The organism is Exiguobacterium sp. s168 (assembly GCF_018619035.1).
GTDB classification, from domain to species: domain Bacteria; phylum Bacillota; class Bacilli; order Exiguobacteriales; family Exiguobacteriaceae; genus Exiguobacterium_A; species Exiguobacterium_A acetylicum.
On the sequence record NZ_JACSNE010000017.1, the window covers coordinates 1 to 57,671 of the forward strand.

Here is a 57,671-nt window from a genome sequence, read left to right on the forward strand (position 1 = left end):
CCGAAGAGTTCCGTCAGTTTCCTGCGCTCGACTTGCATGTATTAGGCACGCCGCCAGCGTTCGTCCTGAGCCAGGATCAAACTCTCCATAAAGTGTTTGACTTGCTCGTTGTTGTGACCGAAGTCACGATTGACGAAGCTTGCGCTTCATTCGTTTTTGTATTCCGTAGAATACGATTTTTGCCTCATCGTTCAGTTTTCAAAGTTCGTCCGCGCCTGTTTTGGCGACTCAATTAGAATACCAAGTCCGAAACAAGAAGTCAACAACTTTTTTGAAATTGTTTTTCTCGTTTGTTTCAAGCGCTTGTCGTTGTTAAGGACATGTAATAATATATCATGCGTTTTATTATTGTGCAACACTTATTTTAAAATTGTTTTTAAAATCATGAACAAGCCTCTTGAACCTTATGATTTCGGCTCAAGAGGCTGTATTTTCCCTATTAATCCATCAACTGAATAATACTATATTGTCGTTCTTCCATTAAATCAATAATCGTCATCCGTCCCTGTTCTTCGTAAGAAATGACAGGTCGATCAAAGACTGGATTCTTGCGAGTGATGGTTGCAATCTTTCCGTTACTCATCAGCACGCGATCACCGACTTCTATTGGTAGAAGTAATTGTCCGAGCAATAGTACATACTTTGAACAATATTGCATCGGTCTTGCTTTTAAATGACGATAGGCATCAAACGGCGTATAAGCTTCCCGGTACGGACGCCAACTCGTCATTGCAGCAAAGACGTCTGCGACGATGAATAATCGTGTATGATCTGCAATCTTATCTCCTTTTACCTTTAAAGGGTAACCCGTTCCATCTAAACGTTCATGATGTTGAACAATTAAACGATTCACAGTATCCGAGATAATCGTCTCCTTTTGCAAGGCTTGATATGCCATTGCCGGGTGACGTTGAAAAATTTCTTGTTGCATCGCTTCATATCGTTTCGTGTGACGCCATTCCATGATCCGCGCTAATCCGTAATCTGCAAAATAGGATGCCGTCCACAGCTCATGAATCATTTTTCGTTCTTTCCCGACTGCTTCCGCCAGCATTTGGGCTACTGCCCCTCGATAGATGGCATGTCGAACGGTATAAGCTTCCGTTCCCCGCTCTAGGAAGAATGGTAAGACATCTTGTCTCGTAATCCGTTCTGGAACGGACTGTTTGACCCAGCTCAATGCTTCGTATACATTCGGCTTCATTCCTTGTTCCCATGACATGAAGACTTTATTATAAAAGCGAATGAATTCTTCGAAGGGATGTTCCACATGGGCTTCAACCGTTTCAATCTGTACTTCTTCATCTGCACCGAAATCAGGTCGATCCTCAATGACGACTTCCTTGATTAAGAACCGTTGGATTCGTCGTAACTCATCGGTTCCTATTTTTTTCCCTGCTTCTACGATCGGATGATCCGTATGTAAGTAGATGGATTCAGTCAAACGATCCCCGATGCGTAATTGGTCACTTGCCACTCGCATATCGCTTCGTTCCTTTCTCTTCTTTCTATATATGTAGATAAAAGCAGCAGAGTAGTATCACTCTGCTGCTTCCTTGCTGACGTCTTGCTTACTCTTCCGCTTCTTCTGAAGCATCCGATTCGACTACATTCTCTTCTACTACAAGATCCGTGTCTTCTTCCGTTTCATCAGTCTCTTCTCGTTTCAGTTTCGCAACCGTTGCAACACGGTCACCCTCTTCAATTCGAATGACCTTCACCCCTTGGGTATTGCGACCGACACGTGAAATGTATTGCGAGTCTGTCCGAATGACGATACCACTCTCTGTCATGATCATGATGTCATCATCGACATCAACGATTCGCATGGCAACGATTTGACCGACGCGATCCGTCACCTTACTCGCGATCAATCCTTTACCACCACGAGACTGACTACGGAACTCGGTCATCGGTGTTCGTTTACCGAATCCTTTTTCCGTAATGACAAGAACATCTTGTGCATCACGTGCAAGTTCCATCCCGACGACGAAATCGTCTGGGCGTAATGTCATCGCTTTAACCCCACGAGCGCCACGTCCCATCGAGCGGACATTCGTGATTGGGAAACGAATCGCTTTCCCGCTTGTCGAAACAGCAAAGACTTCATCGTCCGTCGATGCGAGACGAACTGATGTCAACTCATCGTCTTCAAACAATCGAATCGCGATCAAACCGTTTTTGTTGATTCGCGCATATGCAGACAACGGTGAACGTTTGACGCGTCCTTTACGTGTCATGAAGATCAGTGATTTTTGCTCATCTTGAACGACTTCTTCTGTTTCGAGCGTTTCTTCCGTCTCTTCAATCTCTCCCTCAATCACCTCGACAGGTGCTTCAGTTGCTTGTTGCTCCTCGAGATAACGTTTGAAGTTGACTGGAATCATCGTCTCGACCTTTTCGTCGCGTTCGATTTGGATGAGGTTGATGATCGGTACACCTTTGGATGTTCGGCTCATCTCTGGTACTTCGTATCCACGAATCCGGTAGACTTTTCCACGGTTCGTAAAGAATAAGATCGTATCATGCGTCGAACAAGACAAGAGACGCGTGACGTAATCCTCGTCGTTCGTTCCGATTCCCTGAACCCCACGTCCGCCGCGGCGTTGTGTCCGGTACGAATCCGTCGTCATCCGTTTGATGTAGCCACTGCTTGTCAACGTGATGATGATATCCTGTTCCGGAATCAAATCTTCGTCTTCGAATTCGATGTGGTCCATGCGGATTTCCGTCCGACGTTCGTCGTTGAAACGTTCTTTCAACTCCTCGAGTTCTGTCCGGATCAAATCAAGCAAGACTTCTTCACTCGCAAGGATGCGGTTCAATTCCGCGATCAATTGCATGATTTCGTCATATTCTGCTTCGATTTTCTCCCGTTCAAGACCTGTCAGGCGTTGCAACCGCATATCGAGAATCGCTTGTGATTGTTTCTCAGATAATGCAAAACGCTCCATCAACTGTTCACGTGCTGCGTCCGCTGTCCGGTTCCCGCGAATGATTTGAATGACTTCATCCAAATGATCGAGTGCAATCCGTAAACCAGCGAGCAAATGTTCACGTGCTTCTGCTTTTTCGAGATCGAACTGTGTCCGACGACGCACGATTTCTTTTTGATGCTCGAGGTAATGATATAGCATTTCCTTGAGCGTCAATGTTTTCGGACGTCCGCCGACGATCGCAAGCATGTTGACACCGAACGTCGTTTGCATCGACGTCTGTTTATACAAGTTATTTAAGATGACGCTCGCATTGGCGTCACGACGGACTTCCATGACGATGCGCATACCGCGGCGATCTGACTCATCCCGTAAATCGGTGATGCCTTCGATCTTTTTCTCGCGGACGAGATCGGCAATCTTTTCAACGAGGCGGGCTTTGTTGACCTGATAAGGCAACTCCGTCACGATGATCCGCTCCCGATCTTTTTTCGTCTGTTCGATTTCAGCTTTCGCACGGACGATGATCGAGCCACGTCCTGTTTCGTAAGCGCGGCGAATCCCACTCCGTCCGAGAATCTCACCAGCTGTTGGGAAATCAGGTCCCGGAATGTGCTGCATCAGTTCTTGGATCGTGATTTCGGGATCGTGAGACAGTGCCAAGACACCATCGATGACCTCACCTAACTGATGCGGCGGAATGTTCGTTGCCATCCCGACCGCAATCCCGCTCGACCCGTTGACGAGTAAGTTCGGGAAGCGTGACGGTAAAACTTCCGGTTCGCGTTCCGAACCATCGTAGTTATCTTTGAAATCAACTGTGTTTTTGTTGATATCGCGAACGATCTCCATCGCGATTTTTGACATACGAGCTTCCGTATATCGCATCGCTGCCGCCGAGTCACCATCGACAGAACCGAAGTTTCCGTGTCCATCGACAAGTTCGTAACGGTAGCTGAAGTCTTGCGCCATGCGGACCATCGTGTCATAGACAGCAGAATCCCCGTGCGGGTGATACTTACCGATGACTTCCCCGACGATACGGGCAGACTTTTTATGTGGTTTATCGGCACGAATACCGAGGTCGTTCATCGCATAGAGAATCCGGCGGTGTCCGGGTTTTAAGCCGTCCCGTACGTCCGGAAGAGCACGTGCGACGATAACGCTCATCGCGTAGTCCATGAAGGACGTACGCATCTCTTGACTGATATTAATATCCTTGATGATTCCGTGATTTTGTTCGGACATGCTTCTGGCCACCCTCTCTGTTCAGCGTTAAATATCCAGGTTCTTGACGTAATGCGCGTGTGATTGAATGAAGTCGCGTCGTGGTTCGACTTGATCTCCCATCAAGATATCGAAGACTTCATCCGCTTCGATCGCATCTTGAAGCTCGACACGTAACATTTGACGACCACTTGGATCCATCGTTGTTTCCCAAAGTTGCTCTGGATCCATCTCCCCAAGACCTTTGTAGCGCTGAATGTCGTACCGTGCGTTTTCAGGAAGCGCTGCAAGCGCCTCTGTCAATTCACGTTCGTTATGCACGTACGTGATGTTCTTCCCTTGTTTGATCCCGTATAGCGGTGGCTGAGCGATATAGACATACCCATGCTCGACAAGCGGACGCATGTAACGGTAGAAGAACGTCAACAAGAGTGTCCGGATGTGGGCACCATCGACATCGGCATCGGTCATGATGATGACTTTGTGATAGCGTGCTTTTTCGATATTGAACTCAGAACCGATACTTGTTCCGAGTGCCGTGATGATCGTTCGGATCTCATTGCTACCAAGAATCTTATCGAGACGTGCTTTCTCAACGTTCAAGATTTTACCGCGAATCGGTAAGATCGCTTGGAAATGACGATCGCGTCCGGATTTCGCAGAACCACCCGCTGAGTCACCCTCAACGATGTACAATTCAGAAATCGAGGCATCGCGTGATGAACAGTCAGCCAGTTTACCTGGAAGCGAGCTGACTTCGAGAACACCTTTACGGCGTGTCAGTTCACGTGCGCGTTTCGCTGCCATACGGGCGCGCGACGCCATCATCCCTTTTTCGACGATTGCGCGTGCGTTCGTCGGGTTTTCAAGCATGAACTGCTCAAACGCACCAGAGAAGAGTGAATCCGTGACCGTACGTGCGTCGGAGTTCCCGAGTTTCGTCTTCGTCTGTCCTTCGAACTGCGGGTTCGGGTGTTTGACAGAAACGATCGCTGTCATTCCTTCACGCACGTCCTCACCGGATAACGTACCGTCTGCATCCTTCATCAAACCGAACTTCTTCGCGTAGTCATTGATGACCCGTGTCAAAGCCGTCTTGAAGCCGGTCTCGTGCGTACCACCTTCATGTGTCGGGATGTTGTTCGTGAACGAGTAGATGTTTGAAGCAAATCCATCGTTGTACTGAAGCGCGACTTCAACTTCAATGCCGTCTTTTGTTCCGTGTACATAGACCGGTTCTGCGTGAACGACCTCTTTTGAACGGTTCAAGTGCTCGACGTAGGATTTGATCCCACCTTCGTAGTGGAAGCTACGCGTCATCGGCTCATCCGCACGATCGTCCGTGATGATGATCTTCAAGCCTTTGTTCAAGAAAGCGAGTTCCCGCAAGCGTGTTGCTAGCAAATCATAGTCATACTCGAGCGTTTCTTGGAAAATCTCACCGTCTGGGAAGAAACGAATTGTCGTTCCTGTCTCTTCCGACGTTCCGATGACTTCAAGATCTTGCGCTGGTACACCGCGATGGTACGCTTGGTAATACAGCTTTTCATTCCGTTTGACGAATACTTCAAGTTTCGTCGACAGGGCGTTAACGACAGAAGCCCCAACACCGTGTAGTCCACCTGATACTTTATATCCGCCGCCGCCGAACTTACCACCAGCGTGGAGGACCGTCAGGATGACCTCAACGGCAGGACGACCCATCTTCTCTTGAATGTCGACTGGAATACCACGTCCGTTATCCTCGACTAAGATCGAGTTCCCTGGTTCGATCGTGACCTTGATCGTGTCACAGTATCCTGCGAGCGCCTCATCGATCGAGTTATCGACGATCTCCCATACGAGGTGATGGAGACCCTTTGATGCCGTCGAGCCGATATACATCCCTGGACGTTTACGTACTGCTTCTAATCCTTCAAGTACTTGAATCTGATCGGCACCGTACCCTTGTTCCAATTCCATATCTTCATGATTACTCATCGGTTTTCTCACCTACTGTTTCTTTATATGATGTCTCTTCCAAATCGACCGTCCCTTGTTTCACGTGGAACAACTTCGCTTGGTTGATCGTTTCATGCGCAATCCCGTCGACGCTTGTCGTCGTCAGGATCGTCTGGACCTTTTGTTGCATCGTATCGAGCAAATGTGTTTGACGATGATCATCAAGCTCGGATAAGACATCGTCGAGTAGAAGAAGCGGATATTCCCCTACTTCCTCGTGGATCAATTCGATCTCCGCAAGTTTTAACGAGAGAGCTGCAGTTCGTTGTTGTCCTTGTGAACCATACGTTTGAACGTTTCGTCCATTGACTTCCATCTCGAAGTCATCCCGATGTGGTCCAAACAACGTAACTCCTCTTCGGATTTCATTTTCTTTTATTTTACCAAACTTCCGCGTGTAGGACGCAGTCATTCCTTCGACATCGAGTAATTCGTCGCCGAATGTGTCCGAACGATAGATGAGCGCGAGTTCTTCCTGTCCACGACTGATTCCATCATGAATCGGTCGTGCCCACTTTTCGAGCTGGGCCATGAAATGATGGCGGCGCTGAACGATTTTAACGGCTAGCGTAATCATCTGCTCCGTCAAGATATCAAGGAAGGTCTCGTCTCCTCCCTTCATGGACAGTTGTTTCAGCAGTGCATTCCGTTGCTTCAACACTTTCAGATACTGACTCAATTCATGCAGATAGACCGGGCTGACTTGACCGATCTCCATATCGAGAAATCGTCGGCGGACTTGTGGACTGCCTTTGACGATATGCAAATCTTCCGGGGCGAATAAAACAATGTTCAGTGCCCCGACGTAATCACTTAAGCGTCGTTGCTCTAGATGATTCAGTTTTGCTTTTTTCCCGCGACCCGAGATGACGATCTCTTGGACATGAGAACCTGTTCGTTTGACGACACGTCCTTCGACACGCGCCGTCTCTTGGTCCCAACCGATCAGTTCCTTGTCATGCGTCGTCCGGTGCGACTTCGCAAGAGCAAGAACATAGATCGCTTCCAATAAGTTCGTCTTCCCTTGTGCATTTTCACCAATCAGGACATTCGTTTTTTCGGAGAATGACAGTTCGAGTGCGTCATAGTTGCGATAATGACTGAGTCGGACTGAATCCAGCCGCACGTTAGTTGCCCTCGTTCTTGATGATGAACTGACCGTAGTCTTCTACATCAATGATGTCTCCATCCCGTAATTTACGACCACGTCGCTGATCGACTTCGCCGTTGACTAGAATCGGTACCTCTGCTAAAAACGGTTTGGCTTGTCCTCCGCTTGAGATGATATCCGATAACTTTAAGAACTGCCCTAACGTGACATATTCCGTTGTAATTCTGATTTCTTGCATGGATTGACTCCTCCTACCTACATATTATAAATGACGTACTCTTTATTGTACTAAACATTGGGCGATTTAGCAAAATTCCCGAACGTATATACGGTATACGAAAAAGACGGGTCCGATGTCGAAACAATCGAACCCGTCTTGTCGCGTGTTTTATATGGATGCTTACGCTGTCCGGACTGGAAGAATCAGTTGCAGAACGTTATCTTGATCGACTGGGTGCAAGATGAATGGACGAATCGAACCCGTGAACTGGATTTCGATATCTGTTGCGTCAAGCGCCTTCAAGGCATCCATCATGTACTTCGAGTTGAACGAGATTTTCAGCTCTTCTCCTTCAAGCGAAAGGATGCTGACTTGCTCCGAGACTTTCCCGACTTCTGGCGAATGTGAAGAGATCTCGACCGCTGTCGTTCCTTCAGCTGCGAACTTGATGACGTTGTTACGGTCCTCACGTGCGAGCAGTGACGCGCGATCGATCGCTTGAAGCAATTCTTTCGCGTTCATGCGGACGGCTGTCCGGTATTCTTCTGGAATCAAACGTGATGTATCCGGATAGTTTCCGTCGAGTAGACGCGAGAAGAAGAGGACGTGCTTCATCTTGAATAAGATTTGTTGGTTCGTGATCGTGATATCCACATGACCATCCCCAAGCAACTTCGATAATTCATTTAAGCTCTTACCAGGAACGATGACGTTCTGGAACGAGATGTCCGTATCTGTCTCGAACTGTGCACGACGAAGGGCTAAACGGTGACTATCTGTTGAGACACACGTCAAGATGCCTTTATCAGCTGAGAAGTTCACACCTGTCAGAACAGGACGTGTTTCTTGAACAGCGACAGCAAAGCTTGTTTGGCGAATCATCGAACGTAAGAGATCAGCCGGTAAACGGAAACGTTGTCCCCCATCGACTTGTGGAAGGCGTGGGAATTCATCTGGATCAAGACCGTTCAAATGGAATTCCGCTGTTCCTGACTGAATCCGTGTCATGAAGTTTGGTGAGACTTCGAGTGTGACTTCGTCTTTCGGCATCTTTTTGACGATATCGCCGAAGAAGCGGGCATTCAAGACGACACTACCAGCACGGTGGACTGTAACATAAGACGTTCCATTCTCTTCTGCATAGATTGTCCGTTCAATCGAGATTTCTGTATCGCTTCCTGTCAGCGTCATGCCATCTCCATGAGCTTCGAGTTTGATCCCTGTCAGAATCGGAATCGTCGTGCGGGATGAGACCGCTTTGGCTACATCTTGTACTGCTTGGATTAAAGCTTCGCGTTGAATGGTGATATGCATATCGTCGTTAGACTCCTCTCGAAAATAATGGGCATGCGCCCATCATAACATAATAATATATTTTTTTAATAATAGTCTTAGGGGCTGTGGATAGTGTGGATAAGTCGGTGGATAACTTGATATAAAGCCAAAAACGGTGTGGATAAGTTGTGGATAACTACCCTACTTTATCCACATGTTTATCCACAGTTTTATGAATGCTTCAACTCATGCTTGATTTGTTCAATGACTTTTCCGGTTTCCCCGTCCGATTTGATCAACATACTGATCTTTTCATGGGCATGGATGACGGTCGTATGGTCACGTCCCCCGAATTCCTCCCCAATCTTCGGTAATGAGCTCTCTGTCATCTCACGCGAAAGATACATCGCGATCTGACGTGGGAAGGCAATCGATTTCGTCCGTTTCTTCGCCTTAAGATCATCAAACGGTAAATTGAAGTGCTTACTAACCGACTCCTGGATGTCACGAATCGTAACTTTACGCGGTTCAGCGACCGGCATGATGTTATGCAAGGCTTCCGCAGCGACATTTGGATCGATTGGTCGTCCGACGAGATTCGCATAAGCGATAACGCGGGTTAACGCTCCTTCGAGCTCCCGAATATTCGTATCAATTTGACTTGCGATGTAGAGCATGACTTCGTTTGAGACGTCAAGTTGCTCCGCATTCGCCTTTTTCCGTAAGATCGCAATCCGTGTTTCGAGATCCGGCGGCGTGATATCGGTGATCAGTCCCCATTCGAAACGTGAACGAAGCCGATCTTCAAGCGTTGGAATCTCTTTTGGTGGTCGATCACTTGAGATGATGATTTGTTTTTGGTCGTTATGCAGGGCATTGAATGTGTGGAAAAACTCTTCTTGTGTCTGTTCTTTGCCCGCAAGGAACTGGATGTCATCAATTAAGAGAACATCGATATTACGGTATTTATTTCGAAACTCAACCGTCTTATTATCGCGGATGGAGTTAATGAAGTCATTCGTAAAGCGTTCAGAAGAGACATAGGCAATCCGTGTCCCGAGATTTTGATCTTGAACATACTGTCCGATGGCATGCATCAGATGGGTTTTGCCAAGACCAACGCCACCATAGATGAAAAGCGGATTGTATGCTTTAGCAGGCGCTTCCGCAACAGCCAGTGAAGCGGCATGTGCAAAACGGTTCCCCGATCCGATGACGAATGTATCGAACGTATACTTCTCATTTAATTGTCCGAGTTCACTCATCGTCAGTTCTTCTGTTGGTCTCCGCATGTTTGATGGACGCGATTTCGGAGTTGGTGTTGCCTCAACACGTTCCTCTTCTTGTCGATCGAGCATTTTCTTCGCTTGTCCCTCTTCAATGAACTGAATATCGAGTCGGCTTCCTGTTACTTCCTCAACTGTGTCTTCGAGTAAAGATAAGTACTGGCGCTCGAGCCATGTCACCGTAAATGCAGCTGGTGCTGAAACGAGTAGTGTCGTTCCATTTAGCGTGACGCCTTCTGTGGATTTCAACCACATATCATAACTAGCTTTCGGTGTTCGTTCCTCTTCCTCGATCACAGATAAGACATTATGCCAAAGTTCGGCAGCGTTTTTCATAAATACCCCCCTTTTTTTATCAAGATAGAAAAAATTTGTACACAGGCTTATACACAGACAAAGTTAATGAAGAAACTCGACTTATCCCCATAACGTAAAAGCTGTGGATAACGTTATCCACAGGCGATTGAATCTGTGTATAAAGTTATCCACAGGGTGTGTATAACTTGTTTTGTCCTGAACGATCAGGATCATGTTATGCACAATTAGTGTATCAAAAGAAATGAGCTCTGGCAATGGTTGGAATGATTTATCCACAAGTAAATTAAACCGTCCACAGGTAGTTACCCACAAGCTGTGGATAGTGTGGATAAATTGTGGATAAGAGGTGGATAACTTTTCGAAAGAGGAAGCGTTGGAAAAGAGTTATTCACAAAATACAAAAGAGGACGAAAAAAGGAATCGAAAATCGAGGATTGACGTCGATTTTAAAAAATACTATTGTAGACAAAGTGAAGAGTTATCCACGGAAAGTGTGGATAATGTGGATAAGTCTGTGGATAGGTGGATAAGTCTACAAACATCCCCTCCATGATCCATATGCATTCTATCGCGTAATAGAGTTTGCGCAGTCGAATCCTATTGCCTGTTTTCAAACCAAAAATCCCTTAAGCAGGACAAGAAATCTTCTGAACTTTCATTGACAATGCCACAATCAGTTTATATAATGTACAAGACTGCCTTAAAGTAGAAAATAACAATTGGTTATAAAGATCTTTTAAAGGAGGTGCAGACGAATGAAACCAACTTTCAACCCAAACAACCGTAAGCGTAAAAAAGTTCACGGATTCCGTGCGCGTATGGCTACGAAGAGTGGCCGCCGTATCTTGGCTGCTCGCCGTCTTAAGGGCCGCAAAGCCTTGACTGTCTAATGCATTGATGCATCCATCACTTCGGGCATGATCCGAGGTGATTTTTTTTTATGTTTTTTCGTGTGTTCGTGCTTTTGTCACATGCGCCCTATCGCGTCGCATGTTTATTCTATGATATGATGAGAGACGACGAATTTTCGTAGTGTCAGGATGGAGTGTGAATAAGGTGAAGAAGGAATACCGCGTCAAGAAAGACAAGGAGTTCCAAGCGGTGTTTACTAAAGGAGCCTCTGTCGCAAATCGGCAATTTGTCGTGTATGCCTTGAAAAAGGAGCAACAGACTCACTTTCGGGTTGGTTTATCCGTCAGTAAGAAAATCGGGAATGCCGTCGTCCGGAATCAGGTGAAACGGTATCTTCGGGAAGCATGCCAGCAGCATGAAGCCTCGATTGCCCCGAATTATGATTTGGTGATCATCGCGCGCAATCCGGCCGCGAAGATGACCGCGCAAGAAGTGGCTGACAGTCTCCGTCACGTGCTCAAACGTTCCGGTGTCTGGATGCGATCAAAAAAATGAATCGTAGCAATGCATCCTGTTGATTTGTACGGCGCTCCCTTTCCTTGCCTTACTATAGAAGAAGATGGCGTTCGACAAAGCGTAAACAATTTCTAGGAGGAATTATGAACAAGAGAACTAAGATTTGGTTAACTCTCGGACTCATGTCCGTGCTCGCGATCGTATTATCCGGTTGTACACCTAGCTCATATGGTACAGGTGAACCGATCACAGCAGACACAGAAGGTTTTTGGAAACATTACTTCGTTTGGCCGATGGCGTGGTTGATTCGTGAGATTTCACAGTTCTTTAGCGGTGATTACGGTATCGGAATCATCATTACGACACTTCTCGTTCGTCTTGTCATCCTTCCATTGATGATCAAACAAACGAAGAGTATGGGTGGAATGCAAGTCATTCAACCGGAAATGATGAAGCTTCGTGAGAAATACAGCTCAAAAGACCAAGAGACACAACAGAAGTTGCAACAGGAAATGATGAAGCTCTACCAAGAGCATAACGTTAACCCGCTTGCAGGCTGTTTACCGATCTTGATCCAAATGCCGATCTTGATTGCGTTCTACAACGCGATCATCTACACACCGGCTATTTTCCAACACACATTCCTCTGGTTCGACCTTGGGAAACCAGATCCATTCTTCATCTTGCCGATTATGTCTGCGGTACTGACGTATCTGCAACAAAAGATCTCGATGGCAGGTCAAGAAGACAATCCACAAATGAAAATCATGCTCTACGTCTTCCCAATCATGATCTTCATCATGGGTGTTACACTCCCATCTGCCCTTTCGCTTTACTGGGTTGTTGGTTACATCTTCTCGATCATCGTCACGATCGTCATCATGAAGCCAATGCGTGAAAAGATTAAGTTGCAGACGGAAGCGACAATGGCTGCTAAACGTGAAAAAGAAGCAGCACAAGCAGCTCCGGCTCCTAAAAAATCGAAAAAGAAACGCTAATACGTGAAGAGCGACGCTTTGTTTTGACAGAGTGTCGCTCTTTTTCTTTTGCGTCATTTCGTGTATAGTTGTTTCGTTATACCCATTGCAACGATTAAGGATTAAATACTCATAAAAAGACAGAAGAAAAACGAGGTGGAAGAACGGATGATGGAATTTGATACGATTGCCGCGATTTCGACGCCGATGGGAGAAGGGGCGATTGCGATCGTGCGCTTATCAGGTCCTGATGCAGTCGCTGTAGCCGACCGTGTTTATAAAGGGAGCAACCGCTTGACGGAAGTACCAACCCATACGATTCATTACGGGAAATTGGTCGACCATGAGGCGGACCGTGTCGTCGATGAAGTAATGGTGAGTGTCATGCGCGCGCCAAAGACGTTTACACGTGAAGATGTCATCGAATTGAATTGTCATGGAGGAGTCGTCGCGGTCAATCGTGTCCTCGAACTCATCCTCGCACAACCGGAAGTCCGGTTGGCGGAACCTGGTGAATTTACGAAACGGGCGTTCTTGAACGGACGCATCGATTTGTCACAGGCGGAAGCCGTCATGGATCTGATCCGGGCGAAGACGGACCGAGCGATGCATGTCGCCGTCAGTCAGATTGAAGGGCGTCTCTCAAAACTCGTCCAGGACTTACGTCAACAATTGTTACAAACGATTGCTGCGATTGAAGTCAACATCGATTACCCGGAATACGATGCAGAAGAGATGACGCAACAGATCGTCGAACGTGATGCTGGTGCTGTCCGCGCGATTTTGGCAGAGTTATTAACAACGGCACGCCAAGGGAAAATCCTTCGTGAAGGGTTATCCACAGCGATCATCGGTCGCCCGAACGTCGGAAAGTCGTCTTTGCTCAACACATTGGTGCAAGAAGCAAAGGCCATCGTCACGGATATCGCGGGAACGACGCGCGATACGATCGAGGAGTACGTCAATGTTCGTGGTGTACCGCTCAAGTTGATTGATACGGCAGGGATTCGCGAGACGGAAGATATAGTCGAACGAATGGGTGTCGAAAAGTCACGTCAGGCTTTAAAGACGGCCGATTTGATTTTACTCGTCCTAAACGGGAACGATGTTCTGACGGATGAGGATGTCTTGCTGTTTGAAGCGATTAAAGGGATGAACGCGATCATCATCGTCAACAAGAGTGACTTGGCGCAACAGATTGACTTAGCACGTGTCACGGAACTTGCCGATGGTCGACCGATCGTCACGACGTCCTTGCTCGAAGAAGCAGGCGTCAACGACCTTGAAGCAGCGATTGCGAGTCTGTTCTTTGAACAGGGTGTCGAGAGCCAGGATATGACGTACGTCTCGAATGCACGACACATCCAACTGATCAAACGCGCGAGTCAGATGATCGAAGATGCTCTCGGTGCAGCAGAAGCGGCGATGCCGATCGACATGGTACAGATCGATTTACGACGGGCGTGGGATACGCTCGGCGAAATCAATGGTGATACAGCACAGGATAGTTTATTGGATCAGTTGTTTTCGCAGTTCTGTCTCGGGAAATAATTCGAGACGACTGCGTGTGGAATAAGAAGGAGGAACCAGTACTATGGCTTATCAAGCAGGTGAATTCGACGTTATCGTCGTCGGAGCCGGACATGCCGGCATCGAAGCCTCTCTCGCTGCGGCACGAATGGGCTCGAAAACGGTCATGTTGACAATGAATCCCGATATGGTCGGATTCATGTATTGCAACCCGTCAATCGGTGGTCCAGCAAAAGGGATCGTCGTCCGGGAAATCGATGCGCTCGGTGGTGAAATGGCACGTGCGATCGATGCAACGTATATTCAAATGAAAATGTTAAACACGTCAAAAGGTCCTGCCGTGCGTGCATTACGAGCACAGGCGGATAAATTCGAATACCAAAACCGGATGAAAAAAGCGCTCGAGGATGAGCCGAATTTGCTTTTACGTCAAGCGCTCGTCGAACGGTTGTTAATTGACGACGAAGGACGCTGTGTCGGTGTCGTCACGAATACAGGGGCAGAGTATCGGGCAAAAGCAGTCATCATCACGACCGGAACGTTCATGCGCGGAAAAATCATCATCGGTGAATTGTCTTACGAGAGTGGTCCGAACAATCAGATGCCGTCGATCAATCTATCGAAACATCTTGAAGAACTCGGATTCGAGCTCGCACGCTTCAAAACAGGGACACCACCACGAATCGACGGGAAAACGATCGATTATTCGAAGACCGAGATTCAACCAGGTGACGAAGTGGCACTTCCATTTAGTCATGAAACGACTCAGATGATCACGGAACAAATTCCGTGCTGGTTGACGTATACGACGGAGTATACGCATCAGTTGATTGATGCGAACTTACACCGCTCCCCGATGTTCTCTGGGATGATCAAAGGAACAGGTCCACGTTATTGCCCATCGATCGAAGATAAGGTCGTCCGGTTCAACGATAAACCGCGTCACCAAATCTTCCTTGAGCCAGAAGGTCGCGATACGGAAGAAGTTTACGTGCAAGGGTTATCAACAAGCTTGCCGGAAGACGTCCAACACGATATTCTCCGCTCGATTCCAGGGCTTGAGAATTCTGAAATGATGCGTCCTGGTTATGCGATTGAGTACGATGCCGTCGTTCCAACACAACTTTGGCCAACGCTCGAGACAAAACGTGTTCCTGGTTTGTTCACAGCGGGTCAAATCAACGGAACAAGTGGTTATGAGGAAGCAGCAGGACAAGGGATCATGGCAGGGATCAATGCCGGCCTACAAGTCCAAGGCAAAGAACCACTTATCTTGTCACGTTCACAAGGCTATATCGGTGTCATGATCGATGATCTCGTCACGAAAGGTACGAACGAACCATACCGTCTCTTGACGTCACGCGCCGAGTACCGGTTGTTGCTCCGTCATGATAATGCGGATCTCCGTCTGTCGGAAATCGGACATGAACTCGGGTTGATCTCGGAAGAGCGCCAAGCGAAGTTACTCGATAAACAAGAGCAAATCCGTCTTGAGATGAAACGTCTTGAGAAGGTCGTCATCAAAGCGATACCAGACGTGAATGCACAGCTTGAAGCAATCGGTGCGTCACCACTCAAGGAAGCCCTGCATGCGATCACGTTGCTGAAACGTCCAGAAATCACGTATGCGATGATCGCGCAAATGACACCACCAGAAACACCATTGTCTGCAGAAGCAGCAGAACAAGTCGAAATCCAAGTCAAATATGCCGGCTACATCGATAAACAACTCGATCAAGTCGAAAAAATGATGCGGATGGAGCAAAAACGGATTCCGGATCGTCTCGATTACGATGCGATCAGTGGATTAGCGATTGAAGCGAAACAAAAACTAAACCAAGTGCGTCCGCTCTCGATCGGACAAGCATCCCGGATCTCAGGGGTTAACCCGTCTGATATCTCGATCCTGCTTGTCTATATCGAACAAGGCCAATACGCATTGACTGCGGAGTGAACGAGATGAACCAACAGCAATTCGTAACAGCATTGGCAGCACAGGGACTTGAAGTCTCAGAACATCAGTTGCATCAATTCAAACGGTATTATGAACTGCTCGTCGAGTGGAATGAAAAGATGAACCTGACAGCGATCACGGACGAAGAAGATGTCTATCTCAAGCACTTCTACGATTCGATCACAGCAGCGTTCTATTTCGATTTCACGACGGTCACGACGGTTTGTGATGTCGGAGCGGGCGCTGGTTTCCCAAGTCTGCCGATCAAGATCATGTTCCCACATCTCCAAGTGACGATCGTCGATTCACTCAACAAACGAATCGGCTTCCTCAATCATTTGGCGACGGAACTCGGACTCGAAGGTGTCGCGTTCCATCATGGACGCGCCGAAGAGTTCGGTAAAAATAAACAATTCCGTGAACGGTTCGACGTCGTGACAGCACGTGCGGTCGCTCGGATGTCCGTTCTCGCGGAATATTGCCTACCACTTGCGAAAGTCGGGGGACAATTCGTTGCCTTGAAGGCAGCGAAAGTCAGTGAAGAGCTCGAGGATGGTGCGATTGCCTTAAAAGTACTCGGTGGGAATTTACGGGAAAGTTTCCAGTTCCAATTGCCAGGCGAGGAAAGTGAGCGTAATATCGTTATTGTAGATAAAAAACGAACAACACCCGGGAAATATCCGCGTAAAGCGGGTACGCCTGCGAAAGATCCATTAAGCTAAACACCGTTTCACGTGAAACGATGACTGATAAAGGTGAGGTGCGCCAACGTGAGAAATGCAATTGCCAAGCTGCTCGGTAAGGGAGGGCAACCTGCTACGATCGAGCTTGACCCACAAGAGACGGTTCAGGAATTACCATTGACAGAACTTGTCGCAAACCAGTTCCAACCACGGACAGTGTTTGATGGGGACCGAATTGAAGAGCTAGCCGTTACGATCGAAGAGCATGGATTACTCCAGCCGATCGTCGTTCGAAAACAAGGAACAGGATACGAAATCATTGCGGGAGAACGACGATACCGGGCAGTGCGCTCGCTTGGCTGGGAAACGATTCCTGCCATCGTCAAAGAGATGACGGACGAGACGACTGCTTCACTGGCATTGATTGAAAATCTGCAACGCGAAGATTTGACACCAATCGAAGAAGCAGAAGCCTATGAGCGCTTGCTTGCGTTACAAGACATCACGCAAGAAGTGTTAGCTCGTAAGCTCGGACGTAGTCAATCGACGATTGCCAACAAATTGCGTTTGCTTCGATTGCCAACGGATGTCCGGGAAGCGTTGAAGCAACGGACGATCACGGAGCGTCATGCCCGTGCGTTATTACCGCTCAAGGATGAAGCGCTACAAGTAACGGTACTTGCTGAAATTCTGGAACGGGAATGGAACGTCAAGGAGACGGAGCGCCGGGTGGAACGATTGATGACACCACAGCCACCGAAGAAAAAACGTCATAAGAGCTTTGCTCGCGATACACGGATTGCGTTAAATACCCTTCGCGATTCCGTCGATATGATCGAGCAAACCGGATTGACGATTGAAAAAGAAGAAGTCGATTGTGAAGAATATGTAGAGGTGCGGATTCGCATCGTGAAGGCACGTCCGGAATAAGCGGTCGTGCCTTCCGCTACGTTTAGGAGAGAAGGCAAGTGAACGAATTACCTGTTCGGGCGATTCGCCCGAATCCGACTCAACCCCGGAAACGATTCAATGAAAAAGCATTAGAAGAGTTAGCCCAATCACTCGTTCGGCACGGGATGATCCAACCGATCGTCGTCCGACCACGTGATGGCTACTATGAGATCATTGCTGGCGAACGACGGTATCAAGCAGCGAGTCGCGCAGGATTCGAACGTGTACCGGTCCTCGTGATCGAAGCAGACGAGACACGCGTGATGGAGCTCGCTTTGATCGAAAACATCCAACGGGCGGATTTATCCGCGATTGAAGAGGCGATGGCGTATGCAGAGATGATCGAGGAATTCGGCATCACGCAAGCAGAGCTTGCGCAGCGTGTCGGCAAAAGTCGTTCGCACATCACGAACAGTCTTCGGTTACTACAATTGCCGTTACTCGTTCAACAAGCAGTCATGGATGAGCGGTTATCGATGGGACATGCCCGTGCCCTGTTGTCGCTGAAGCATCCAAAGAAAATCGAGCAGATGGCAGAACGCGTCATGGCGGAAAATTGGAACGTCCGTCGATTAGAGCAGGCGCTTCGGGAACGGAAAGAATCCACGCGTCCGCAACAAGCGACCGCTGTCCAATTCGTCGAAGAGTCGCTTCGCGAAAAATACGGGGCGACGGTTCGAATCAAACAAGGCAAACAAGCAGGGAAACTCGAGATTGATTTTGCAGATGAAGACGACCTCAATCGGTTGCTCGACTTGTTATTACCTGAATCAGATCAATAAAAAGAAGCGTTCCGGTGACGGTTCGCTTCTTTTTGATTACATCGAACGTGGCGTGAAAGAAATCGTCGTCCGTGTCGATTCAGCGGATAGTTTCGCATCGAGCATATGGAAACTGTTCGCGACGAGTTCTGCTAGTTCATAAACGAGATGTAACCGTGTATTTTGGAGAATCATCATCTCCATGAATCCACTGACGTTAACGACGGCTTTAATGTTGAAGTCACCGACCGCTGGCAATTCTTTTTGGACGCCAGCACCGGGTGCGAGTGGACCTTCCGAGAAGAAGACATGCCCAACGCTTGAAAGCCGACCAAGACACGCATCAATTGCGATGACGAGCGGACGGTAATGGGTCGTTTGGATCGAGTGAATCGTTTCAGCGAGATTCAGTGCATGGACGGGTTTAGCGAGTGTACCGTAAACGTGGAGATGAGCAGGTGCTTGTTTTTCAAGGAATGTTCCGACAAGTGGACCGAGTGAGTCGCCCGTCGAACGATCAGAACCAATGCAGACGAGTACGATTGGTCGTTTTTCTTGGACTGCGGAGATTTGTTCGAATAGTTGTTCAGCTAAGCGTTCTTTCGCGAACGGTTCCGTATATTCTAAAAAGAAAGAATAAGGCTTGGGCTCGTGCGAATGAAAGCGGAAATTCATCGAAATCATCCTTTCTTCTCTTGGTGTCGGTGTCGTGGTGGATTGGCAAGAGTGAAGGGTTCTTAGATGATTTTCCTTTCCCGGTTTTTCCGAAAATCTAACGTCAAAATCGGCTCTTTGGTTGAAACTCAATTAAAATCACGTATACTGTCGTAATAGAGAGAACAAGAAAGGATGAGAGAATGGCTACCAATCAAGATGTACAAGAATCCGTCGCCCAAGTCGATAAACTAATCAATCAAGTAATGGATGCGGATATGTGGATTCGTTTTGGGATGAAACTACTGATTGCGCTCATCATCATCGCGGCGTTCTATGTGTTAACGCGCGTTTTGACTGGGGCAGTCTCGCGTCTCTTTACGATCAGGAAAATCAATGACCAGGACTACTTGGCGCAACGACAGAACGAGACATTACTGAAGTTGCTACAAAATGCAATCCGTTACGTGCTCGGAATCGTCATGTTGTTGACGGTGCTCAGTCAGTTCGGTATCAACATCACCGGTCTCGTCGCCAGTGCCGGAATCGCCGGTCTTGCGATTTCGTTCGGTGCGAAGAACTTGGTACAAGATATCATTACCGGAGCGTTCATCATCTTCGAACGCCAGTTCAAAGTCGGAGATTATGTACGCGTCGGTGTGATTGAAGGAGTCGTCACGGAACTTGGGATCCGGACGACGAAACTCAAAGGACTCAACGGGGAGATCCACATCATCCCGAACGGTCAGATTTTGCAAGTGACGAACTATTCGGTCGACAACAGTTTTGCACTCGTCGACGTCCAAGTCTCCTATGACGAAGATCTCGAGCGGGTCGAACAAGTCTTGCATGAGATCGCTGACCGGACGACGAAGAAGTATGTCGATATGTTCGTCGAACCAATCCAGATGCTTGGCGTCCAGACACTTGGTCCTTCTGAAGTCGTCTATCGTTTGATGGCAGAAGTACCACCGATGCAACATTTCCAAGCTGGTCGTCTAATCCGGAAAGAATTGAAGCAAGGACTCGAAGAAGAGAACATCAAGATCCCGTATCCACGGATGGTCATGATGAATCCAGAACAAAAGAATGGTGGACAGACGGATGATTCCAAAAACGTATCAACTCCATGATTATGTTGAGATGAAGAAGCAGCATCCATGTGGTACGAACCGATGGCAAATCATTCGGGTCGGCATGGATATCCGAATCAAATGTCAAGGTTGCGGGGCAAGCATTTTGATGCCACGTCGTGATTTTGATAAACGATTGAAAAAAGTCTTACCAGAGTAATGAAAAGCGGATCTGATCCTCGTGATTAGATTCGCTTTTTTGTTGTCTTGCTTAAGTGGAGCGATTGCGTTCGGTTAGGACGTGAGTAAAAAAGACGGTCGAGCTCCTTGCTTAAAAAAATTGAACTATCTATAATTGTGAAAGATGTGCTGACGTGGTGTAATCATTCTACCCACTGCGGCCGCTAGCACGGATTTCCTAGGAAATACCGAAAAGGAGGAATTCCAAGTGGGATTAACAGCAGGAATCGTTGGCTTACCAAACGTAGGAAAATCAACACTTTTTAACGCCATCACACAAGCAGGTGTAGAGGCAGCGAACTACCCGTTCGCAACGATCGACCCGAACGTCGGTGTCGTTGAAGTACCAGATGCACGTCTTCGGAAATTGACGGAACTCGTCAACCCGAAAAAGACGATCCCGACAGCATTCGAATTCACGGATATCGCGGGTATCGTAAAAGGTGCGTCTAAAGGGGAAGGTCTCGGAAATAAATTCCTCGCGAACATTCGTGAAGTAGATGCGATCTGTCAGGTCGTGCGTTGTTTCGTCGATGAAAACATCACACACGTGGCCGGGAAAGTCTCACCGATCGATGATATCGAGACGATCAACCTCGAATTGATCCTCGCAGACCTCGAGCAAGTCGAAAAACGGATTCAGCGTGTCCAAAAACAAGTCAAGTCACGTGATAAAAACGCAGCGGCTGAACTCGAAGCACTTGAAATCGTGCAAGCATTACTCGAAGACGAGAAACCAGCACGTCTCGCTGAATTGAACGAAGATCAAGCAGCTCTCGTTAAACACTTCCAATTGTTGACGATGAAACCGATGCTTTACGTTGCAAACGTCGGCGAAGATGAAGTCGCAGATGCTGACAATAACGAAAATGTCCGTCTCGTACGCGAATTCGCAGAAAAAGAAGGTTCTGAAGTCATCGTCATCTGTGCTCGGATCGAAGAAGAGATTGCGGAGCTTGAGCCAGAAGAACGTCAAGAGTTCCTCGTCGATCTCGGAATCGAAGAATCAGGTCTTGATCAATTGATCCATGCAGCATACAGCACGCTTGGTCTTGCGACATACTTCACAGCAGGTGAAAAAGAAGTGCGCGCTTGGACGTTCAAAAAAGGGATGAAAGCTCCACAATGTGCGGGTGTCATCCACTCGGACTTCGAACGTGGATTTATCCGTGCAGAAGTCGTTTCGTACGAAGATTTAGCAGCGGCAGGCAACATGGCGACAGTCAAGGAACAAGGACGTTACCGTTCAGAAGGTAAGGAATATGTCTTCCAAGACGGCGATGTCGTCACATTCCGCTTTAACGTCTAATCGAAAACGAATCGTTATTGCATAAAGCAAAATACTTTGGTAGTATTAACGAATGTGAGTAATGAATTATTGCTCCTTGCTCGAACATTCGAGCCGCCAGTCCAAGAGGAGGTGACAGATATGCGTAAATACGAAGTACTTTACATCATCCGTCCGGAACTTGATGAGGAAGCACGCAAAGCAACAGTGGAGCGTTTCAACAAAGTCCTCACTGATAACGGTGGTACAGTTGATAAAACAACTGAAATGGGTAAACGTCGTTTCGCTTACGAAATCAATGATATGCGTGAAGGGTTCTACGTTCTTCTTAACGTTTCTGCTGAACCAGCAGCTACAAAAGAACTTGACCGTCTCATGAAGATCAGTGACGATATCGTTCGCTTAATGATCACAAAAGACGAGAAATAAGCTGAAACAGGAGAGTGATTCTGATGATTAACCGCGTCGTTTTAGTCGGTCGGTTAACTCGTGACCCGGAAATGCGTTATACGCAGAGCGGGATTGCGGTAACGCGATTCACACTCGCATGTGACCGTCCTTTCACAGGGCAAGATGGGAAGCGAGAAGCTGATTTCATCGATTGCGTCGTTTGGCGCAAGCAAGCAGAGAACGTTGCTCAGTATTTGAAGAAGGGTAGTCTTGCTGGTGTAGAGGGTCGCCTCCAGATTAGCAGCTACGACGATAAAGAAGGGCAACGCCGTTATCGTGCGGAAGTCGTCGCTGATAGCGTCCGCTTCCTTGAGTCACGTAACGCGAGCCGTTCTTCGGATGGTAGCGAAGGCTACGCTTCATCTACTGGTGGAAACGGGAATGCTGCAGGATGGGGTTCACAGCAACAGCAGAACAACTCTTCCTCGCCAGCACCCGCTTCATCGAATTCGGGCTTCGGCGCTGATCCGTTCAGCGGCGGTAGTTCGATCGACCTTTCAGACGACGATCTCCCGTTCTAAGGAAATCGTCCTGAAAAATCCAAGTTAAAAAAGGAGGTTAATCACATGGCACGTCGTCCAGGTGGAAAACGTCGTCGTAAAGTATGTTACTTCACGTCGAACCACATCACTCATATCGATTATAAAGACGTAGAACTTCTCAAACGTTTCATTTCGGAACGCGGTAAGATTCTTCCACGTCGTGTGACTGGTACTTCAGCGAAATACCAACGTCCACTTACAATCGCAATCAAACGCGCACGTCAAATGGCTTTAATCCCATACGTGGCTGACTGATTTCGTAGCACCATCCTCATACGTGAGGATGGTGCTTTTTTTCGCTTCCCTTTCATCCCCTCCTGCTTTTCGGTTATAATAAACAAGTTACTAAAAATTTAAATGAACCCTATAGAGCATATAAGGAGGACACGATGGAGTCAGGTCAACAAGTATCACCGGAACGAGAACGACGCATCGTTCGCTTCATTCCGTATCTATTAATCGTCGGTCTGCTTCTCGTCGTCGCTGTACGTGAACCGATCATCTCTGCTATCGGAGCCGTCGTGACTGCCCTCCTCTTCGGATTGCACCTATTCGAAGAACGTCGTGCACGCAGGGCATGGGAGGCGTACGTCGCCGGAATCTCGATGCAAGTCGAGGAGACGGGACAAGATGCGTTGACGAACATGCCAATCGGGATTTTGTTATACGATGAGGATACCCTCGTCACCTGGTTCAATGATCCGATGCGGGACATATTTGATGATGTAGCGATGGGACAGACGCTCAATGAGCTCGATCCCTTATTCATCGAGATGGTCGCGACAAATGAGGACCAAGCGACGCTTGAAATCGGTGATGCCGTATATCGCGTCTTTTCAAATCATGAGAACCGGACGTTCTATCTGTTCGATATGACAGAAGAGGCACAAGTCGAACAACAACTCGTCGACAATCAGACGGTCATCGGCGTCATCTATCTCGATAACTACGATGAGATGACACAAGGTATCGAAGATCAGTTGCGCAGTGAGTTGAACAGTCGTGTCACTCAACTATTGAATCACTGGGCAGCCGAACACGGAACGTATATCAAGCGGACCGCGTCCGATCGATATTTCATCGTCACGACAGAAGAGAATCTCCGGATTCTCGAACGATCGAAGTTCACGATTCTCGATACCGTTCGCGAAGAGACGAGTCAGCGTGGTGTCCAGTTGACGTTATCGATCGGAATTGGTTGCGGAAGTGACCCGATTCCGGCGCTTGGTCTGATGGCTCAGTCGAGTCTCGATCTCGCATTAGGACGGGGAGGCGATCAAGTCGTCATCAAACGCGACGGGAAAGTCCGCTTTTATGGCGGCAAGACGAACCCGACAGAAAAACGGACACGTGTCCGGGCACGGGTCATTGCCAACTCGCTTCGTGATTTAATGCAGGAATCAAGCCGTGTCCTGATCATGGGGCATAAGAATCCGGATATGGATGCACTCGGATCAGCGATCGGCATTTTGAAGCTTGCGGAAATGAACGATAAGGAAGCGCATATCGTTTTACCGCCAGAAGAAATCGGTCGGGGGATTCGCCGGATGATGGACGAGATCGCTGAAGTACCACAACTCGAGACACGGTTCGTCAATGCGTTTCAAGCCGATCAGTTGATTGACGATCAGACGTTACTCGTCGTCGTCGATACCCACAAACCGTCGCTCGTCGTCGTACCGACGTTACTCGATCGATTCGAGCATATGGTCGTGATTGATCATCACCGGCGTGGGGAGGATTTCATCGAAGATGCGGTCCTCGTTTATCTCGAGCCTTACGCATCGTCGACGTCAGAGCTCGTCACCGAGTTAATCGAGTACCAGCCGACGAATCAAAAGCTATCGATGCTTGAAGCGACGGCGTTACTTGCCGGAATCATCGTCGATACGAAAGGCTTTGCCCTTCGGACCGGATCGCGGACGTTCGATGCTGCCTCTTACTTGCGTTCACAAGGTGCTGACACGGTGCTCGTGCAAGAGTTCCTCAGTCAGGATCTTGAGACGTACGTTGAGCAGTCACATATCCTCGAGCGGTCCGAGGTCTATACGAAAGGGATTGCGATTGCGACAGCGGAACCTGGCGTCATTCACGATCAAGTCTTGATCGCACAAGCGGCCGATCAATTGTTGTCGCTTCAAGGCATTCGTGCTGCCTTCGTCATCGCGGAACTTCAAGACGGACGGACAGCGATCAGTGCCCGTTCCCTTGGAGAAGTCAACGTCCAATTGATCATGGAGACGCTCGGAGGCGGCGGTCACTTGACGAACGCGGCGACACAGATGTCAGAATCGGTCATCACGGTCGCGGATGCGTTGCGTAAAGCGATCGATCAATATCTAGAAGATGAGACAAAAGGAGAGGAATCAGAATGAAGGTTATTTTCTTACAAGATGTAAAAGGACAAGGTAAAGCAGGAGACGTCAAAGACGTGGCCGATGCTTATGCAAATAACGTACTCTTCAAGAAAAAGTTGGCGCGTCCTGCGACGACTGGCAACTTGAAGCAACATGAAGCACATGAACGTAAAGCAGCAGAAGAAGCGAAACAGAACTTGCTTGACGCGCAAGCGTTAAAAGAGAAAATCGAAAAAGAGACGATCATCGTCTCGACGAAAGCCGGTGAAGGCGGTCGTGTCTTCGGTTCTGTCACAAGCAAACAGATCGCGGAAGCACTCAAGAGCATGGGTTACAAAATCGACAAACGTAAAATCGAGCTCGAGCACCCAATCAAGGCACTCGGCTTTACGAAGGTACCATTGAAGCTACACAACGAAGTGACAGCGACGCTGAACGTTCAGGTCAAAGAGGCGTGAGTAGAAAAGGGGAACGGTGATGAGTGAAGTCATGCAAAATATGCCTCCCCAAAGTATCGAGGCAGAACAAGCCGTCCTAGGGGCGATCATGATTGATGCGGATCGTTTGATCAGTGCATCAGAACGTCTGTTACCGCAGGACTTTTACCGTGCCTCTCACCAACGGATCTTCGAAGCGATGCTCGTGCTGTCCGACCGAGGCGAAGCGATCGACCTCGTCACGGTCACAGCCGAGCTGAGTACGCTTGGCATCCTAGATGAGATCGGTGGTCTACCGTATCTAGCGGAACTAGCGGAAGGTGTACCAACCGCAGCCAACATCAATTACTACGTCAACGTCGTTGACCAGAAGTCGACGCTTCGGCGTCTCATTCGGACGGCGGGTGAAATCGTCACTGACGGATACGAGCGGCAAAACGAGGTCGATGTCCTGCTGAATGAGGCAGAACGGAAGATTCTCGAAGTATCACAAGGAAAAGGGAGCGCGAGCTTCATCCCGATCTCGGACGTCTTGACGAGTGCCTATGCAACGATTGATAAATTGCATAAGCAAAGCGGCGAGACGACGGGGATTCCGACCGGTTTCCAGGATCTCGATAAGATGACGGCCGGCTTCCAGCGTAACGATCTAATCATCGTCGCAGCACGTCCATCGGTCGGGAAGACGGCGTTTGCCTTGAACATCTCGCAAAACGTCGCGACACGCGCTGACGAGAACGTCGCCATCTTTAGTCTTGAGATGGGTGCCGAACAGCTCGTCATGCGGATGCTCTGTGCCGAAGGAAACGTCGATGCGCAGCGTCTGCGGACTGGTCAACTCGAGGAAGAGGACTGGGGCAAGTTATCGCTTGCGATGAGTAACCTGTCTCAAGCCGGCATCTACATCGACGATACACCAGGGATTCGGGTTAACGATATCCGGGCGAAGTGCCGTCGTTTGAAGCAGGAGCACGGTCTTGGGATGATCATGATCGATTACTTGCAGCTGATTCAAGGGAATGGTCGCTCCAGCGACAACCGTCAACAAGAGGTCTCGGAAATTTCCCGTTCCTTGAAATCACTCGCGCGTGAACTCGAAGTCCCCGTCATCGCCTTATCGCAGCTCTCCCGTGGGGTTGAGAGCCGTCAAGATAAGCGACCGATGATGTCGGATATCCGGGAATCGGGAGCAATCGAGCAAGATGCCGATATCGTCGCCTTCTTGTATCGTGACGATTACTACAATAAAGAAACGGAAGATGCGAATACGATTGAGATCATCATCGCAAAACAGCGGAATGGTCCAACCGGTACCGTCAAGCTCGCCTTCCGAAAAGAATTCAACAAGTTCGTGGATCTCGAGCCAAGCAACTCGTACGCGCCACCAGCTTAATCCAAGCTACGTTTTGTCTTCGATCAATCGGAGATAAAACGTAGCTTTTTTTATTTTCACCTAAAGATTCTCAGTTTGTTCACCAAAAACGATAATTAAACGAACGAAAGAGAATTGTAACAATTAATTGTTCGGTATTTGGTTGACTTCTCTTTTTTATCGCGTTACACTTAGTCGTGGTTTTGAATCGTACGTGGAGGTGGATGATAAGATGTCATCAGTAGTAGTAGTCGGAACACAGTGGGGCGACGAAGGAAAAGGGAAAATCACCGATTTTCTTTCGAAACAAGCCGACGTCGTAGCACGTTATCAAGGTGGAGACAATGCAGGACATACGATCGTATTCAATAACGAGACGTACAAATTGCACTTGATCCCATCAGGTATTTTTTACTCGGATAAGAAATGTGTCATCGGGAACGGTCTCGTCGTCAACCCGAAATCACTCGTCAAGGAATTGAAGTATCTGCACGATCGTGGTGTCTCAACGGATAACTTGTTAATTTCGAATCGGGCGCATGTCATCTTGCCGTATCATCAGTTGCAGGATCAGTTAGAAGAAGAAGCGAAGGGCGACGCAAAAGTCGGAACGACGCTAAAAGGAATCGGACCGTGCTACATGGATAAAGCCGCACGAATCGGAATCCGGATGGCAGACTTACTCGACAAAGAAACGTTCGCTGAGAAGTTGAAGATCGTTCTCGACCAAAAGAACCGGATGTTCACGAAGATGTATGACGCTGAACCAATCGCGTTCGACGATATCTTCGAAGAGTACTATGCGTATGGGCAAGAGTTCGCGAAATACGTCTGCGATACATCCGTCGTCGTCAACGATAGCCTCGATCACGGCGAAAAAGTGTTGTTCGAAGGCGCACAAGGTGTCTTACTCGACCTTGACCACGGAACGTACCCGTTCGTTACATCATCGAACGCATCTGCCGGTGGTGTCGCATCGGGTGTCGGTGTCGGTCCAGCTCGGATTGATCACGTCGTCGGTGTCTGTAAAGCGTACACGTCACGTGTCGGTGACGGTCCGTTCCCAACGGAATTGTTCGATGACATCGGTCACCAAATCCGTGAAGTCGGTCGTGAATACGGGACGACGACAGGACGTCCGCGTCGTGTTGGTTGGTTCGACTCTGTCGTCGTTCGCCACTCGCGCCGTACAAGTGGGTTGACGGATCTTGCGCTCAACTCAATCGACGTTTTGACAGGACTCGACACGTTGAAGATCTGTACATCGTACGAATTCAACGGAAAACAGATCGATGAGTACCCAGCAAGCTTCCGTGATCTCGAAGCATGTGTTCCAGTTTACGAAGAACTTCCAGGCTGGAAAGAGGACATCACAGGTGTCCGTCGCTTTGAAGATCTACCGTTGAACGCACAGAACTACGTCAAGCGGATTGCGGATCTCACAGGTATCTCGCTCGTCACGTTCTCGGTCGGACCGGGTCGTGAACAGACAGTCGTCTTGCGTGATCTCTACGAAGAAGCATAAGTCCCAACAGCCTCTTGCCTCCCGCAAGAGGCTGTTTTTTGTGCGAAATGGTTCACAAACGGAAGCAAAAACAGGTATACTGAATACAGTGTTTCACGTGGAACCTCTCCCGTGAGACGACGAACAGCAGAGAGAGTGGCGCCGGGAGTTTCCGTCGCCACCTTTCTATATGCTGAAAAAACAGGTAAAATAGATTGAATAGAAATTTTTAAGGGGGCACACCCAGTGACGGAACGCAAAATTCTAGTCGTCGATGACGAGTTACCGATTGCAGATATACTCAAGTTTAAATTAGAAAAAGAAGGCTACCAGGTCGCGATCGCAAATGACGGCGTGGAGGCATTAGAGAAATTCGAGGAGTTCAAACCGGATTTGATGTTACTCGACATCATGCTCCCGTTAATGGACGGGATGGAGGTCTGCCGGGAAGTCCGGAAGACGTCGAAGATTCCAATCATCATGTTGACAGCGAAAGATTCCGAGATCGATACGGTACTTGGTCTTGAGCTTGGCGCGAACGATTACGTGACGAAGCCATTCAGCTCGCGCGAGTTACTTGCCCGCGTGAAAGTCCACTTACGCAACACGAGTCCGGAAGCTACACCACAACCGGTTGGACCAGGTCCACTCAAAGTCGGAGAACTGTATATCGATACGAATTCGCATACGGTGACACGTAAGGATCAAAAGATCGAGCTGACGCAGCGTGAGTTCGAATTGTTGCACTACCTCGCGAAAAACATCGGTCAAGTCATGACACGTGAGCATTTGTTGCAAACGGTCTGGGGCTATGACTACTTCGGTGACGTCCGGACAGTCGACGTAACGGTGCGTCGTCTCCGTGAGAAAGTCGAAGATAACCCAAGTACGCCAGTTTACATCATGACGCGTCGTGGTGTCGGCTATTATCTCCAAGATGGGGAGAATGAATAACGATGTTAAAAGGAACGAACTTCTTTAAATCCATCCAATGGAAACTCGTCGTCATCTATGCCTTATTGATCTTAGTGGCGATGCAGGTCATTGGCGTCTATTTCGTTCGTTCCCTTGAAAAGCAGTACATTACGAACTTCTCGAAGTCGGTCGAGGACCGGGCAGGTCTTGTCGCCTATAACGTCGGGAAGGAATTCGATAAAACAGGCGATGATGAAGCCTCCAAACGGCAGTTGTCCCAATCACTAGGGCAACTGCTGTCTGAGTTTAGTAATGGCTCCACCTCAAGGAACGACATCCTCGAAGTCCAGATCATCGACCAGGACTCAATCATCCAGGCAACGTCGGATAACGAGAACCAATCAGCAGTCGGACAACGGGCGACGAATTCATTGATTAAAAAAGCACAGGCAACGAGCTCGACCCGGACGGACACCGTGCTTGATCCGGAATCAGAGGATAAGATCCGAATCTTTGCCGTACCGGTCACTTCGGAACGAGATGGTGTCACGACCGGTATGATTTATGTCCGCGCCTCGATGGAGTCGATCTATTCGCAGATGCAACAGGTCACGCGGATTCTTGCGACCGGAACGGTCATCGCTCTCGTCATCACGTCGATTCTTGGTGTCTTGCTGTCGCGGACGATCACGCGCCCGATTTCCGATATGCGGCGTCAAGCGATCGAGATGCGACGCGGGAACTTCTCGCGGAAGGTTAAGGTCTATTCGGACGATGAGATCGGTCAGCTCGCTCGTTCGTTCAACGAATTGACGGATGAGCTACTCGAAGCGAACGCGACGACGGAAGCTGAACGGCGGAAGTTGACGAGTGTCCTAGAGAATATGACCGATGGCGTCATCGCGACGGACCGGACGCTGCGCGTCATCTTGATGAACGATCAAGCGAAGGATATCGTCGGTGCGGATGATGCGAGCGTCGTCGGCACGAACTTGAAGGACTTACTGGCACTTGGTGATGATTTCATGATTCCGGAAGACGGTACGATGCCACCGCGTCTACTTGATTTCAGTAGTGAGGATGAACTGTTCCTCGTCCGGGCATTCTTCTCGCCCGTCAAGAAACACAGTGGTCCAATAACCGGGATGATCGTCGTCCTGCATGACGTCACGGAACAGGAGCAAGTCGAACAGGATCGTCGCGAATTCGTCGCGAACGTCAGTCACGAGCTCCGGACACCGCTGACGACGATGCGCAGCTATCTTGAAGCCTTGGCAGAAGGCGCGTATCAGGACGAGGAACTCGCACCGCGTTTCCTTGAGACGACACAAAATGAGACGGAGCGGATGATCCGCCTCGTCACCGATCTCTTACAACTGTCGAAGATGGACAGTAAGGAATACAAGATGAACAAGGTCCGCTTCGATTACATTCAGTTCCTGAATGAGATTCTCGATCGGCATGACATGACGAAGCCGGAACGGATTCGTTTTCGTCGTAAGATCATGAAGCGGAAAGTCTATATCCGTGGGGATCAGGATAAATTGATCCAAGTCGCAGACAACATCCTGACGAACGCAATCAAGTACTCACCGGAAGGCGGAACGATCACCGTCCGGACGATGCTCCGGGCAAAACGGATCGTCATCAGCATCAAGGATGAAGGTGTCGGAATCCCGAAAGCGAATCTCCAAAAAATCTTCGAACGCTTCTATCGTGTCGATAAAGCCCGTGCCCGTAAAATCGGCGGCACCGGTCTTGGTCTGTCGATCGCAAAAGACGTCGTTTCGGCACATGGTGGCGACATCTGGGCAGAAAGTGAATGGGGACGCGGCACGACGATTTACTTCACGCTTCCGTATGAGGTGATCGAAGAGGTGGATGCCGGATGAAGAAACAACACTGGAGTTCGCTGTTACTCGTCCTACTTGTCGCCGGTTCGATCGCTCAGACAGCGATGCTCTGGACCTATCATCCAAGCAGTGAATCAATCGAGCGGGAACAGGTCTCGTTCAACGAGATCGATGCCTCAAAGACGATTGAAAGCAACCAACTGATCAACCCGGAACTACTCGTCTATTCGGACCAGGAAGGGATCTATCAGACACAAATCATCGGTCGGACCTTCCTTAACCGAATCGGTGCGTCGTTTAACATCGGTGTCCTCGTCTTGACGGATAAAGCGAACAACATCCCGGTCGGTGACCGGAGTGTCGAGATGATCTTCCCGACACCGATCAGTGCGACGATTCTTGAAGAGTTACTCGGAGAAAAACAGATCGCCTTCTCGGAACCGATCAAACGACTCTATTTACTCGATTATGATGGACCAATCCTCCGTCTCGAGTCGGCGACCGGTCGCCTGAAGGACTTCAAGCTCGTCGGCGATGAGACGGTTCTGAAGCGACTGTTCGCGCATGATAAGAAAAAACCGATGACACGCGTCGAACTCAAAGGTGGCGATTATACGTATGTCGCGAGCGGTACGACGCGACTAGAGCAAGTCTTCGTCTATGACGAGGTCGGGCAATCGCCGAAACCACTCGACCGCATTCGGAGTGCCTTTTTTGCCGAGAACTCGAACGTCCAGCAAATCAAGAGTCGGGATGATCTCGACGTCTTAACGGACGGCGTCAGCGTTTCGACGTATGACCGAAACTATAATGTGTATCGTTTCAATACATTATCGCCGAATACGCAAAGCTCGACGGTCGATTACAGCACGCTCGTCAGCTATGTCAACATTCATGGGGGCTGGCTCGATCAAGATACCCAGCGTAGTGGTTTCCGGTATTACTTTGATCAGATGAGTAAAAAGAGTGAGGAACAGACGGCGACGTTCCGATTGTATCTGAACCGGTATCCGGTATTTGGGGAGAGTGGTCCGCTGCTCGAACAGACGAAGTTCGATCTCGCGACACTGAAGATCATGTATGAGGAGAACCAAGTCCGGTCGCTCAGTCGTAGCATGCTCCGAGCGAAGCGGAAGCTCATCCTTCGGGAAGAAACGGTGCCAGCTGTTGAAACGGTTCTCGAACGTCTGAGTCGTGCTGACCTCTTAAAAGAGATCAGTGGAATCCGGATTGGATATGAGATGACGTATAAGATTTCAACGAGCCGCTATGCCGTCTTTGAGCCGACGTGGTTCATCAAAATCGATGGCGTCTGGCAATCGATCAATCAAGCTGTCGGGAATGAGGGGTGAGGATGAATGGACTGGAGTAAAGCGAAGACCTTATTGATGCTGACCTTTTTGATCCTGAACGTCTACCTCGCCATTCAATTGATGGACCGGATGGTCGAGCCGCGGATCGTCGCGACGAGTGCGACCGGTAAATCGATCTTGAAGGATCGTCAAATCGATGAGAAAAAGCTACAACCGGTTACGCGAGACATCGGCTATTTAACAGCCGAAGTCGATGCGCGGACGCTAGCGCCACTCGCGAGTTCACCGATTCGTGACGCGGTCGCCTCCGTCAAGAACGATGTCGAGTGGTCGGTCCGGTTGACGAAACCGTATCGACTCGATGCGAAGACGATGCGGGATTCTGCTTCATCGTTCGTTCAAGCATCAGTTCGATATGGTGCCGAATATACATTTTGGAAGTATGATAGTAAGTATCAGGAGATGACATTCGTTCAGACGTATAAGGGACAACCACTCTATTCGACACCACAGCAGTCACGTGAGGACGATGCGATGATTGGACCGTCCCTGCTCGTCTTGCAGCTCAACGATGCGAAGGAAATCGTCAGCTACAAACAACGCCACTTGAACAAGGTCGTCCGGCAAGCACAGGACGTGACGTTGTTATCAGCAAGTGAAGCGATCGTCCAGTTGTCGGAGCAAGGTTTATTCCCGGCATCAAAACGGTTGACGAGTCACAAGCTCGGTTATTTCTGTCTCGTCACGGAAGGCACGGAATCCGTTCAAATCCTGCCGCCAACGTGGCAAATCGAGCTCGACAATGAAGAAGTCTACTTCGTCAATGCGATTGACGGCGGCGTCCAGACCGTCGAACGATTGGATACAGTCTCAGAGAAATGAGGAATGCACGATGAGCCTACACTACAGCGTCATGGCCAGTGGCTCGACGGGGAACGCCCTCTATATCGAAAGTGAACAGACCCGCTTGCTCGTCGACGCGGGACTGACTGGCAAGGCGATGCTCGCCTTGTTCGACCAGATTGACCGGTCGCCGCATGGCATCGATGGTCTGTTCGTCACCCATGAGCACTCCGACCATATCAAAGGCGTCGGCATCATGGCACGGAAGTACAATATCCCGCTCTATGCGAATGAAAAGACGTGGGCAGCGATGGAAGCGAAGATCGGCAAGATTGATCCGGCGCTGAAGTTCCTCTGGGAAGTCGGAGAGGTCAAGCAGTTCGGTGACATCGAAGTCGAATCATTCAACGTCAGTCATGATGCAGCAGATCCGATGTTCTTTCAGTTCGCTCATGAAGGAAAACGGTTGGCACACATCACGGATACCGGATACGTCTCGGACCGGATGAAAGGTGTCATTCGGGGCGCTGATGCCTATATCTTTGAAGCGAACCATGATATCGGCATGCTCCAGATGGGACATTACCCGTGGAGCGTCAAACGACGGATTCTTGGCGATTACGGACACGTCTCGAACGAGGACGCCGCAATCGCGATGAGCGAGGTCCTCGATGACCGGACGAAACGCATCCACATGGCCCACTTGAGCAAGGACAACAACATGAAGGAACTCGCCCGGATGAGTGTCTCCCAGACGCTCGCGAGCCGTGACGTCGATCTGAGTAAGATTCAGCTTCTCGACACGGATCCGGTCATTCCGACGCCGCTCCTGAAGCTTTGATTATGGGAAATTACTGAATATGCTCAAAAGACCCCCACATTTGGCTCACTTGCCACGTGATGGGGGTATACTTGTGTAAAGAGAGTCATAAAGGAGGCGTATGTCGATGGATCGACCCGAAGAACCACGGAACGAATCCGAACGATACGAACAGTCATCCGATGAGAGCGGCTTCCCGCCCCGTCAGCCGGCAACGAGCGAACCGGTCAGCCCTTATCGTGAACCATATGAAGAACAACCAGAACCACCGCGTCGTCGCGGTGCCGGAAAAGCCTTTTTCGTCGGTCTGATCGGCGGAATCGTCGGAGCCTTGTTGATTGCTCTCGTCGCGTGGCCGTTCGTCCGCGATGAGATGACGAGTCCGACTCCGGTTTCGTCGACGACAGCGGAACAGACTGCGACACAGACGACAGAGGATGAAGCCGACATCGTCGGTGCAGTCGGTAAGACGAAGGAAGCCGTCGTGAGCGTGACGAACCTTCAGAGCTCGTTCCAAGGAACCGATCAGGAAACGGGTGCAGGGTCCGGCGTCATCTATAAAAAAGACGGCAATAAAGCCTACGTCGTTACGAACTACCACGTCGTTGAAGGGGCGAACCGCTTGTCTGTCACGTTATCCGACGGAACAGCACTCGAGGCAAAAGTCCTCGGGGAAGATCCGACGTACGATTTAGCGGTCTTGTCGATTGATTCATCGAAAGTGACACAAGTCGCAAAACTCGGGGATTCGGATACGTTACGTGCCGGTGAGACGGTGCTTGCGATCGGAAACCCACTCGGAATCTTCGCGAACTCCGTCACACGCGGTGTCATCAGTGCACAGGAACGGACGGTTCCAGTCGATACGAACAAGGATGGACAGCAAGACTTCAATACAGAAGTCATTCAAACCGATGCAGCGATCAACCCGGGGAACTCCGGTGGAGCGCTCATTAACACAGCCGGTCAATTGATCGGAATCAACTCGATGAAGATTGCAGAAGCAAGTGTCGAAGGAGTCGGATTTGCGATTCCGATCAACGAAGCGTTACCAATCATGCGTGACCTCGAGCAAAATGGTGAAGTCGTTCGTCCACAGCTCGGGATCCAGATTCGTGACGTGCAGGAATTCCCAAGCGGATATCGCGAAGATCGTCTGAAATTACCGAATGATGTCACGAAAGGAATCGTCGTCGTTGGTCTGACACGTAACAGTGGAGCCGAAAAAGCGGGAATGAAGGCAAACGATGTCATCGTCGAGATCAACGGAAAAGCGATTGCATCGTTCGCCGATCTAAAAAGTGTCCTCTACCGGGATGCAAAAGTCGGTGAAACAGTCAAAGTCACGTTCTATCGTGGCGGTGAAAAACAGACAGCAGATGTGAAGTTGTCGGCTCAGTCACCAACTGTTCAATAAGGCATCACCTAAAAAACCATCCACAGGTCCGACCTGTGGATGGTTTTTTTGAGTAAGGAAACCTGCGGCTTTTTCGGTCAGGAAGGTCGATATTTGTTATACTGGAAGCGGATAAATGTGGATAAGTGAAAGGAGGAGACCACCTGTGGATAAGTACGTTTGTTTAGAACATGTCGAGCTCGCGCTTGACGAAATCGTGGATGAAACAGAACAATACCCGATTCTCGATCAGCTAAATCCAGAAAAAAACATCACGTGTGAATACTGTGACGCACCGGCAACATATCTTGTGTCAAGCAAAAAATAAATATCAACATGTGGATTTGTGGATAACTCTGTGGATAACTCCTGAATTTTCTGTCAGAAAGCGAGAAAAAAGATGCAAATTACCATCATTACAGTCGGAAAGCTAAAAGAGAAGTATTTGAAGCAAGGCATCGCTGAATATACGAAGCGTCTCGGCGCCTACTGTTCGATCCAAGAAATCGAGGTCGCGGACGAAAAGGCACCGGAGCAGTTGAGTGAAGCGGAGATGGCACAAGTGAAGAAAAAAGAGGGTGAACGGATTTTAGCGAAGATCGGACCGGATGTTCATGTGCTTGCACTTGCTATCGAAGGAAAACAACGGACAAGCGAACAGTTCGCAAAAGAACTCGATCAACTCGCGACATACGGTAAGAGCAAAATTGCTTTCGTCATCGGTGGATCGCTCGGTCTTGCACCAGAAGTGATGCAGCGTGCGAATGATACAATCTCGTTTTCCAAGATGACATTCCCGCATCAATTGATGAAGATGATCCTCTGTGAACAGATTTATCGGGCGTACCGAATTAATCGGAATGAACCGTATCATAAGTAAACGTATGAATATCATTCTGAAGCGTCAAAGCACATCCTAAATGTCTTTGATGCTTTTTTTATAAGTCAATATTTCGATTAATAAAAAGGACATGAAAATCATGGAGGTGGAGAATAGATGGGAGCTTGGGGAGTAGCGATATTGTCTGATGACATAGCAGAAGATATTAGCTTTAGATATAAGGATTTATTAGGCGACAACTTTACGAATGAAGAAGCAACGAAAGTTGTTATTGAAGAATACCTAGATGAGATAGACGATGAAGAAATTACAGCTTTTTGGTTATCTTTTGCCTTAATACAATGGAAATTAGGAAGACTTCAAGATGAAGTGAAAAGTGAGGCATTGCGTATCATTGATAGTGGTGTTGACCTTGATCGTTGGGAAGAAGATCCTAAATTGAAAAAGAAACGCGAAGTCATCCTTTATAAATTGAAGGAGAAACTTAACTCTCCTCAGCCACAAGCCAAAAAAGTACCAAAGAGATTCATAGCTGAAACAAATTTAAAGACCGGTGATGCAATCAGTTATCAGTTACCATCAGGTGATTTCATGATTCTTAAGGTTATCGAAATCATTGAACAATGGACGAAGGATCGATATCCTCTTTTTGAAATATGTGATTGGATAGGGAAAGAAATTCCTTCAAAAGATCAAATCGATCTGTTAGATTTCAGGACAGAAATGCAAGCAGATGGAGAGTTATTATTTGATAAAGTAGCTGTTTATCCTGCAGGAAAAAGAGACGATCCAGCTAAACGTATAAAAGTGATAGCAGAAAATGTCTCTATAAAATTAGAGGCGGGAACTCCATATACGCTATTAACGTGGAAAGACTTAGATGAATATTTAACTTGGAATCGTTACATAGAATAAACATTAAAAATGAATGGAGGACATAATGATTATTCAGGTCATTGAAGAGGAAACACGTAGTCAGGTTAAAGCCTTTTTTACCAAGCACTGGGGTAGTTCGCAAATGGTAACGTCGACAGGTGTTCATGATTGCAGTCTGTTAGATGGGTTTTATGCCAAGAACGATGATCATGAAATCATTGGACTGATTACCTATCATATTACTTCGCAGACGTGCGAAATCATTTCACTGGATAGTCTTGAAGAAGGTAAAGGAATTGGTTCACGATTGATGCAAGTGATAGAGGAAAAGGCAACACAGCAACAATGTAACTTGCTGACACTCGTTACGACGAATGATAATGAGCATGCGATACGTTTTTATCAACATCGGGGATATACAGTATCAAAAGTGATTCCGAATGCCGTGGACCTTGCACGCAAAATAAAACCGGAAATCCCGTTGTACAATGAAAAGGGAGTTCCGATTAAAGACGAATTCATTTTGATAAAACATCTATGAGTTACATATTCGTTGTTGATGTTAGAACTTCTAAATAATCTTTCTCACTCTTGAATTGATCATTCACAATCAAATCTGGTGAAATCAAATAGGTTCCGGCATATTCACCGTACTTAATTTTGAAATAGCATGTTTTAGGTGCGAGTAGGCTTTTCGATTGATGAATCTGCTCTCGTGATAGTGGCGTCCAATCTGATTGATCTTGTGAATTAGCGAAAGAGACAACAATCGATTGATCAGCTTGAATCAATAGTACAAGATCGCTGTCTTGTAAACGCGATGGATTGACGTGGGTGAGGATCGGGTCGACAGACTTAGCGATAAACCCGCCAATAGTATTGTGTGACTGCTGTTCCTCGATGAATTGTTGAATCATAGTTATCCTCCTGACTGGATCTATGGATTATTCCGACTTTTCTTTCGTGATGATACCGATAACGAAACCAAATAGCATGATGATGCCGGTAACGAGTAACGCAGGCACGTGTCTTTCTAGTGCCATATAGAGACCTGCACCACTTAAGATGACGCCGGTTGGGATCAAACGTTTCGCATGAAGTATTCCTCCCAAACGGATAATGACGTTGTTTTCACTATACCGGATAGAACGTCAGATAAGACGCATGCTTTAGTAAATAATGATAATCTGATTTTGAATATGTAGAACGAAAACAGACGCCGTCCATTGACTTGGACAGCGTCTGTTTTTCATTATGTTCGCTCTAGTACATTGACGAGCATCTGATGGATGACGTCATGATCCCGGACGTCATGGACACGATAACTACCGGGTAACGTATAGACGTCTATCGCTCCAACGTAAGCAATCTTCAGTTCCAACGTTCCGTCCTCCTGACAGGTCGTCCGGAGTTCGATTTCACCGCTGATGACACCGACTTCTTGCGTCATGACACCATGTGTGGCGGTAAAAGTAGAGATTTTCGTTTCCATCGAATCGACTCCTTTTTAGTATGTACATGTGTTCAACATCGTTTGTAAGGCAGTTTTTTCACTCGACTGTAAGCTGAGGTTCCACCGACTCTTCGTATTGATCCACATCTTCGAGTAGGCACAGCTCGCACCTGCTCGTGTCGGCTTCCATGTCGACGGATCCTGATCCCCTTTTGAACGGTTCGAGCTTGCAGAGACAGCAATCAATTGCGGACCTGTTAAATCGTTTGCGAACGCTTGACGTGTCGTCGTCGTCCAGCTGCTTGCTCCTGAACGCCATGCTTCGGCAAGCGGTACGACGTGATCGATGTCGAGGTCAGACGGGTTCGTGAATGTCAGTCCGTCATAGTAACTATACCAAGAACCAGATGTAACGGGACACGATCCGACATATGAATCAGCGTCACGTTTTAAGACGACTTGTCGTGTATCACAGCCGCTTGCTTGACTGATCCAGTGCGGGAACAAATCACGCGAATAACCGGTCATGCTGCCTTCTGTTTTAACCGTTAAGGCATCGAGTTGAGACTGTGCCGTCGCTTTCGATGAGATCCCTGAGGGCAGTGCGGAAACGGATGTCGTATCGAATTGGAAAGCGGTCAGGCAGACGAGCGCAGTGATGACGATGGACTTGATGGCTTTGAACACGTGTCATTCCTCCTATGTATGAGACGAGATGATGTGAAGACACCCTTCACAATTTTTAGTATGGCATCACTTATTTAGGAGAAAATAAATATCGTGTAAATGTTATAAAAATTAAACTTTTGTCATTATTTGAACTACCTCCACCTACGCTTTGCTTAGAGATAGAGGATTCCTGAGTGATCCGACCTATCGGTTGAAACGTAATCAGGCTAACCCCGTCGTCCCGACGGTTGAAGAAGCTAGGATACGTTCGGCTTCTTGTTTAAGATTCAGTCCTGCGTTCACATCACGGTCGTGGTGGACACCACAACTCGGGCATGTCCATTCACGCAAGGCAAGATGTTTCACGTCTTTGTGTTGATGACCGCAACTCGAGCACAGTTGGCTAGATGCGAAGGTCTTCCCAATCTTCACGACAGTCTTTCCGTACCATCCTGCCTTATACTCCAGCATGCGGAAGAACGCTGACCAACTGACCTCGGAGATGGACTTGCTCAACTTGCGGTTCTTCTGCATGTTTTTCACCTGCAAGGTCTCGATTCCGATGACGTCGTGGTTTTTGACGATCTCGGTAGATACCTTGTGCAGGAAGTCGGTTCGCTTGTTGACAATCTTTTCATGGATGCGGGCGACCTTTCGTTTCTGCTTCTGGTAGTTCGTCGCCTCGGACAGCTTAACTTTCTTAGCCAAGACCATGCGCTGACGTCGAGAGAGCTTGCGTTGCTCCCGCGCGAGCTTCTTCTCAAGCCTTCGGAAGTAGCGATCGTTTTTATACACCGTGCCGTCCGACAGGATGGCAAAGTGCTTCAACCCGACATCGACGCCGATGGACGAACCCGTCTTCGGCAGTTCGTGGATCTCCTGCTCGACGAGCAGGGAAACGAAGTATTTCCCTGAAGCGTTACGTCGGATTGTGGCGTTCAAGATTCGTCCTTCTATCTGCCTCGAGTTGGCAAAACGCACCCACTTCAGCTTAGGAAGTTTGAGCTTGCTGCCAACGATTGAAACTTCGGGAAGTTGGTTCTTCTTCTCGATATTGGTTTTGTAGGATTGGACGGGATTACGCTTCGATTTGAATCGAGGCCGTTCGTTCTGCTTCTTGAAGAAGCGGTCATACGCATCGGTCAGGTGTTTGACACTCGATTGAAGCGAATGGCTATCGACTTCTTTCAACCAGTCAAACTCTTGCTTCAGCATCGGAATTTCTTTCGAACAAGAACCGTAAGACAATCCTTTGCCTGTCACTTTATACGTCTCATCCCACTTCGCTAAAAAGTAGTTGAATACGAAGCGCGAACAACCAAAGGTCTTCGCAATCAGGATTTCCTGCTCTTTTGTCGGGTATATACTGAATTTGTATGTCTTATGCTTCAACATGATTTTCACCTCCTATGAAAGGTTTATACCCGAAAGGAAGGGAGGCGATTCACCTCCCACTTTCACTTCGATTAGAAGTGGGAGTACTCTCGCTTAATTTAGATAGAAGAGTCTGATCTTAGGATTTAAGGTGTTCTAAAGCTAATCAAATCCTTCGAAAAGATGTCGGGTCATCTCGCATATGGTACGCTTTTCAGGAAGCAGGATTTTAATGATTTGAGGAGCTGGTATGCATGAATAAAAAAGACATCGCCGACATCCGTCGTCACTTCAAGATGGATGCCGATTTACTAAAAATCCATGAAATCTATAACGTCTATATCCGAAAAGAGACGAGCGAAATCTATCATGAGGAAGCCCGACCGTTTCCGTTGCTTGATCCGGAACAACAGGAGCTGTTTCTTGCGAACTTCAAGAAAGTACTAGGTGGAAAACTCGACGTCAAGCTGTTCGAGGTCAAGTTCACCCATCCGGAAGAAGGAGAGACGGGTCATACGCAACAGCTCCTTTATGAAGGACTGTATGCGGAAGAGCCGGAGGACTGGGTCGAACAGATGCAGACGATGGCGTTGAAGATGGTTCAAGACGTCCAGTACGAGAATGACCTCGTCGTCACGTTCATTCGCGGACAATACTATAAAACAACAAAACGCCAAGCGGATGAGACAGAGATCGATCCGAATGACGACGTCTATACGACGCCGTTCATCCTCGGTAGCCTTAACTTAACGGAGTTACCGAAACAATCGCTCGTCTTTGATTTTGTCGAACGCGAATTCAAGTCGAACTTATTCATCAATCCGGTCATCAAACTGGCGTCGCCGATTGGTGGATTTCTCTTCCCGACCTTTACCGACAATGCAGCAGACGTCAATCATGTTTTGTATGCGGCGGGTAAACCGAATAAACCGGATTTCGGCTTCCTTGAAAATGTCTTGAACGGTCAACCGATCGTCACGGCAGATGAGGATAAAGCGATCTTCGAGGAGATCGTCAAATCGGTCGTCGGTGAATCGATGGATACGAAGACGTTAGCCGGTGTCTATGAAAACATCAATCAGTTGATCGTCGTCGAAGAGGATCAGGATGAAGAAGAAGTACCGATGCTCGACGTCCAGGAAGTCGAGCGTGTCCTCAAGGCAAGCGGTGTCGAAGACGTCAGCACGGAGCAGGTCGAACGGGCGTTTAAGACGGTCGTCGACGATCCGACATACGAGATGAAGGCGAGTAACATCGTCCCGAACTATGAAGCGAAATCGATTAAAATCAATACGAAGGTCGCGAACATCGCGATCAGTCCGCAAGACTTGAAGTACGTCAAACAAGTCAACTACCAAGGAAAACGCTGCTTGTTGATCGAGGTCGAGGAAGACACGGTCATCGATGGCTTTACGATCGTTTCACAAGAACAATTACGATGAGGATCAGCGCAGGCGACTGCGCTGATTTTTTTAGGTGAAACATTTGCTTCTCCTGTCAAAGACAGGTATATTGTGATGTAAGCGGTCTCTTTTTTGAAAAAGAGGCATTCGAAAATTTTTTTGGTGGTTATCGAAAGCGCTTTCGATAACTGTTTGAACAGAAAGGAAGCGATCCATTTGTCTACCATATCGATGCAAGATTTGCTACGAACGTTACGAAATTGTTCATCGATTCATCAAGACGGACTTGAAATCGTCGATAAGGCAATTCCTGACGTCTCGACCCCGGGAACACTCGATCCGCGTGTCCGTGAGGTCGTCCTCACGCAGCGTCCATCGGTCTCGATTCCAGAAGGGGCATCGCCAGTTGAATTAGCGCGTGCTGGCATGGGGTGGAACAACGAAGACGTGACGACCCGACAGATTGCAACAGACGTCTTTGCGATTCCAAGACCCGGCACCAAGATCGAAGCACGGTTGTATCGTCCGGAAGCGGCGCGTCCGCTCCCGCTCGTCGTCTATTTCCATGGCGGTGGTTTTTTCGGTGGCACGCTCGAGACGGTCGAGAATCCATGTAAGGCATTAGCCGATAAGGGGAACGTCGCCGTCTTGTCGGTCGGCTACCGATTGGCGCCAGAGCATCCGTTTCCGATAGGGCTCGAGGATTGTCATGTAGCAATCGATTGGGCAGTTGAATACGCCGATCGACTCGGAATCGATCCAAGTGCGATTGCTGTCGCTGGCGATAGTGCGGGTGGGAACTTAGCGACGGTCTGTTGTCTGCTCGACCGTGAGCGTCCGACGCCTTACATTCGCTATCAAGTTTTGTATTATCCAGTCGTTAATGTCAGTGAACATCCAAATTCGGAATATGACTGGACGCTTGAGGCATACGACCGACAAACGGAACCCGAGCTACTCGAACGGATCATTTTATCGCTGCAAGATGAAGAGGGTATCCTCGAGCAATGGTATGTCCAAGAAAGCGATTCGAAGGATCCACGAATCTCGCCATTGTTCGCGACGCTCACCGATTTACCAGAAGCACTCGTCATTACAGGAGAGTTTGATTACTTACGTCTTGAAGGAGAAGCATATGCGAAAAAGCTCGCACGTGCCGGCGTCAAGACTCGCTATCTCCAGTATCGGGGGATGGAACATGCCTTTCTTGATAAACTCGGTCTGTATCCGCAAGCCGAAGACAGCTTAGACGAAATCGCGAAAGACTTAAAACGACTTTTTTTTCAAACTAACTAACAAAGGTGGATGACACATGACATACACGCTCGATTGGCAAGCCTATACAAAACTCGCACGACAAACCGTCGCAGAAGGGGCGGTCCTCTTACAAAATGATGGTGTGCTCCCGTTACAACCCGCATCGACGGTCGCTGTCTTCGGACGTAATCAGTTCAACTACTATAAAAGTGGAACAGGATCAGGCGGAATGGTCAACGTTACGAACGTCGTCAGTCCGCTCGACATGCTACGCGAAGACGTGACGTTGAACGCAGACGTCCTCAAGGCGTACGAGACGTGGCTTGAAGACCATCCGTTTGACCAAGGTGAAGGCTGGGCAGCCGAGCCGTGGTCGCAAGAAGAGATGCCGCTTGACGCGACACTCGTTCAGCAAGCAGCGCTTGACTCCGATGTTGCCTTGATCATGATTGGTCGCACGGCTGGAGAAGACCGCGACAATACGGCGGATCCAGGGAGTTATTTTTTAACGGAGACGGAACAGGAGATGCTCCGACTCGTGACGACACACTTCAAACAAACTGTGGTCGTCTTGAACGTCGGGAATATCATCGATATGCGCTGGGTCGAAGAGACGGCGCCAAGTGCTGTCCTTTACGCGTGGCAAGGAGGGATGGAAGGCGGAACTGGACTGAGTGATCTTTTGCTCGGCCGTGTCTCGCCGTCAGGGAAACTACCAGATACGATCGTTCGTTCACTCGATGATTATCCGTCAACACCACACTTCGGTCATGCGGATCGTGCGCTGTATCAAGAAGACATCTATGTCGGGTACCGTTATTTCGAGACGTTCGCACCGGAAGCAGTCTTGTATCCGTTCGGTTATGGATTATCGTATACGTCGTTCGACCTGACGACAGACGTGACGACGTCAGCTGATGCTTGGACGGTTACAGCGACGGTGACGAATACCGGTCAGACGAGCGGGAAGGAAGTCGTACAAGGTTATCTCGAGAAACCACAAGGACAACTCGGGAACCCGACGCGTCAACTCGTGACGTTCGGCAAGACAAAAGAACTCGCACCAGGCGAGCAAGAATCTCTCACACTCGTCGTACCGTTCGCCTCGTTTGCGAGTTATGACGATAGTGGTGTCACCGGGCATAAATCGTCTTATGTCATCGAACCTGGCACGTATCAGCTCTATCTCGGAACGGACGTCCGGTCGGCGGTTCCAGTCGCAAGCCATTCCGTCGAGACGCTTAACGTCACGGACGTCTTAACGGAGAACATGGCACCGGTGACGGCGTTTAAACGCATCAAACCACAAGCGACCGAAACAGGATATACGGTAACGTATGAAGCGACACCACTGCGGACGATCGATCCGGAACAACGCCGTCAACAGGAGCGTCCCGTTGAACGGACACGGGCAGAAGATGCCGGTTGGAAGTTACGCGACGTCAAAGAAGAGCGTGTTACGCTCGAGACGTTCCTCGATCAATTGACGAATGCGGATCTCGCAGCAATCGTCCGGGGGGAAGGGATGAACTCACCGCGCGTTACACCGGGAACGGCGGGCGCCTTTGGTGGCGTGACGACAGAACTCGAAGCACTCGGTATCCCGGCAGGCTGTTGTGCAGATGGTCCGTCCGGGATCCGGATGGACATCGGAACGAAAGCCTTCTCGTTACCGAACGGAACGTTGCTTGCTTCGACGTTCAACACAACGTTGATTGCCGATCTATTTGAGATGACAGGTCTTGAGTTACGGAAGAACGAGATTGATACGTTGCTTGGACCCGGGATGAACCTCCACCGTCATCCACTCAACGGACGGAACTTCGAGTATTTCTCGGAAGATTCGTATCTGACTGGAAAAATGGCCGTGGCACAGCTCGACGGGATGCACCGGGTTGGTGTGACGGGAACGTTGAAGCACTTCAGTGCCAACAACCAAGAGTTCCACCGGCATGATCTGGATTCGATCGTATCAGAACGGGCGTTACGTGAGTTGTACTTGAAAGGGTTCGAGATGGCAGTTAAGGAAGGGAAAGCATACTCGATCATGACGACGTACGGTGCCGTCAATGGCATCTGGACTGCCGGCTTATACGATCAGAACACACGCATCTTGCGCGATGAATGGGGCTTTGACGGAATCGTCATGACGGACTGGTGGGCGAAGATCAACGCCGAAGGTTTGGAAGCAAACCGTCAACAAACGGCGACGATGGTCCGTTCGCAAAACGATCTCTACATGGTCGTCGGTGAACCAGGAACGAATCCATTCGAGGATGATACGTTGACGGCTCTCGCTGACGGGACACTTCGACGTTCCGAGTTACTGCGGAGTGCCGCGAACATCTGTCAGTTCCTGTTGCGTTCACCAGTCATGGACCGCGTGATGGGAACAGCAACATCGATTGAGGTCCTCGGGGCACCGGTCGAAGAAGAGACGCTCGAAGATCAAGCCGTCTCACACCAACGTCTCGTCAGTGGAGATGCCTTCCCGTTAACGGACGTCACGACGACGACAGGCAGCAGTCACGTCTTCGCTGTCACGGCAGAAGAGACAGGGATGTATCAGGTCACGTTGACGGCACGTTCGAATGCTAGTGAACTGGCACAGATGCCGGTGACGTTGTTTGCGAACAACATGCCGGTCGCGACCTTCACCTTCAACGGAACGAACGGTGAGTGGGTCAGTCAGACGAAGGACGTCTTCGTCTTCAACCCACACAACTATCTGAAACTCTACTTTGCACTCGGTGGTCTCGAGTTAAAAGAGTTGACGTTCACGCTTGCGGAATCGTTTCATATGAAGAACGGCTAATCATATTAGCCGGACGGAAAGGACGGATTGCGTGCAGTTTTCCATCATCAAAAAACGGGTCGAGCAACTACTCGCCCCGTCGTTACAGGGGCGGATTGCTTTTCATGCAGCCGTCTACCGGATTCAAGACAGTCCTAGTCGCGTCTGGATGACGTTTGAAGGAGAAGAGATTCTCGGAGCAGACGACTTTCACTTCGAGCGGGAAGTCGAGCGGCGTTATGCAGTACAAGCTGCACAGTTACCGGAAAAACCAGCCGGATCGTTATGGCAGTCCGACTGGTTGAAGCAGTCGCATGCGTTATCCGCTGAGATCGAACGACAGGTCAAACAAGACGGGTATCTAGAGAACTACGAGATGCAACAGGACTTGTTGCAGTACCCGAACCTTGCGTTTGAACAAGCGCTCGTTCATCCACATCCTTTCATCCGCGGCATCGCACGGCTCGATCGGCGACTCGGCAAACGACGTTTCCTGTCGCTGACGCATCAGTCTGACTTTGAAAAATGGTGTGCGGATGCGCGGCAAACCGTCGAACACTGGTGACACCAAAAAGCACGCTTCCTCAAGCCGAGGAGGCGTGCTTTGCTGTTAGATTGAAAACGAGTTGACCTCGTGAATACCTTCTTCTTCAACGAAGGCGTCGAGTAAAGCGCGCACTTCGTCCGTTGAGTTCGTCTCCATCAATTTGACCCGCAGTTCACTCGCGCCACGGAATCCACGGACGTAAATCTTGAAGAACCGGCGTAATGGCTTGAAGAGACGTGGCTCGAATTGAGTTGAGTAATGATCGTGCAGATCAAGCTGCAGACGTAACAAATCGAGGAGTTCTTGGCTCGAATGTTCTTTTTTCTCGACTTCGAACGCAAACGGGTTGTGGAAGATCCCGCGACCGATCATGACACCGTCGACACCGTATTTCTCGACGAGTTCAAGACCGTGTTGGCGATCGTTGATATCCCCGTTGATCGTCAGTAACGTCTGTGGTGCGATTTCATCACGTAACTTCTTGATTTCCGGAATCAATTCGAAGTGCGCTGGAACGGCGCTCATCTCTTTACGTGTCCGGAGGTGAATCGAGAGATTCGCGATATCTTGCTCGAGGATGTGGCGCAACCAATCGTGCCACTCTTCGACCTTCGTATAACCGAGACGTGTTTTGACGCTGACCGGGAGACCGCCCGCTTTTGCAGCTTGAATCAGTTCAGCTGCGACTTCCGGACGATTGATCAAACCGGAGCCTTTACCGTTAACAGCAACGTTATGGACGGGACAGCCCATGTTGATGTCGATCCCGCTAAAGCCCATCTCTGCCATGCCGATGCTCATTTCGCGGAAATATTCCGGTTTGTCGCCCCAAATGTGAGCAACCATTGGTTGTTCATCCTCCGTGAACTCAAGACGTCCGCGGACGCTCTGTTTGCCTTTCGGATGACAATAGCTTTCTGTATTCGTAAATTCCGTGAAGAAGACGTCCGGACGCGCCGCTTTTGCGACGACGTGGCGGAAGACGACGTCGGTGACGTCTTCCATCGGTGCTAAGACGAAAAATGGTCGTGGTAAGTCCTGCCAAAAGTTCTTTTTCATAGTATATTAAACCCTTTCCTTAAGGTAATGCACATGTGTGGTTAAAGAATTTCATCAACTATACACTTTAAGCGCTCTGGCTAAAAAGTGCAAGTGAGGGATGCGATTCACTAGATGCAGGAGGGAATGAAGGAAATAAGAGAAAGTTGGACGGAGATAGTTTCCAGATATTGAATCTTTTCCGTCGATGATCGCGTAAATGAGACTATACCCTAAAGGAGGAGACCGGGATGCATACACTCTATATGAAAGAAAAGGCGTTTAGTTTACGTGGACGATTCTCGATTCAAGACGAGGCAGGGCACGACGCCTATCACATCGAGGGCAGTTTCATGAAACTTCCGAAGTCGTTCAGCGTGACGAACCGAGATGGAGAGGAAGTCGCGGAAATCACGAAGAAGACGTTCAGTTTCCGACCGGTCTTTTATGTCGAAGCAGCAGGGCAATCGTTTGAAATCATTAAAGAGTTCACGTTCTTCAAGGACCGCTATACAATCAACTCGGATCAATTCGAAGTGACGGGCGACTGGTGGGATGTTGATTTTGAAATCTTACAACAAGGGCAACGGATTGGTCGCGTGCAGAAGAAATGGATTTCTTGGACCGACCAGTACATGATTGAAGTCGAAGATGAATCGATGGAAGAGTTATTGATTGCCCTTGTCATCGCGATTGATTGCGTCAAGGCGGAGGAAAGTTCGAACTCTACATCTTTCATTGATTAAAAAGGGGCATGATTTAGGATGGAACAGTGGGACGTATACACAGCAGATCGTAAGAAAACAGGACGGCTCTGGACACGGGGAACGCCACATACAGCCGGCGATTATCACATGACGATTCACGTCTGTGTCTTTAACGCCAAAGGAGAGATGCTCGTCCAACAACGGCAACCGTTCAAATCTGGTTGGCCGAACATGTGGGATCTGACGGTCGGAGGCAGTGCAGTCAGCGGGGATACGAGTCAGATGGCAGCGCAACGTGAACTGTCGGAAGAGCTTGGACTCGATATCGATTTCACAGGTGTCCGTCCCCATTTAACGATCCCGTTTGAGATCGGTTTTGATGATTATTATCTCGTCGAGCAGGAAGTGGATTTGACGACGCTGACGTTGCAGGAAGAAGAAGTCCAACGCGTCGCTTGGATGACAGAAGAAGCGATCGTTAACGGGATCAAAGAAGGATGGTTCATCGGTTATCATGAATCATTGATTCGACTGTTGTTTGCCCTTCGCCATAGTTACGGCGCGCATAACGAGACATAAAAATAAGCCCTTCCGGTAATTCGGAAGGGCTTATTGCTTGGTTAAGCGGATTTTTGAAGTGTATCCGTCCGTTTTGGTTTTGTTTCTGGTAAGAAGAACGTGAAGAACAGATACACGGAACAGCAGAGGAAGAAGACGATCATTGAGACCGTATATCCCGCATGTCCGAGTGCGTAACTCCAAATGATCGTAAAGATCGTCTGCGTCGCATAAGCGATTGCCCAGAAGAGGCCGAATAAAACGGTGATCTTTTGCGGTGTCATTCCTTTTCGTTCGTGTGCCAAGTTCATGAAGATTGGATACTGGATGTACATCGCAAATCCGGAAATGAACGCAAAGACATATGAAACGAGTGGCGAGATGTTTCCGAACAAGACGGTGACGAGGAAACTCGCGATCATGATCGTCCCGCTGATCAACAGAATCGGTTTACGAGGTGTTCCTTTGTTACCGATCCGTAGACCGACGAACGTTCCGACGATTCCGGCACCTGAGACCAACAGGTTGACGAGCGAACCGTTCAATTGCGTATACGTATCGAACACAGGTTTCAAGCCAACGAGCGATAAGATATAGAGCGTCAAGAAACCGCCGAAGGCAACCGCATATCTCCAGAGGAACGGATCGCGGACAGCATCTCCGTAACCGTAAGGCGTTTCGTCCGCGTCCGCAGCATCGTTCAACTCGAACGATTCACTGCCGATCCACCATGCGAAGAAGAGGATTGCTGTCAGACTCGCGAAGATTGTCAATGTCAGTTTCCAGTCACTGACGAATTGATCAGCGAACAAGGTGAACAAGAGTGACACGACGAATGCACCTACGTTATACGATACGGTATTGAAAGCGTTGATCCGTAATTTTTCAGCCGGATCCTGGACGTAACGTGTCACGACCGGATTCATATAGACGATGACCATCGAACCACCGAGTCCCATGACCATGCGAGCGACTGTATACGCCCAGTAGTTCGGTAGATAGATGGCGACGATCGACATCATCAGGAACAACAATGCGAGTAACGGTGCTTTTTTCGGACCGAGCTTCATCAAGATGAGCGCAGCGAGAATGTTCGCGAAAACACGTGCCGTCGTGATCGAATAGTTGACGAGTTGTGAGATGAGGGGGTCAACGGTCTGATTGCCGAAGAAATGCGCCGTGATTTGTGGTGTCAACGACGAACCCGCGACCCAGTTCATGGCGAAGGTCGCATAGGCGAACCAGAGGACGATCATCATGAAATAGCCTTTTTTTGTGGTAGACATAAAAATCCCTTCTTTTCTGAAGTTCCGCTTCATACATGAATCGAAAACTACTTAACTTTATTATCAATTCATTCAATATAAAGCCGTTCCGAAGGGAAGTAAAATAGATAGTTCTTATAGTGAGTATAAGAAAATAGAATAAAAGAGAATATACAAAAACTAATAAGTTACATAATTAGTTAATAGTCTTGCATAATTTACCGATAAAGATATGCACAAATAATTTTGTTGGATAGGGGAAGTAAGAATGAGATTAGCTAAAACGATTATAACGGGGTTATTGCTTACAATTTTAGTACTTGTTGCAAATGAAAATTTAGTAACAGCGAGTACAAAAAATTTAAAAGCAAGCGATGGGAAAAACTGTACGATTATCGGTACAAAAGGAAACGATACTTTAAAAGGCACTAACAAATCTGATGTAATTTGTGGTTTAGGCGGAAATGATAAAATTCAAGGTCTTGGAGGAAACGATACAATTGATGGTGGAAGTGGTGATGATTCAATTGTTGCGGGTTCAGGAGACGATAAGCTATATGGAGGAACAGGAAACGATACACTCAAAGGGGAAAGTGGATCAGATTATTTTAAAGGGAACGAAGGAATCGATACCGTTTCATATAGCGATAAGAAAAAAGATTTGAATATTAGCTTAAACAATAAAAAAGATGATGGAGAAAAAAACGAAAAGGATTTAATTAGTAGTGATATTGAAAACTTAACTGGCGGGACAGGAAACGATAAAATCCAAGGGAACGATCGGAAAAATACGCTCGTTGGACTCGCTGGAAACGATAAAATCGAAGGTAATAAAGGGAATGACGAAATCGTTGGAAAAGAAGGTAGCGATATTTTGAAAGGTAATCAAGGCGACGATCACATTGATGGAGGACAAGGTAGTAATACATGTTACTTGGATCAAGAAGATAGTGAGAGTTCGAGTTGCCAGTTGCTAAAAGACCTAGGTGATTTAGTAGTTCGTGTAAAAGGAACCATTCATAACAGTGACTTGAAAGGTTGCTACTTCTTTATGAACAGTCTCATTGGGGAAGAGCCTGCTGCGTCAGGCTTGATTGATAAAAATGGTCACTTTGAATTTGATGCATTTACCGGAAAATATTATAACTGGCAAGTTGGAAAACTATTTGAGAGTGGATATACAGACTACCCTGGAGAGAATCCGGATTGTGCGTCAAATGTCAGTTTAAGTGGAAATATGTTCAGTCTTGAAATTGTAAAAAATATGCCTGATTTTTCGATCACATTACCTGATGTTATTGAAGCAACAATTAGTGTGAAAAATGCTGCTGGAAAAAGAATAGCCGGATTGAATTCAGGTTATGTTACTGGTGGTCAACGTCAAATTCCTTCATCATGGGATAAGGAAAGTTATTATAATTTATCAATTCCACCGTTCACAACACAGGCAAATCAGGATCAAAAAGTGAACGTATTAGAAGGTGACGACTACGATATTCGATTAAGCGGGAAGATTTATGGGATGAAGATTTCTAGAGAATTTGAAGGGAAATGGTCTAAAAAAGTTAACTTAGTCATCCAATAATTATAAAAAATAAGTAAGCGGATACAATTAATTTTAGAGTTGATTCTTTAAAATTAATATCAAAATTAATTTGACAAACGCTGTCGAGATTACTAGAATTAGAAACAATTCATCGATGCAGCGACGCATCGGATAATCAAATAAAGAGAAAGCTATGATTGTCATGGGTCACACTATGGCAGGAGCAGCTTCTGGAGAGACCGTGTTGACACGGCGCCGAAGGGTTCACAATCTCAGGCAAACGGACAGAAGAGTAATCACATGCAGCGACGGGCATTCATGGAATGTCGTAGTGGCGTGTATGGGTTATTCCTTTGATTTTGTTGAGATTGGACATTCGTCCAGTCTCTTTTTTTCTTTTTCAGGACCGACAGAACGGTCTGAAGCGTAGAGAAGCCATCATAAGGAGGAGTTCAGGTTTGGAACAGCAAGGATTAAAGCGGGATTTATCGAATCGTCATGTACAGTTGATTGCCATTGGTGGAACGATCGGAACAGGGTTGTTTTTAGGATCAGGAAAAGCGATCCAACTCGCCGGCCCATCAATCATTTTTGCCTACTTACTCGTCGGGATCGCAATCTTCTTCGTCATGCGCGCACTTGGGGAATTGTTATTGTCAAAAGCAGGCTATCAGTCACTCACGGATATCGCAGAAGATTATCTCGGACCACGTGCCGCGTTCGTGACCGGTTGGACGTACTGGTTCTGTTGGATCATGACGGCAATGGCGGACATCATCGCCGTCGGTCTGTACGTCAAGTATTGGTTTGATATCCCGCAATGGATTCCAGCCGTTCTTGCGCTCTTGATTTTACTTGGTTTTAACTTATTGACCGTTAAATTGTTCGGAGAACTCGAGTTTTGGTTCGCCTTGATCAAGGTCGTGACGATCCTCGCCTTGATCGGTGTCGGAATCGTCTTGCTCGCGATTGGTTTTGAAACAGACGCTGGTCCCGTGACCGTGTCGAACCTTTGGTCACATGATGGCTGGATGCCAAACGGAATTACCGGATTCCTGCTATCGTTCCAAATGGTCGTCTTCGCCTATGTCGGCGTCGAGCTCGTTGGGGTGTCAGCAGCAGAAACTGCGGATCCAAAAAAGAACATTCCGTCCGCGATCAATAAGATTCCGCTTCGGATCTTATTCTTCTATGTCGGTGCTTTACTCGTCCTCTTGATGATCAACCCATGGACAGGATTAAGTGCGACAGAAAGTCCGTTCGTCAAGACGTTCAGTCTGATCGGGATTCCACTCGCAGCGGGAATCATCAACTTCGTCGTACTGACGTCTGCTGCTTCTGCGTGTAATAGCGGAATGTTCTCGACGAGCCGGATTCTGTATAACCTGGGAAATCAAAAGCAAGCGTCGAACAAGTTCTCGAAGTTGAACAAAAACCATGTCCCAGCAAACGCCTTGTTCGTCTCGACGATCGTCGTCTCAGTTGGTGCTTTGCTCAGTAAACTGTTACCAGGACAAGCATTTAGTATCGTCACGACGATCAGTGCGATCTGCTTCATCTGGGTTTGGGGTGTCATCCTCGTCTGTCATCTCCGGTACAAGAAACAAAATCCGGAATTGCATGCAGCGTCGACATTCAAAGCACCATTGACACCATTCGTCAATTACCTCGTGCTCGGATTGTTTGCAGTCATTCTCGTCGTCATGCTATTTGCTGATGATACACGTCCAGCCTTGTTGCTGACACCGGTCTGGTTCCTCGGACTATTCGGACTGTATCATCTCCGAAAAAAGAAACAACAAGCAGTTGACCAAAAAAGTGCGTAATTCAAAACAAGCCGGCCGGATCTAATCCGAGCGGCTTGTTTCATGGTGTATCGAAAGCGCCATCCTGTAGTTGTTTCCGAAGTGCTTTCGCTTTCTTTCGAATATCACGTTTGCTGTCCGCATCGCGTTTTCCCCATTGCCGATACATCATCGACATCCGCTGATTATCAGCGAAGCGTTTTTCGTGCCGGTCGATGAAGTCCCAGTACAAGGCGTTAAACGGACAGGCATCCTCTCCGAGCATGTCTTTTTGATGAAAAGGACATCCCTTGCAATAATCACTCATCTTATGGATGTAATTTGCCGAAGCGATGTACGGTTTAGTCGATAATGTTCCTCCGTCGGCATGAAGCGCCATCCCGAGGACGTTCGGTAAGACGACCCAGTCATAGGCATCGATGTACATCTCTTTGAACCAATCTGCCGTCTGTTGCGGCGAGATCGCAAACAGATTAGCGAAGTTTCCGAGCACCATCAAGCGCTGGATATGGTGATTATGGGCATGCTCGACGACGGGACGTAACGATTCAGCGACACAGTTCATGTTCGTCTTCCCGGTCCAGAAAAAGTCCGGTAAATTCGCTTCATGACGTAGCGCATTGACGGAAGCATAGTCTGGCATCTCGGCTAGGTAGACGGCACGCATGTACTCGCGCCAGCCGAGGATTTGTCGAATAAAACCTTCGACCGCATTGAGCGGAGCATCTTGATCTTCGAGGGCTGCCTCGACTTGACGAATGACCTCTTTCGGTGTCAATAGACCAAGATTGATTGCTGCTGACAAGAGCGAATGCGATAGCGTATCTTCACCGGTCAGCATGGCGTCTTGATACGTTCCGAACGTCTCGAGTCGTTCTTCGATGAAACGATGGAGAGCCCGCGTCGCTTCCTTGCGCGTGACCGGCCAATGGAAGGAATCAAGTGCTCCCGGATGATTGGAAAAATCACGCTCGACCTTGTCGATGACGTCCTTTGTGATGCGATCGGGACGAAACTGAACGGGATCCGGAAACGTTATACCGGACTTCGCTGGTTTTCGGTTCTCGGCGTCAAAAGACCACTTTCCACCAATCGGTTTGGAGCCGTTCATGAGAACGTTTCGTTCCTTACGCAGTTTGCGATAAAACCGATCCATCTTGTATGGCTTGTCTCCGATTGCTTCGACCGCTTCTTCTTGTGTCAGTAAAAACAATGGTACGTCGGAACAGACTTCGACCGTGATCTTCTTCGGTAAAGCGTCCTGCCATTTCTGCATCGCCTTGCGCATCGGTTCGTCCGTGATTGCCGTATAGAATACATGATCCGGATCATGATCTTTCTGATGTGCCTTGAATGCCTGATCAAACGAATCGGCTTCCCGGTAATCGACGGTGAAGCCTTTTTCGCGCAGTTCTTCCGCAAAATGTCGCATCGCTGAGAAGACGAGGACGAGCTTTTGTTTATGGTACGTCTTCCACTTGGAGCGCGAAGTCGCTTCGACCATCAGGATGACGTCGTTTTGTTTGTTTGCTTCCTGCAATAAGGGGAGATCGTGATTCAATTGATTTCCGAATATCCAGCGTGTCGCCATGAGCGTTCCTCCTTTTACTTTCGTTATATGATTACCGTTTTTCGTCAAAGTCATGCCTGATTGTGTGCCGGCTGACGAAAATCAACTTACCTGAATCATCGCTTTTACACATTTCTGAATGTAAAAGAAGTTCCTTTCTGTGCAAGCTATGATAGGGTTATAATGGAAAGGTAAGTTGTCGTCATGAGGGGGAAGTTTTTCATGACAGGTAGTCCATAATATCAACGGGGATAGGAAGGATATCATGAGCAGTATGCCTAAAAAAACAGACGTTATTTTAATTGGTGCCGGAGTCATGAGCGCGACGTTAGGGGTCTTGTTAAAAGAACTCGCGCCTGAGATGAACATCAAGGTATTCGAGAAACTCGCGAGTGCCGGGGAAGAGAGCTCGAATGAGTGGAACAATGCAGGAACAGGTCACGCCGCACTATGCGAACTAAACTATACGACGGAAAACGCCGATGGTTCGATCGATATCAGTAAAGCGGTCAAAGTAAATGAACAGTTCCAACTGTCACGTCAATTCTGGTCGCATCTCGTCAAGGAAGGTGTCTTGCCGAATCCGAAAGAATTCATCATGCCGATTCCACATATGAGCATGGTTGAAGGAACAGAAAACGTCGAATTTCTGAAAAAACGATTGGAAGCGCTATCAGCAAATCCGTTGTTTGCGGGAATGGAATATTCAGAGGATCCAGCGAAATTAGCCGAGTGGATTCCACTCATCATGAACGGTCGGACGTCACCAGAGCCGATCGCTGCGACAAAAATCGATTCAGGAACGGACGTCAACTTTGGTGCGTTGACACGAATCCTGTTTGAATATCTCGCACAGCACGATGTTACAATCAACTACCAGCATGGCGTCGAGGATTTGAAGCGTGTTGACGGTGGTTGGGAAGTCAAAGTGAAGAATGAGCGCGATCACCGAATCGAGCATCATACGGCGCAGTTCGTCTTCATCGGGGGGGGTGGCGGTAGTCTACCGTTGCTTCAAAAAACAGGCATCGAGGAATCGAAGCAGATCGGTGGTTTCCCGGTCAGTGGCTTGTTCCTTGTCTGTAAAAATCCTGAAATCATCGAACAACACCATGCGAAAGTCTACGGAAAAGCAAAAGTCGGAGCACCGCCGATGTCGGTACCGCACTTGGATACACGGTACATCGATGGAAAGAAATCGCTCCTCTTCGGACCATTCGCTGGCTTTTCACCGAAGTTCCTTAAGACAGGATCGAATCTTGATTTGATCGCGTCCGTCAAACCGAACAACGTCTTGACGATGCTTGCTGCGGGAGCAAAAGAGATGGGATTGACGAAGTATCTGATCGAACAAGTCCTCTTGTCGACGGAACAACGGATGAACGAATTACGAGAGTTCATCCCGAATGCGAAGACGGAAGACTGGGATGTCGTCGTCGCTGGTCAACGTGTTCAAGTCATCAAGGATACACCGCAAGGAAAAGGGACACTCCAGTTCGGGACAGAGGTCGTCAGTGCAGCCGACGGATCTGTCGCTGCCTTACTCGGGGCGTCTCCAGGTGCCTCAACAGCGGTACCGGTCATGCTCGAAGTACTCGCGAAATGTTTTCCGTCCGAACTACCGACGTGGGAAGCAAAAATCAAGGAGATGATTCCGTCTTACGGGATCTCACTCGTTGAACATCCGGAATTGTTCGAACAGATCCATGCCGAAACAGCAAAAACGCTCGAACTCGAACAAGGTCAACCGATTCGCTAAACGAAAACCGTCCGACTCTACGAGGAGCCGGACGGTTTTTTGGATTTAGCGGAAGTTACGGAAGAAACGCGTTTTCTTCAGTGCAATCCCGACTGGAATCGCAACGAGGATTCCGACGACGTTTTGTGTGATGTTTCCTGGAATTGAAGCGACTGGTGCGACCCAGTTGCTGTAAAGAATACCTTCACAAACATAGTAAACAGCAAGCATGACAGGAGCAGAAACAATCATTGCAAAAATATTTAAGCCAGGGTTGTCTCCTTTGTATCGCGAAGACCAGGCGATACGCCCGACAATATATCCTTGGAGTCCTCGAGCTACGATTGTAAATGGAGCCCAGAGTGTCCATCCACTGATCAGATCAAATAATCCCATACCGATTGCTCCGGCAATCAGTGCTGTTCGTGGACCGAATAAAATCGCGATGAGAAAGAGCATCGCTGTTCCCATATGAACGAGACCGCCGCTTGAAGCGATCGGTAGTTTGATATTGATGAATAGTGTCGCAACAAGAACAAGTGCGATTGACATCGCAGTGATGACGAGCTGGCGGG

The 57,671-nt window shown here is 48.3% G+C and carries 54 protein-coding genes, 1 rRNA gene and 1 riboswitch (1 of these 56 running past the window's edge); of the genes, 37 read left to right on the forward strand and 18 right to left on the reverse strand.

From position 1 onward, the window contains the following. From KNQ15_RS10535 to dnaA, 8 genes are all read right to left on the reverse strand, one after another. Nucleotides 1-92 (reverse strand): 16S ribosomal RNA (locus KNQ15_RS10535); the annotation flags it as partial. Nucleotides 93-439: 347 nt separating this feature from the next. Next, the gene (locus KNQ15_RS10540) at nucleotides 440-1,483 is read right to left on the reverse strand and encodes an HD-GYP domain-containing protein (protein ID WP_214729316.1); all 1,044 of its coding nucleotides are present in this window, start codon (nucleotides 1,481-1,483) and stop codon (nucleotides 440-442) included. Between the two features lie 88 nt (nucleotides 1,484-1,571). Beyond that, a complete protein-coding gene (gene gyrA, locus KNQ15_RS10545; RefSeq protein ID WP_029343028.1) occupies nucleotides 1,572-4,184 on the reverse strand; it encodes a DNA gyrase subunit A in 2,613 nt (870 codons plus the stop codon). 27 nt (nucleotides 4,185-4,211) lie between these two features. Continuing rightward, nucleotides 4,212-6,125, reverse strand: a complete 1,914-nt coding sequence (gyrB, locus tag KNQ15_RS10550) for a DNA topoisomerase (ATP-hydrolyzing) subunit B (protein ID WP_200864062.1) — start codon at nucleotides 6,123-6,125, stop codon at nucleotides 4,212-4,214. A gap of 10 nt (nucleotides 6,126-6,135) precedes the next feature. Continuing rightward, complete coding sequence (recF, locus tag KNQ15_RS10555) at nucleotides 6,136-7,290, reverse strand: DNA replication/repair protein RecF (protein ID WP_023469866.1); 1,155 nt, start codon at nucleotides 7,288-7,290, stop codon at nucleotides 6,136-6,138. 1 nt (nucleotide 7,291) lies between these two features. After that, entirely contained in the window at nucleotides 7,292-7,513 is a 222-nt protein-coding gene (yaaA, locus tag KNQ15_RS10560; protein ID WP_023469865.1) for a S4 domain-containing protein YaaA, read from the reverse strand. Between the two features lie 162 nt (nucleotides 7,514-7,675). Then, nucleotides 7,676-8,809: a DNA polymerase III subunit beta gene (gene dnaN / locus KNQ15_RS10565; protein ID WP_023469864.1), complete on the reverse strand. Its 1,134-nt coding sequence runs from the start codon at nucleotides 8,807-8,809 to the stop codon at nucleotides 7,676-7,678. A 191-nt stretch (nucleotides 8,810-9,000) separates the two neighbouring features. Next, entirely contained in the window at nucleotides 9,001-10,392 is a 1,392-nt protein-coding gene (gene dnaA, locus KNQ15_RS10570; RefSeq protein WP_023469863.1) for a chromosomal replication initiator protein DnaA, read from the reverse strand. A 737-nt stretch (nucleotides 10,393-11,129) separates the two neighbouring features. Here dnaA and rpmH point away from each other — a divergent pair. The 8 genes from rpmH (at nucleotide 11,130) to KNQ15_RS16925 (ending at nucleotide 18,619) form a co-directional block, all read left to right on the forward strand. Further along, complete coding sequence (rpmH, locus tag KNQ15_RS10575) at nucleotides 11,130-11,264, forward strand: 50S ribosomal protein L34 (RefSeq protein ID WP_012371910.1); 135 nt, start codon at nucleotides 11,130-11,132, stop codon at nucleotides 11,262-11,264. Between the two features lie 166 nt (nucleotides 11,265-11,430). Beyond that, nucleotides 11,431-11,781 (forward strand): ribonuclease P protein component, encoded by a 351-nt coding sequence (gene rnpA, locus KNQ15_RS10580; RefSeq protein WP_023469862.1) that lies wholly within the window; start codon nucleotides 11,431-11,433, stop codon nucleotides 11,779-11,781. A gap of 104 nt (nucleotides 11,782-11,885) precedes the next feature. Further along, on the forward strand, nucleotides 11,886-12,740 hold the full coding sequence (gene yidC, locus KNQ15_RS10585) for a membrane protein insertase YidC (RefSeq protein WP_023469861.1): 855 nt from the start codon (nucleotides 11,886-11,888) through the stop codon (nucleotides 12,738-12,740). Between the two features lie 147 nt (nucleotides 12,741-12,887). Beyond that, entirely contained in the window at nucleotides 12,888-14,270 is a 1,383-nt protein-coding gene (gene mnmE, locus KNQ15_RS10590) for a tRNA uridine-5-carboxymethylaminomethyl(34) synthesis GTPase MnmE (protein ID WP_023469860.1), read from the forward strand. A 43-nt stretch (nucleotides 14,271-14,313) separates the two neighbouring features. Continuing rightward, nucleotides 14,314-16,203: a tRNA uridine-5-carboxymethylaminomethyl(34) synthesis enzyme MnmG gene (mnmG, locus tag KNQ15_RS10595; protein ID WP_214729318.1), complete on the forward strand. Its 1,890-nt coding sequence runs from the start codon at nucleotides 14,314-14,316 to the stop codon at nucleotides 16,201-16,203. Nucleotides 16,204-16,208: 5 nt separating this feature from the next. Next, a complete protein-coding gene (gene rsmG, locus KNQ15_RS10600; protein ID WP_023469858.1) occupies nucleotides 16,209-16,925 on the forward strand; it encodes a 16S rRNA (guanine(527)-N(7))-methyltransferase RsmG in 717 nt (238 codons plus the stop codon). Nucleotides 16,926-16,973: 48 nt separating this feature from the next. Beyond that, on the forward strand, nucleotides 16,974-17,816 hold the full coding sequence (noc, locus tag KNQ15_RS10605) for a nucleoid occlusion protein (protein ID WP_023469857.1): 843 nt from the start codon (nucleotides 16,974-16,976) through the stop codon (nucleotides 17,814-17,816). Between the two features lie 38 nt (nucleotides 17,817-17,854). Then, nucleotides 17,855-18,619, forward strand: coding sequence for a ParB/RepB/Spo0J family partition protein (locus KNQ15_RS16925; RefSeq protein WP_035395440.1), 765 nt, complete (start codon nucleotides 17,855-17,857; stop codon nucleotides 18,617-18,619). Between the two features lie 36 nt (nucleotides 18,620-18,655). On the opposite strand, the gene yyaC is transcribed toward KNQ15_RS16925, so the two are convergent. Then, a complete protein-coding gene (yyaC, locus tag KNQ15_RS10615) occupies nucleotides 18,656-19,273 on the reverse strand; it encodes a spore protease YyaC (RefSeq protein ID WP_034786343.1) in 618 nt (205 codons plus the stop codon). A gap of 182 nt (nucleotides 19,274-19,455) precedes the next feature. Between yyaC and KNQ15_RS10620 the strand changes: the two genes are divergently transcribed. The 20 genes from KNQ15_RS10620 to KNQ15_RS10715 all read left to right on the forward strand — a co-directional run bounded on the left by KNQ15_RS10620 (nucleotide 19,456) and on the right by KNQ15_RS10715 (nucleotide 37,913). Further along, nucleotides 19,456-20,385: a mechanosensitive ion channel family protein gene (locus KNQ15_RS10620; protein WP_064300772.1), complete on the forward strand. Its 930-nt coding sequence runs from the start codon at nucleotides 19,456-19,458 to the stop codon at nucleotides 20,383-20,385. Continuing rightward, nucleotides 20,357-20,545, forward strand: a complete 189-nt coding sequence (locus tag KNQ15_RS10625) for a DUF951 domain-containing protein (protein WP_023469853.1) — start codon at nucleotides 20,357-20,359, stop codon at nucleotides 20,543-20,545. Before KNQ15_RS10620 ends, KNQ15_RS10625 begins: the two co-directional genes overlap by 29 nt. A gap of 228 nt (nucleotides 20,546-20,773) precedes the next feature. Beyond that, complete coding sequence (gene ychF, locus KNQ15_RS10630) at nucleotides 20,774-21,874, forward strand: redox-regulated ATPase YchF (RefSeq protein WP_023469852.1); 1,101 nt, start codon at nucleotides 20,774-20,776, stop codon at nucleotides 21,872-21,874. Between the two features lie 120 nt (nucleotides 21,875-21,994). Beyond that, a complete protein-coding gene (gene rpsF / locus KNQ15_RS10635; RefSeq protein WP_023469851.1) occupies nucleotides 21,995-22,282 on the forward strand; it encodes a 30S ribosomal protein S6 in 288 nt (95 codons plus the stop codon). Nucleotides 22,283-22,305: 23 nt separating this feature from the next. Further along, complete coding sequence (ssb, locus tag KNQ15_RS10640) at nucleotides 22,306-22,824, forward strand: single-stranded DNA-binding protein (RefSeq protein ID WP_023469850.1); 519 nt, start codon at nucleotides 22,306-22,308, stop codon at nucleotides 22,822-22,824. A gap of 45 nt (nucleotides 22,825-22,869) precedes the next feature. Next, nucleotides 22,870-23,100: a 30S ribosomal protein S18 gene (gene rpsR, locus KNQ15_RS10645; protein WP_023469849.1), complete on the forward strand. Its 231-nt coding sequence runs from the start codon at nucleotides 22,870-22,872 to the stop codon at nucleotides 23,098-23,100. Nucleotides 23,101-23,234: 134 nt separating this feature from the next. Further along, a complete protein-coding gene (locus tag KNQ15_RS10650; protein WP_214729320.1) occupies nucleotides 23,235-25,220 on the forward strand; it encodes a DHH family phosphoesterase in 1,986 nt (661 codons plus the stop codon). Continuing rightward, nucleotides 25,217-25,660 (forward strand): 50S ribosomal protein L9, encoded by a 444-nt coding sequence (rplI, locus tag KNQ15_RS10655; RefSeq protein ID WP_055969789.1) that lies wholly within the window; start codon nucleotides 25,217-25,219, stop codon nucleotides 25,658-25,660. The genes KNQ15_RS10650 and rplI overlap by 4 nt, the downstream gene beginning before the upstream one ends. A 19-nt stretch (nucleotides 25,661-25,679) precedes the next feature. Further along, nucleotides 25,680-27,032, forward strand: a complete 1,353-nt coding sequence (dnaB, locus tag KNQ15_RS10660) for a replicative DNA helicase (protein WP_023469846.1) — start codon at nucleotides 25,680-25,682, stop codon at nucleotides 27,030-27,032. A gap of 211 nt (nucleotides 27,033-27,243) precedes the next feature. Beyond that, nucleotides 27,244-28,536 (forward strand): adenylosuccinate synthase, encoded by a 1,293-nt coding sequence (locus KNQ15_RS10665; protein ID WP_023469845.1) that lies wholly within the window; start codon nucleotides 27,244-27,246, stop codon nucleotides 28,534-28,536. A gap of 225 nt (nucleotides 28,537-28,761) precedes the next feature. After that, nucleotides 28,762-29,469, forward strand: a complete 708-nt coding sequence (gene yycF / locus KNQ15_RS10670) for a response regulator YycF (protein WP_023469844.1) — start codon at nucleotides 28,762-28,764, stop codon at nucleotides 29,467-29,469. Between the two features lie 2 nt (nucleotides 29,470-29,471). Then, nucleotides 29,472-31,322 (forward strand): cell wall metabolism sensor histidine kinase WalK, encoded by a 1,851-nt coding sequence (gene walK, locus KNQ15_RS10675; protein ID WP_055969786.1) that lies wholly within the window; start codon nucleotides 29,472-29,474, stop codon nucleotides 31,320-31,322. Then, nucleotides 31,319-32,635, forward strand: coding sequence for a two-component system activity regulator YycH (yycH, locus tag KNQ15_RS10680; RefSeq protein ID WP_023469842.1), 1,317 nt, complete (start codon nucleotides 31,319-31,321; stop codon nucleotides 32,633-32,635). Before walK ends, yycH begins: the two co-directional genes overlap by 4 nt. A 6-nt stretch (nucleotides 32,636-32,641) precedes the next feature. Continuing rightward, nucleotides 32,642-33,478 (forward strand): two-component system regulatory protein YycI, encoded by an 837-nt coding sequence (locus KNQ15_RS10685; protein ID WP_023469841.1) that lies wholly within the window; start codon nucleotides 32,642-32,644, stop codon nucleotides 33,476-33,478. 10 nt (nucleotides 33,479-33,488) lie between these two features. Continuing rightward, a complete protein-coding gene (locus KNQ15_RS10690) occupies nucleotides 33,489-34,280 on the forward strand; it encodes an MBL fold metallo-hydrolase (protein ID WP_023469840.1) in 792 nt (263 codons plus the stop codon). Between the two features lie 106 nt (nucleotides 34,281-34,386). Further along, nucleotides 34,387-35,676: a S1C family serine protease gene (locus KNQ15_RS10695; protein ID WP_075643188.1), complete on the forward strand. Its 1,290-nt coding sequence runs from the start codon at nucleotides 34,387-34,389 to the stop codon at nucleotides 35,674-35,676. Between the two features lie 145 nt (nucleotides 35,677-35,821). Then, the gene (locus KNQ15_RS10700) at nucleotides 35,822-35,983 is read left to right on the forward strand and encodes a CxxH/CxxC protein (protein ID WP_023469838.1); all 162 of its coding nucleotides are present in this window, start codon (nucleotides 35,822-35,824) and stop codon (nucleotides 35,981-35,983) included. 72 nt (nucleotides 35,984-36,055) lie between these two features. Further along, on the forward strand, nucleotides 36,056-36,535 hold the full coding sequence (rlmH, locus tag KNQ15_RS10705; protein WP_023469837.1) for a 23S rRNA (pseudouridine(1915)-N(3))-methyltransferase RlmH: 480 nt from the start codon (nucleotides 36,056-36,058) through the stop codon (nucleotides 36,533-36,535). A 117-nt stretch (nucleotides 36,536-36,652) separates the two neighbouring features. Next, nucleotides 36,653-37,411 carry a hypothetical protein gene (locus KNQ15_RS10710; protein ID WP_214729322.1) on the forward strand — a complete coding sequence of 253 codons (759 nt, stop codon included), beginning with the start codon at nucleotides 36,653-36,655 and terminating at the stop codon, nucleotides 37,409-37,411. Between the two features lie 25 nt (nucleotides 37,412-37,436). Beyond that, nucleotides 37,437-37,913, forward strand: coding sequence for a GNAT family N-acetyltransferase (locus KNQ15_RS10715; RefSeq protein ID WP_214729324.1), 477 nt, complete (start codon nucleotides 37,437-37,439; stop codon nucleotides 37,911-37,913). 1 nt (nucleotide 37,914) lies between these two features. Here the strand turns inward: KNQ15_RS10715 and KNQ15_RS10720 are convergent, their stop codons facing one another. The 5 genes from KNQ15_RS10720 to tnpB all read right to left on the reverse strand — a co-directional run bounded on the left by KNQ15_RS10720 (nucleotide 37,915) and on the right by tnpB (nucleotide 40,889). Further along, nucleotides 37,915-38,289 carry a hypothetical protein gene (locus KNQ15_RS10720; protein WP_214729326.1) on the reverse strand — a complete coding sequence of 125 codons (375 nt, stop codon included), beginning with the start codon at nucleotides 38,287-38,289 and terminating at the stop codon, nucleotides 37,915-37,917. Between the two features lie 27 nt (nucleotides 38,290-38,316). Continuing rightward, nucleotides 38,317-38,484, reverse strand: coding sequence for a hypothetical protein (locus KNQ15_RS10725; RefSeq protein ID WP_214729328.1), 168 nt, complete (start codon nucleotides 38,482-38,484; stop codon nucleotides 38,317-38,319). Between the two features lie 140 nt (nucleotides 38,485-38,624). After that, a complete protein-coding gene (locus tag KNQ15_RS10730) occupies nucleotides 38,625-38,864 on the reverse strand; it encodes a hypothetical protein (RefSeq protein WP_214729330.1) in 240 nt (79 codons plus the stop codon). Between the two features lie 15 nt (nucleotides 38,865-38,879). Next, nucleotides 38,880-39,500, reverse strand: coding sequence for an HNH endonuclease family protein (locus KNQ15_RS10735; RefSeq protein ID WP_483299355.1), 621 nt, complete (start codon nucleotides 39,498-39,500; stop codon nucleotides 38,880-38,882). Nucleotides 39,501-39,716: 216 nt separating this feature from the next. Further along, complete coding sequence (gene tnpB, locus KNQ15_RS10740; RefSeq protein WP_214729334.1) at nucleotides 39,717-40,889, reverse strand: IS200/IS605 family element RNA-guided endonuclease TnpB; 1,173 nt, start codon at nucleotides 40,887-40,889, stop codon at nucleotides 39,717-39,719. A 233-nt stretch (nucleotides 40,890-41,122) separates the two neighbouring features. Between tnpB and KNQ15_RS10745 the strand changes: the two genes are divergently transcribed. From KNQ15_RS10745 to KNQ15_RS10760, 4 genes are all read left to right on the forward strand, one after another. Beyond that, the gene (locus tag KNQ15_RS10745) at nucleotides 41,123-42,310 is read left to right on the forward strand and encodes a DUF4317 domain-containing protein (RefSeq protein ID WP_035395462.1); all 1,188 of its coding nucleotides are present in this window, start codon (nucleotides 41,123-41,125) and stop codon (nucleotides 42,308-42,310) included. Between the two features lie 177 nt (nucleotides 42,311-42,487). Then, nucleotides 42,488-43,567 (forward strand): alpha/beta hydrolase, encoded by a 1,080-nt coding sequence (locus KNQ15_RS10750; protein WP_251137666.1) that lies wholly within the window; start codon nucleotides 42,488-42,490, stop codon nucleotides 43,565-43,567. A 16-nt stretch (nucleotides 43,568-43,583) separates the two neighbouring features. Further along, nucleotides 43,584-46,343, forward strand: coding sequence for a glycoside hydrolase family 3 protein (locus tag KNQ15_RS10755; RefSeq protein ID WP_214729336.1), 2,760 nt, complete (start codon nucleotides 43,584-43,586; stop codon nucleotides 46,341-46,343). 31 nt (nucleotides 46,344-46,374) lie between these two features. Continuing rightward, on the forward strand, nucleotides 46,375-46,887 hold the full coding sequence (locus KNQ15_RS10760) for an SF0329 family protein (protein WP_214729338.1): 513 nt from the start codon (nucleotides 46,375-46,377) through the stop codon (nucleotides 46,885-46,887). 45 nt (nucleotides 46,888-46,932) lie between these two features. Here the strand turns inward: KNQ15_RS10760 and KNQ15_RS10765 are convergent, their stop codons facing one another. After that, the gene (locus tag KNQ15_RS10765; RefSeq protein WP_047394909.1) at nucleotides 46,933-47,928 is read right to left on the reverse strand and encodes a tRNA dihydrouridine synthase; all 996 of its coding nucleotides are present in this window, start codon (nucleotides 47,926-47,928) and stop codon (nucleotides 46,933-46,935) included. Nucleotides 47,929-48,158: 230 nt separating this feature from the next. Between KNQ15_RS10765 and KNQ15_RS10770 the strand changes: the two genes are divergently transcribed. Further along, on the forward strand, nucleotides 48,159-48,653 hold the full coding sequence (locus KNQ15_RS10770) for an LURP-one-related/scramblase family protein (RefSeq protein ID WP_214729340.1): 495 nt from the start codon (nucleotides 48,159-48,161) through the stop codon (nucleotides 48,651-48,653). Nucleotides 48,654-48,671: 18 nt separating this feature from the next. After that, nucleotides 48,672-49,193 carry an NUDIX hydrolase gene (locus KNQ15_RS10775; RefSeq protein ID WP_214729342.1) on the forward strand — a complete coding sequence of 174 codons (522 nt, stop codon included), beginning with the start codon at nucleotides 48,672-48,674 and terminating at the stop codon, nucleotides 49,191-49,193. A gap of 41 nt (nucleotides 49,194-49,234) precedes the next feature. Here the strand turns inward: KNQ15_RS10775 and KNQ15_RS10780 are convergent, their stop codons facing one another. Continuing rightward, nucleotides 49,235-50,458, reverse strand: coding sequence for an MFS transporter (locus KNQ15_RS10780; RefSeq protein WP_214729344.1), 1,224 nt, complete (start codon nucleotides 50,456-50,458; stop codon nucleotides 49,235-49,237). A gap of 247 nt (nucleotides 50,459-50,705) precedes the next feature. Between KNQ15_RS10780 and KNQ15_RS10785 the strand changes: the two genes are divergently transcribed. Both KNQ15_RS10785 and KNQ15_RS10790 read left to right on the forward strand, forming a co-directional pair. Further along, nucleotides 50,706-52,022 carry a calcium-binding protein gene (locus tag KNQ15_RS10785; protein WP_214729346.1) on the forward strand — a complete coding sequence of 439 codons (1,317 nt, stop codon included), beginning with the start codon at nucleotides 50,706-50,708 and terminating at the stop codon, nucleotides 52,020-52,022. A gap of 181 nt (nucleotides 52,023-52,203) precedes the next feature. After that, nucleotides 52,204-52,281, forward strand: a riboswitch (glycine riboswitch). A gap of 160 nt (nucleotides 52,282-52,441) precedes the next feature. Beyond that, on the forward strand, nucleotides 52,442-53,809 hold the full coding sequence (locus KNQ15_RS10790) for an amino acid permease (protein ID WP_214729348.1): 1,368 nt from the start codon (nucleotides 52,442-52,444) through the stop codon (nucleotides 53,807-53,809). A 40-nt stretch (nucleotides 53,810-53,849) separates the two neighbouring features. Here KNQ15_RS10790 and KNQ15_RS10795 read toward each other — a convergent pair whose 3' ends face one another. After that, the gene (locus KNQ15_RS10795; protein WP_214729350.1) at nucleotides 53,850-55,379 is read right to left on the reverse strand and encodes a cryptochrome/photolyase family protein; all 1,530 of its coding nucleotides are present in this window, start codon (nucleotides 55,377-55,379) and stop codon (nucleotides 53,850-53,852) included. A 244-nt stretch (nucleotides 55,380-55,623) separates the two neighbouring features. Between KNQ15_RS10795 and KNQ15_RS10800 the strand changes: the two genes are divergently transcribed. Then, complete coding sequence (locus KNQ15_RS10800; RefSeq protein WP_214729352.1) at nucleotides 55,624-57,117, forward strand: malate:quinone oxidoreductase; 1,494 nt, start codon at nucleotides 55,624-55,626, stop codon at nucleotides 57,115-57,117. Nucleotides 57,118-57,162: 45 nt separating this feature from the next. Here the strand turns inward: KNQ15_RS10800 and KNQ15_RS10805 are convergent, their stop codons facing one another. Beyond that, nucleotides 57,163-57,671: the 3' portion of an ECF transporter S component gene (locus KNQ15_RS10805; RefSeq protein WP_069940113.1), read on the reverse strand. 34 nt of this gene lie beyond the right edge of the window; 509 of the gene's 543 nt are visible here — the last part of the coding sequence; its start codon lies beyond the right edge, outside the window; its stop codon occupies nucleotides 57,163-57,165.

Bases quoted from the DNA above. Each gene is read 5' to 3' on its own strand.
- KNQ15_RS10540 (WP_214729316.1), bottom strand. From the start codon at position 1,483: ATGCGAGTGGCAAGTGACCAATTACGCATCGGGGATCGTTTGACTGAA.
- gyrA (WP_029343028.1), bottom strand. From the start codon at position 4,184: ATGTCCGAACAAAATCACGGAATCATCAAGGATATTAATATCAGTCAA.
- gyrB (WP_200864062.1), bottom strand. From the start codon at position 6,125: ATGGAATTGGAACAAGGGTACGGTGCCGATCAGATTCAAGTACTTGAA.
- yaaA (WP_023469865.1), bottom strand. From the start codon at position 7,513: ATGCAAGAAATCAGAATTACAACGGAATATGTCACGTTAGGGCAGTTC.
- dnaN (WP_023469864.1), bottom strand. From the start codon at position 8,809: ATGCATATCACCATTCAACGCGAAGCTTTAATCCAAGCAGTACAAGAT.
- dnaA (WP_023469863.1), bottom strand. From the start codon at position 10,392: ATGAAAAACGCTGCCGAACTTTGGCATAATGTCTTATCTGTGATCGAG.
- rpmH (WP_012371910.1), top strand. From the start codon at position 11,130: ATGAAACCAACTTTCAACCCAAACAACCGTAAGCGTAAAAAAGTTCAC.
- yidC (WP_023469861.1), top strand. From the start codon at position 11,886: ATGAACAAGAGAACTAAGATTTGGTTAACTCTCGGACTCATGTCCGTG.
- mnmE (WP_023469860.1), top strand. From the start codon at position 12,888: ATGATGGAATTTGATACGATTGCCGCGATTTCGACGCCGATGGGAGAA.
- mnmG (WP_214729318.1), top strand. From the start codon at position 14,314: ATGGCTTATCAAGCAGGTGAATTCGACGTTATCGTCGTCGGAGCCGGA.
- rsmG (WP_023469858.1), top strand. From the start codon at position 16,209: ATGAACCAACAGCAATTCGTAACAGCATTGGCAGCACAGGGACTTGAA.
- yyaC (WP_034786343.1), bottom strand. From the start codon at position 19,273: ATGAATTTCCGCTTTCATTCGCACGAGCCCAAGCCTTATTCTTTCTTT.
- KNQ15_RS10620 (WP_064300772.1), top strand. From the start codon at position 19,456: ATGGCTACCAATCAAGATGTACAAGAATCCGTCGCCCAAGTCGATAAA.
- KNQ15_RS10625 (WP_023469853.1), top strand. From the start codon at position 20,357: ATGATTCCAAAAACGTATCAACTCCATGATTATGTTGAGATGAAGAAG.
- rpsF (WP_023469851.1), top strand. From the start codon at position 21,995: ATGCGTAAATACGAAGTACTTTACATCATCCGTCCGGAACTTGATGAG.
- ssb (WP_023469850.1), top strand. From the start codon at position 22,306: ATGATTAACCGCGTCGTTTTAGTCGGTCGGTTAACTCGTGACCCGGAA.
- rpsR (WP_023469849.1), top strand. From the start codon at position 22,870: ATGGCACGTCGTCCAGGTGGAAAACGTCGTCGTAAAGTATGTTACTTC.
- KNQ15_RS10650 (WP_214729320.1), top strand. From the start codon at position 23,235: ATGGAGTCAGGTCAACAAGTATCACCGGAACGAGAACGACGCATCGTT.
- rplI (WP_055969789.1), top strand. From the start codon at position 25,217: ATGAAGGTTATTTTCTTACAAGATGTAAAAGGACAAGGTAAAGCAGGA.
- dnaB (WP_023469846.1), top strand. From the start codon at position 25,680: ATGAGTGAAGTCATGCAAAATATGCCTCCCCAAAGTATCGAGGCAGAA.
- KNQ15_RS10665 (WP_023469845.1), top strand. From the start codon at position 27,244: ATGTCATCAGTAGTAGTAGTCGGAACACAGTGGGGCGACGAAGGAAAA.
- walK (WP_055969786.1), top strand. From the start codon at position 29,472: ATGTTAAAAGGAACGAACTTCTTTAAATCCATCCAATGGAAACTCGTC.
- yycH (WP_023469842.1), top strand. From the start codon at position 31,319: ATGAAGAAACAACACTGGAGTTCGCTGTTACTCGTCCTACTTGTCGCC.
- KNQ15_RS10685 (WP_023469841.1), top strand. From the start codon at position 32,642: ATGGACTGGAGTAAAGCGAAGACCTTATTGATGCTGACCTTTTTGATC.
- KNQ15_RS10690 (WP_023469840.1), top strand. From the start codon at position 33,489: ATGAGCCTACACTACAGCGTCATGGCCAGTGGCTCGACGGGGAACGCC.
- KNQ15_RS10695 (WP_075643188.1), top strand. From the start codon at position 34,387: ATGGATCGACCCGAAGAACCACGGAACGAATCCGAACGATACGAACAG.
- rlmH (WP_023469837.1), top strand. From the start codon at position 36,056: ATGCAAATTACCATCATTACAGTCGGAAAGCTAAAAGAGAAGTATTTG.
- KNQ15_RS10710 (WP_214729322.1), top strand. From the start codon at position 36,653: ATGGGAGCTTGGGGAGTAGCGATATTGTCTGATGACATAGCAGAAGAT.
- KNQ15_RS10715 (WP_214729324.1), top strand. From the start codon at position 37,437: ATGATTATTCAGGTCATTGAAGAGGAAACACGTAGTCAGGTTAAAGCC.
- KNQ15_RS10720 (WP_214729326.1), bottom strand. From the start codon at position 38,289: ATGATTCAACAATTCATCGAGGAACAGCAGTCACACAATACTATTGGC.
- KNQ15_RS10730 (WP_214729330.1), bottom strand. From the start codon at position 38,864: ATGGAAACGAAAATCTCTACTTTTACCGCCACACATGGTGTCATGACG.
- tnpB (WP_214729334.1), bottom strand. From the start codon at position 40,889: ATGTTGAAGCATAAGACATACAAATTCAGTATATACCCGACAAAAGAG.
- KNQ15_RS10745 (WP_035395462.1), top strand. From the start codon at position 41,123: ATGAATAAAAAAGACATCGCCGACATCCGTCGTCACTTCAAGATGGAT.
- KNQ15_RS10755 (WP_214729336.1), top strand. From the start codon at position 43,584: ATGACATACACGCTCGATTGGCAAGCCTATACAAAACTCGCACGACAA.
- KNQ15_RS10765 (WP_047394909.1), bottom strand. From the start codon at position 47,928: ATGAAAAAGAACTTTTGGCAGGACTTACCACGACCATTTTTCGTCTTA.
- KNQ15_RS10770 (WP_214729340.1), top strand. From the start codon at position 48,159: ATGCATACACTCTATATGAAAGAAAAGGCGTTTAGTTTACGTGGACGA.
- KNQ15_RS10775 (WP_214729342.1), top strand. From the start codon at position 48,672: ATGGAACAGTGGGACGTATACACAGCAGATCGTAAGAAAACAGGACGG.
- KNQ15_RS10780 (WP_214729344.1), bottom strand. From the start codon at position 50,458: ATGTCTACCACAAAAAAAGGCTATTTCATGATGATCGTCCTCTGGTTC.
- KNQ15_RS10785 (WP_214729346.1), top strand. From the start codon at position 50,706: ATGAGATTAGCTAAAACGATTATAACGGGGTTATTGCTTACAATTTTA.
- KNQ15_RS10795 (WP_214729350.1), bottom strand. From the start codon at position 55,379: ATGGCGACACGCTGGATATTCGGAAATCAATTGAATCACGATCTCCCC.
- KNQ15_RS10800 (WP_214729352.1), top strand. From the start codon at position 55,624: ATGAGCAGTATGCCTAAAAAAACAGACGTTATTTTAATTGGTGCCGGA.